Source organism: Puerhibacterium puerhi, assembly GCF_009846865.1.
In the GTDB taxonomy this organism is placed as follows: domain Bacteria; phylum Actinomycetota; class Actinomycetes; order Actinomycetales; family Cellulomonadaceae; genus Puerhibacterium; species Puerhibacterium puerhi.
On record NZ_WUWN01000021.1, the window covers coordinates 1 to 54195 of the forward strand.

The window sequence follows — 54195 nt, forward strand, 5'->3', positions numbered from 1 at the left end:
CCCCAGCGCGCCCGCAGCTGGCCGAGCGCCAGCGCCTTGTCCAGACGGCCGGCACCGAACCACACGGGTGCTTCGCGACGCCCGTCGACAACGTTCGGCACCAGCGCCACCGAGTACCCGACGACGCGGTCCCTGCCCCCCTCGGCGTAACGCGGGCGCACCAGCACGCGCGCGTCGCGTAGACCGTCCAGAAACTCCCGCTCGCTGCTCGCGTCGGCGGCCACCGCCCGCACCCGCCGCCGCAGCTCGTCGCGCATCGGGGCCGGCTGCTCGGCGCGCTCGGCGCGTGCCTGCTCCGCCGGCTTAGCGCCGGCCTGCATGCCGCGCCCCGACTCACGCGACTCGAGCACCCGGAGCCCATAGCGGTGCTCAAGCATGTTCGCCGCGGCCTGCGCGCGGGGCTGGTCGTTGTGCACGCGCGCCTTGGTGCCGTCCTCGCGCACCAGGTTCACGACGATGTGCACGTGGTCGTTCCCAGCGCTCGACACACCGTGTCGCACGGCAACCCAGCGGCAGCCCGCGGTGCCCGACTCGTCGTCTGCGGCAAAACCCATCTCGGTGACGAAGTCCGTCGCGATGGCCTGCCACTGCTCGTCGCTCAGCTCGCCCTCGTCAGCGCGCAGCGACAGCGAGCAGTGCCACACGTGCGCGTCCTTCTCACCCACCTTCACGTTCGCCTGCGCGTCCTCGCGCCACTCTCGCACCGGCACCGTGACGCGCGTGCCGAACACCTTGCGGGGCAGGTCGAGTTCGTTGGCAATGTCGAGGGCGTCGTCGACGTCCAGCTGGCGCCCGCCGGCCTGCTCGACCACCACGTCGTGTCCGGCCACGACGTGCGGGTTGGTGTGCTCGTTGTGTCGGCCCTTGCCGACCAGGTACACCATGACGCCGGCGACGCGATCGCCGCGGGTGATGTTCGGCATCACGAGCGCTCACCCAGCCCGTGCAGCGCGTGGTCCAACCTCTCTGCGACAGCACGCACCGCGTGCAGCGTCGACTCGAGGTCGGCCTGAACTTCGCCGGTGGCGTTCGTCGCCTTCGCGATCTGGTTGAGGTTGTTCGACACCGCAGCCAGCAGTCGGCGTGCGTGGAAGAACTCGGCGCGCAGCTCGGACCGGTCGGTGGCCGTCTCGCCGGTCTCCGACAGCGCCGCCTCGACCAGCAGGCGCGGCACCGTCACGTGTGCCGCCGCTGCGCGCTGCACAAGCAGCGCCTCCTCTTCCGGCGTTACGCCCACGCGGTGGAAGTGCCGCCGTCCGCCAGGGACGTTGGCACGACGACGACGCCCACGCGACCGTGCCCGCGTCGCCTCGTCGTCCACGTCCAAGTCCTTCCAGCCCAGCGCAGCGACCCCACGACAGTGGGGACCACACTCGCGAGTGTGCCATCGGTGCGCCGCAGGCTTCCACCGATCGAGCCACTTACAGCACGTAAGTGTATAGCTTGCTCCGCATGGTGCTGCTTGTGGGCGGTGTCGACGACGACGCGCGGTTCCGCGCAGCGCCCAAGAGGGCGTGCGCTTCGCACCCGCTTTGGGGCTTGCCTCATCGTCGGAGCGCTGACGTCACACCGGCCCGCTATGGTCCCCGCATGAGCGATGACTACACGGTTGACGAGTACACCCGGCAGCTGCACGAACTCATCGACGGCCGCATGGAAGCCGGCCGCACCTTGGCCGCTGCGGCGGGCAAGGTGCGCGAGGCGCGCGCAGCGCTGGAAGCAGCGGAGGGTCAGTACGCCGCGGCCTTCCAGGACGCGCTCAAGGCGGGCTGGACGAACGACGAACTGAAGCGCGTCTTCAAGACGGTGGGTGTCGAAGCCCCGACGCGCCCGCGGCGCTCATCGGGTCGCCGGCGTTCGAGCGCTTCGACCGCACCCACGCCTCAGACGGATGCGGCGACCGCCGGCGACGAGGGCTCGGCCGCCTGAACGACGTCACCGTGACGGATGCGAGAGGGGCGCCAGACCGATCGGTCTGGCGCCCCTCTCGCCCTGGCGGTCAGCGCTCGTGCGCGCCGTCAGCCTCCTGGCCGGGCCTGCGTGCCGGGCGCACGCGGTCGGGGCGCCCAGTGCGCGCCGTGCGCAGCGCGTCAACTGCAGCGATGTCGATCAACGGACCGTTCTCGACGGCGCGCGCACGGTCGACCTCGACGATGCGAGTCGCGTCGTTGCTCGGCGTCCAGAAGCGCCGGTACCGCGTCACCGCCCCGCACTCCTGCGCCAGGCGCAGCGCAGACTCCTGCGACCTAGCGCGCCCGGTTTGCGCGTCAAAGACCTCCCGCGCGTATGCGCTCGGCACCCAGCGCCCGCCCAGCCCCTCACCGGTCGCGACGGCGTTCTCATACGACTCGCGCCAGCGCTGCGCAATGCGCTGCTCGGACAGCTCGTACGGCACCTCGACGTCGATCACCTCGACGCGGTAGCCCGCAGCGGCCAGGTGCTGCCCGAGCGCCACCGCCTTGTCCGGACTCGACAGCACCGAGTCGATCACCACGTTCAGCCCCTCGGCCATCGCCTCGTGCCGCATCTGCTTAGCCAGGAACGACGACTCCTCGTGCACGAGCGACGCGAGCTCGAGCGGGTAGAACGGCTCGCCGGCCGCCTCACGCTCCGCCACCGCGGCCGGCTTCAGGAAGTCCTCGTACGATCCGTCCGCCAGCGCCTCGCGCAGCAGCTTGTGCTTGAACTCGTCAGCGTCGATGGTCACCCACGCAGACGCGTCCACTCCCAGCACGTCCCGCAGCACCGTCGACTTGCCCGCTCCCGGCGGGCCGGCCAGCACGATCGCGCGACGCTCAGCCCGCGCTGCGGGATGCTCCGCGCGCGCCTCGTCCAGCAGGCGGCGGTGCAGCGCGCGCCGCTCACGCGTCCGCCGTCGCACGTCGTGTCCGAAGAACCAGCGCGGGTTGGCCGTCGTCGCGTTCGGCCCGGCCGGGTCGAGCGGTCCACCCGGACGCGAGTACGCCCGGACCGTCTCACGATGCGCGTCGGTCGGGGTCATGGACTCCTCGGTCACGACGCGGCAGCCTGCCGGTACTCGTCGATCCGGTGCTGAATCGCGTCGTAGGTGTCCTCGTCGATCAGTCCGTCGTCGAGCGCGTCACCGACCTCGCCAACGGTGTTGGCGACCTCCTCGACCAGCCAGTCGTAGCCGTCGGTTGTAGGCGTCGGGGCGTATGGGAAGCGGCCCAGCTCATCGATCAGCCGGTCGCGGTCGATCATCCCCGCCGCGTAGCGCTCAGCGATCTCGTACGGGCTGGCGCCCGAGAACCCCTCGGGCACGTCGGGCACCTTCGCGGCCCGCTTGAGCGCGTTGTTAACCGCCGGCTGGCTAATGGCCAGCGCCTTGGCCAGCGCGGTCTGAGACATCGTGGCCGACAGCCGCCGCACCAGGCGCAGCTCGTCCAACCGATCGACCACCTGACGGTGACGCAGCCGCCGCACCTCATCCACGCTCGGGGGCTCGGCGATCGACATGTGAACCACCTCCTATAGAGGAGTTTATAGGACGTGGTCGCCATGCGCGAGGGCTCCTCGGATGGCTCCTCACGCGGTCACCTGAGTCGCCGCTACATGTCGGTAGATCGTCGCGCGGCTCACGCCAAGGGCCCGGGCCACGCTGGTGACCCTGGCGCCCGGGGCCTCGAGCAGTCGGTCGGCCGCAGCAGCCTTCTCGCCGGCCAGCGCGCGGGGGCGCCCGCCGACGCGACCGCGGTCACGCGCCGCGGCGAGCCCGGCGTGCGTTCGCTCTCTTGTCAGCGCTGCCTCGAACTCCGCGATGGCAGCGAAGATGTGGAACGTCAGCCGGCCGTTCGGTGTCGTGGTGTCGATGCCCTCGGTCAGCGAGCGGAACTCAATGCCGCGGGCGGCCAGCGACTCGATCACCGCGACGAGGTGCTTCACCGATCGGCCCAGGCGGTCCAGGCGCCAGACCACCAGCACGTCGCCGGCGCGCGCGTTGGACAACAGGTCGTCCAGCTCGGGCCGTGCCGCCCGCGTCCCCGACGCCGTTTCGGTCCAGATGCGGTCACAGCCAGCGGCCACGAGGGCGTCGCGCTGCAGCGCGGGGGACTGGTCGCGGGTCGAGACGCGCTCGTAGCCGAGGAGCATGCGACGACCGTACGGAACTCGTCGGCGCCGGGGGCCGTGACACCCGAGTTTCGGACACGGGTTTTGAACACATCGCACCCGGCGTGTCGCGCGTCCAGCTCGGCGCGTCCAGAAACGAGCGTTTCTGGACGGTATGACTAGTCCAAGGTTGAGGCTGGTTCGTCATCCGTGACAGGTGTGTCACCGGCGACGATGCTTGGGCGATGACTCGGAGGGCTCGGGCGCTCGTCGGCGTGCTGGTGGTGGGCGTCGCGTCGTTGACTGTCGCGGCGTGTGCGTCGACGCAGTCCGCTGGGTGCGCTAGCTGGGTGGACTTCAAGACGCCGGCCGATGCCGCGGCGGACGCTGACGCCGTCGTGATCGGGACGGTCGCCGGGCGGGGCGACGACGTGAGGGTCATGGGTGGTGACGCCCACACGTGGACGGTCGAGGTGGCTGACTGGGTCCGCGGCCACGGTGGCTCGCCGATCGTCGTGACCCCCATGCCAGATCACTGCGGCGAGGACCCTCCGTATCCGGGCGGCGACCCGCTCCGGCCGTTCGCCGACGACGGGACGCCGGTGATGCTCTTCCTGCGCGAGGGCGATGCCTACGACCTCGAGGAGGGCGTGTACACGACGCTCACGCCGTACCAGGGCGTGATCCCGGCGCCCGTCGACGGCCGGATCCCTGAGGAGTGGTGATGCTTCGGCCGTACGGGCCGGGTCGCGACCGAGCATGAGGCCGAGCCGATCTCGCGAATGCCCCGATCGCCCAGGCGGCGCCGCCGTCCGGAAACGGTCGGTTCCGGACGTCCGAAGCCCTGAACTGGCCGCGCTGCCGGGGCGCAACGTTCACATACGACCGTTTACGGGCACGGCTCTTGGGTTGCTTGTAGCCGACCTGAGCGCATCCGACCCTGCGGTGCACTCCACCACCCAATCGGACCGCCTTCAGGGCGGGGAAGCCCTGAAGGTGTCTTCCTGCCGCGTGCATCCGGTTCCGCGGTCTCCTCGCTGGGCCGTGGGTGAATTTTGCTCGGAACTGGGTGAGGCGCTGGGTGAGAATTCGGCGAACACCCAGGTCGCAGGCGGGGCCTCGTTCTGCACTCCCGAGGGTGCCGCCTCGTCCAGCGCGGGGCGTCTGAAACCCCTGCACCGGACTGCGCCAGGCTGTACCGGACTGCACCTGACTGCACCTGACTGCATTGCGCGTCGGATTTCCGACGCCTACGCTGTGCCTAGCCCGTTGCGCTGAGCTTCGGGAAGTGAACCCGAGACCCGTCCGGAATGGTCGTGGCGCTCGGGTTTCGCGCTTTCTACGGCCAGCCGCAGCAAGATGCGTCAGACGTCGACGACATCGTCGACCACCGGTGCGCACCGGCGCCGCCAGTCACCACCCTTGGCCCACGCCCAGGCAAATGCGTCGGGGATCGCCAGCAGCGGCTCGCTCGCCGCGGCCTCGTGCCGGTAGGCAAGGGTGTCCGCGCAACCGAGCGCCCGGGTGGTCTCGATCAGCTGCTGACGATCCCGGCGAACCAGGCTCTCGTCACGCTCGAGGTACAGGTGGGTGTGCTGCGCCTCGGCCGCATCGGCAACCAGAGCTTCGAGGCAGCGTGCGCGCCGCTCGAGTTCGGTGCGGTAGGTGGTCCCGGCGCGGTAGATCGTCACGGCAGGGGCCAGGCCGGCGAACGCCTCGAGGATCTGCTTGCGCCGGGCGTCGCTTTCCTTCTTCATGTGCAGACGCGGCTGGCGGGGCAGCACCAGCGAACGCACCGTACGACGAGCGTCGGCCAGCTGCCCAGGCAGCACGACGGCCGCGACGAGCAAGTAGTCCTTCGCCTTGCTCTCGTCGACGAACACGTGGCCGCTGCGGGCCGGCTTCGGGCGTCGTGGCACGAGGACCAGGGTAAGGACCGGTGACCACACCAACTGCACTGGACGACTGCGACAGCTGTGGATAACCCCGCGGTGCCTCGACCGTGCGCTGCCACCATGTGACCCATGGCCCGGTTCATCAAGATCGAGGACGTCGCCGAGGAGCTCGCGATCACCGAGCGGCAGGTCTACGGCCTGCTGCACTCCGGGGCGCTGCCGGCGATCCAGATCGGCGGGCGCGGGATATGGCGAATCGAACGGGACAAGCTCGAGGAGTACATCGCCGCCCAGTACGAGGCTCAGCGCCGGCGCATCGCTGAGTCCAAGGGCGGTGAGGAGCCGCCCGCGGACGCGCAGGATGGATGACGCCGCTGGGCGTCCGGCGCTGGCCTCGAAAGCCCTGCGCTGGCGCTGCCCACGCCCGCGCGGCAGGGTCTGAGCATGGCGTACCCCTCCAAGCCCTCGCTCGAGGCGCTGCGCCCGTTCAAGTACGACACCAAGACCCAGAACCAGTGGTTCCAGCGCAAGCGGCTGGACGCATTCGTCGCCGAGCAGTACACCGCCGGCCGGTCGCTGCGCGAGCTCGCGGAGCTGACCGGGCGCACGCAGACCGCGATCCGGCGCAGCCTCGACCGTACCGGCACGCCACGTCGGCCCGCCGGCGCACCGAGGCTCAGACCCGCGATCGACACCTCGCCGGCCGTTCTCGACCATCCAGGGAGGTCGTGTCGGTGACCTCGCTACCGAGCGTGCACGAACCGCTGCGCGTGCCGGAACTCGCTGCCGGTCCAGCTGGGGTCAGCAACGACCTCGGGACGATCCGTCTGTCCAGAAAGTGGTGTGGGTATGACCTGCGACACTGTCGTCCGGAAGCACGGAGAGTCCGAAACGGGCTCATGCCGATCCGGACTCTCGCGCTCACTGGCAGGTGAACCACGAGACTAACTCCGGGCGACGCCTCTCGGGAACGCCGCTCGGAGGGATCGGCCCGGCAGCTTCCCGAGGGACGACAAGGTCCAGAAGGAGGCAGGCGCATGGGGCGCACCGTCCACCGGAGTGCTGGCTCCGGGAAGTTTGTATCGAAGGCCGCGGCCGCCAGGTGGCCCGGCAAGACGACGACCGAGCGCGTGGGGTCGGGCACGTCGAACCGGCGGACTGTCTACCGGGACGCCGGTAGTGGAGAGTTCATGACCAAGCGGCGCGCCGACAGCGACCCAGGCGGGACCATCTCGCAGCGGGTGTAGGCCGAAGACCGTGGGGGCGCGGGCGCGAGTCCCGCCCCCACGGCACTGGGCCAGGTAGCGCCGCGGTGGTCGCGGTCACCGGCTAGCCGGAGCCCCTCGGCGTGATGCCGATCTGTGTGGGACCACCCGGACGAGCCGTGGCCGCGACCACCGCTCAGCTCCGCCTCCTGGTCCCTGGGTGGTCAGTGCATCCACGGATGCTCTCCACCTGGTCGTCAGGTCGACTCGGCCTGCGTGAACTGTAGCACAGTTTGCGGAGGTGGTGCGCGGGGGCCACCCTGGACACCTACCGACCGCCCCGGAGGAGTACCACGGAGCCACCGGGCAGCGCACGGTTCCTCCCGGACACACCCCTACCTACCGGCCGGGTGATAGGCTCACCCTGTCACCCGGTACTACGATATGTCTGAGGTAGATCTGTGTATACCCGTGGAGATGACGGAGCGGAACGCCCGACCGAGCGGCGAGCGAGCGCGGCCGCGCTCGAGGCTGCCGCCGTCATCAAGAACCGGGTCGGTCGGCGCACGACAGCGCCAGTCCGAGCGGTCTTCCTGGAGCAGCGCGACACGGTGGTCCGCAGCGCAAACGAGCCGGCGCCGATGGCTAAGCTTCTTCGCGGTGGCCGGGGAGGGGATGTCCGACTCAAGCTGGAGCTTTCGTTCCTATGGTTCGCGGCGGCACCGCCGCACGACCTGGCCTACCCAGCCCGCGCGTGGGCGACACTTCTTGATCTGCGCGACCCCAACATCAGCGGCACCCGCAGGATTCGGCAAGCGATCAACGCACTGGCCGAGGCCAAGCTTGTCAGCGTGACGACCCAGCCCGGTCAACCTAGCCGGATCACGTTGCTCAACGAGGGGGGCCAGGGCGAGAAGTACACGTTGCCGGGGCGCGCCTTCAACACCAGCCGCTCATTGGGGTTCGAGAACCCGCACCGTTACATCCAAATTCCCGACACGTTCTGGACCTCGGGCTGGCTGGCAGCCTTGTCTGGCGCGGGCATCGCGATGTTCCTAATTCTCCTGACCGAACTTGGCCCTCGTGATCCCGAGAAGACCGATCTGTGGTTCAGCCCTGAGCGCGCCGAGGCCCTGTATGGATTGAGCGAGGACACGCGCAGCAAGGGACTGCGCGAACTACGTGCCGCCGGCATCGCGACGGCCCGACGGCAGTCGGCGTCGCGCAACGCCTTCGACTTCCGTCGGCTGCGTAACACCTACCGGCTCGATCTGAGCCGGCTTGAAGACCCAGCCGTAGTTCCCGTCAACCCAGTTCCTGATCCGCCGACCGCACCGAGCGCCGCAGCCGTCGAGGACTTGTTCGCCGCCCATGGGTTCAAGCCCAAGAAGTTCCCTCGCTGAGACCCGCAGAGCCAGGGCAGCGGGCAGCTCGAAAAAGCCATGTCGGACATAAGGGTTATTATCGGCGGCCAGTACGCTCCGGAAGCACTAGGTCAGCAGTAGTCGCAGACACCAGTCGCAGGCAGCGTGGTGAAGCATGTCGGGCACTCAGGCCGTCGCGCAGGTTCTTTCGCCGTCTTGCGCGCCCGGCGCTCCGCCTCTGCCTTCGTTAGAGCTGGCCGTCCACCGTCGTCGGGCAGATCCTCCGCGTACTTGCGATAGCAAAGCAGCCTGTGCTCTGCGGCGTAGTGCTCGATGTCGTCGCCGGGTTCGTCGACCACTGACCTAGGTGCCTTGGCGTAGCCGGGTCCGATCGTGCCGTCCTGGTGGACGCACAGCGAGGTCAGGGGCGGCTCACCGTTCGTCTTGGCGAGGACGGCGACCTCCTCGAGCAGCTTGCCAATCCAGTTCGTGAGCAGCACGCGCGTGCGGATCCCGGATCGCTCCTGCACTTGGTCGCTCAGCTCTCGGTACGTGATCACGGCGTGGTACTTACGCGCGGTGGCGACGAGCTCCTGGTACGCCAGCGGGATCCACACCGCCATCGCCTCGGAGAACTTGACCGGTGATGCGTCAGCGACCCGGTAGGTCCCTGGTAGAGAAGAGTCGACGCTCGTCACGTCCGCGACCATATCTCGGCCATCCCCGAGCCCGGGCGCCCGTAGGACGCCGGCCGGCAGGACCGGAAGCATGTCAGCGGTCTGGCGCTGGGAATGCCGGGCCGCAGAGACGGCTGCGCGCAGGGGGCTGTGCTCGTTCTGGGCGAGGTTCAGCGGCAGGACTAGATCAGCTATGAGGGCCGATTCGATGTCCCACGGCCTCCGGTCTACGTACCAGCAGGCGCGGGCATGTTCCGCGATCCAATCCGACAGCACCGCCTCCCCCTCACCGAACGTTCGGCGCTCGGAGGCGCCGACGCGGCGCAGCTGGAGCTTGAGTTCATCCGAGAGCAGCGAGCCCAGGGTCAACCGCAGCGTCGAGCGTGAGGCGTCACCACTAAAGTGCTCGCGGATGCGCTTACGGAGATTCTCTCTGCTTGGCCGGCCGTCCCGAGACCGCGGTTTGCGCGGCGCGATTCCCACGTAGAGCAGGTGCCCCAGTTCGTTCTCGTAAACTCCTTCGGGGAGCGCCTCGAGCGGCGAAATGTCGAAATACCAGGCATAGACGCCCGGCTCGGCGGGGACGGACGACGGACTTCCGAGCGCCTCCACCTGACTCGTCGCACGATTCGGCGCGAGCAGTGCTTCCTTGGCGTGGAGGGCGCTCATGCGTCACCCCAGTCGCATGGGGCGCTGGTGCACACGTCACAGGTTGCAAGCAGCAAGACGCTCGCGTGCCTCATCGCCGGGTGTTGATCTCGAAGCTGCGCAGGTAGTCCGCGTACAAGCGAGTCGTCTTGAGCGCGGGATTCAGCTTCGCGACGATCTGCTGATACTCCGCGACCGAGTCCGTCACGATGAACGCGTGCGTTAGGTCCTCGCGCTTGGCAGCCGCTGCGACGAACGGACCCCACGCCGTGGTGTCGAACAGCACGCCGTAGACGGCTCCCGACGGGATCGCCCAGCCCTCCTCCGCCACCTTCTCGATCCGTTCACCGACCGCACCAGCGCGCAACCACAGCAACGGTGCGATCGCCCCGTACCGCCGGCCGAGCGAAACTAGCGCAGGATCTTCATACGTCAGTGTGAAGAACTCCGCGTTCTCAGCGAACCCCTCCGACATTGGGAACTCGTCGACGAAGCGGTAGTCGCCCTTGATTGGTTCGCCCGTGGTCGTCGTGCCGGTAATGGCAGCCCTGATGCGCGGCTTCGTGACGTAGTCGCAGATTCCCAGTGCCTCCCATTCCTCATCGCCGGGCTTCAGGCCGCGGGCCCGCAGCGTCGCTTGCTCGTCGGGTCCAACCTCGTTGTTCGTCACGAGGATCGCCCGACGGCGCCCGCCGTCCTGCTTGTTCAGGCGCATAACCGCGTGGGCTGTTGTTCCGGAGCCAGCGAAGAAGTCGAGCACGACGGCATCGGGCTTATTGGCGACAAAGAACCGCAGCGAGTCCTCAACCGCGTAGAGAGACTTGGGGAACGGGAAGCTTCGATCCGGCATCATCGCTCGGAGCAGGTTCGACCCGTTCCGGGACGAGTCGTGCGAGGGAATTCGCCAAGCCGTGCCCGGGATGATCGAGCGAAACTCGGTGTCCGAGATGACCGACCCGTCAACGCGGTGGCCGGTGATCTCGTAGGTCCCGTCCTCGACCTTCTTCTGCTCCCCAGCCTTCAAGTAGGAGAGGGACATGCCGCGATCTGTGAATCGTCCAAGCCGGACGTACCCCTTACTGTAGGCGGCCAGGAGGCGGTCTTGCGAAATCTGCCAGTTGCCCTCTGTACCGTCTCTCCGGATCGGCCACACCGCCACGGTCCCTGGTGGCGCGAGGATCTCTTCTCGAGGCGTGGTGAGCGGAACCGAGTCGCCGGCCCCGGCGAGGGTCGTGCCGTCCTCGCTGATGAAGATGGGATAGAACAGGTTTGGACGGTCGACCCGCCGAGCGTTGGTGCCCGTGCGGATGAGCATCGACCAGAGCATCCGCGTCGTGCGCTTGTCGTCAGGGTTGAGCCGCCACTCATCGCCGAGGGGAAGCGGAGTTACACGAGAGCCACCAAACTGGACGAAGAAGACGTACTCGTCCGTTCGCGCGAAACTGCTCGGTCGGCTAACTCCGGCCGGGTTGATCACGGCCGAAACCATCTGGATCCGAGCTGCTGGGAAGGTTTGCTCCAGCAGGAGCGCAAGTCTTGCGTACTCCTTCTCGTCGATCGTGACGATGAGAACCGAATCGGCGGGGTTCAGGAGCCTTTTGGCAAGGAGGAGACGCCGCTCGATGAACGAAAGCCACTTCGAGTGGCGGTAGGGGTCTGCGTCGTCGACGTAGTCGTTGTTGTACTTCCAGTCCCGGGCACCGGTGTTGTAGGGCGGGTCAATGTAGATGGCGTCGATCTGCCCCTCGTAGGCGAAGAGCAGCGCCTCGAGTGCGTGGTAGTTCTCGGCGTTAATGACCGTGTGAAACGGCTTGCCGCCATCGTCGCCCTCGGTACCACCACCACGCACCACAGCACCGGTCGATACCAGTCCCGGGTAGATGGGGTCGCCGAACTCGCGGGTGGCGACCAGCCGACTGACGGGTGCCTCGCGCGTTTCGCCGTTCCCGTCACGCAGTCGTGCGAGTTCGCCTTCGACGCTAGCTACGGTCCAGATCCCGGTGCCGTCCAGCTCGGTGGGGTCGTCGGAGCCTTCGGCGAGAACCTGGACCTTTTCGCCGGCGCGGATCGCGAAGCCCGGCAGCGCGACGGACTCGGGCATGTGTCGGTCGAAGACCAGGCCGAGTCGGCGGTTCTTGGTGACCTTGTCGTACTCGGCGCGAAGGGCCGCGCGAAGGTGGGGGTCCTTGATCGACTCGATCAAGTTGTCGATGTGGGCCACGTCAGTACCTCGTCCCGTGGGCGCGGAAGAGCTCGCGCGAGTCGGTGCCGTCAAACGCCGCGATCGCGTTGCGGATGCTCGCGTCCTGGTGGTTGAGCATCAAGTACTCACCGTCGACGAGCGCGATCGACTGGACGCGGTGGTAGTCCTCGGCGTGCTTAGCGGCGTACTCGGCGAGCCCCTTGAGCTTGTCGACAGCATCGGCCAGGTGCGTGCCGTGCGGGTCCACGAGGGAGGCTCGCAGCTGGCCGCCGACCTGGTGGACGAAGATGAAGTCCGGCGCCAGACCCCGGACGCCCTGCGCAGTGGTGTACGGGATTTGCAGGGAGTGCCGCCCGGTCGCCGGGTTGCGGTACCAGGCTGTGGCCCCGGCCCCGAGCTCGGTGCGCAGCACGTGCTCTTCCCATCCCTGCAGGTCCGTCCGATACAGTCCCTCGGCGTCGGAGAGGATGTGTCGCTCCCAGGCCGTTCCGGACGCGCTCTCGGTCCGGGTCGTCGGCAACGTGATCGTGGTCGGCAGCGGCCGGTCGGACTCGCGCTTGATCCGGTCAAACGACTCCTGCTCAGGAGCGGGCAAACGGGTGATTGCACCCCCGTACTCCTTGAACCACTGCTCCACCTGATAGGACGCCCGGTTCTCCAGGTCAGGCAGCAGGGTGGGGTCGCCGGCGAGGGCGATCGTGGTCAGCTGTGCCTCGCGCACCTGCTCGTCCCGCTCGGCCAGGCGCTTGACATACCAGTTGGCCAGCCCCTCGGGCAGCGCCGCCGCGGCGCGCTTCATCAGGATCTGGATGCCGCGAGCGTCCAGCACGAGGGCGGACGTCGTATCGACGGGCGTGGAGTTCGGGTTGGCGAAGCCGACGGTGCGCTCGAACAGCCGCGTGGTGCCCGCCCCGCGCACGAGGTCCTCCAGCTCACCCGACTCGGCCAGGACAGCGCGGTGCTCATCGATCACCGACAGCAGCGCGATGCGCGCCTTCACGGGGGCCTTGGCGTCGATGACCATGCCGTCGTGCTCACCGGCGAGGAGGATCGCCATCTGCATCAGCCGCGATACCGGCGAGCGGTGGATGCGGCGCGGGATCGTGTAGGAGGTCAGCGCGCCGATGACGTCGAAGACCGACGACTCGGCGGCGGTGAGATCGTGGACGGGCTCCGCAGCGGCGTCAAACAGCCCGCCTTGTGCCGCGTCGGTGGCTGCGGGCGACGTCGACAGCGCCACGGGGGCAGGGTGTGACGTCGAGGCCGGAGCGGTCCGGTCACCGGCCGGTGTGCCCTCCTCGGCCAGGCCAAACTGATCGGCGTCCTCGGCGCCCGACGCGCTCCGCGGTGACGGGACCGCGGTGACAGGTGCCGTCAGCGAGCCAAGCACGGGGTTGCGCGTGAGCTCGACGGCGTCCGTGATCACGGTGGCGCCGGCGGCGAGGGTCTCGTCGTCGCCGATCTTGAACCGCTCGGCGATCTCTTCGACCGCCGCCTTGTCGAACTTTGGCAGGATGCAGTGGACCGCGTTGAGGTCCTGGTCAGTGTCGATCCGCCGGGCCAGCGGTGTGCGGACCATGCGGCCCATGATCTGGGTGATCAGGTCCAGGTCCTTGGCGACCCGGAAGGACAGCAGCACCTCGGCTCGCGGGCAGTCCCATCCGGTGGTGATCGCCGTCTTGCACAGCACCACGCGGACCTCGGTGCGGTCCTGGATGTCCTCGGGCGGGCACCACGGGATGTGCAGGCCGCCGGCGTCGACCGCGGCGTGGTCGGCGAAGGTGTGCACGATCGCATCCGAGGAGATCTCCGGCCACTCCTCGAGCACGGTCGCGATGAGGGCGCCGAGCTCGGCCGACGTCGGCTTGTCGGCAACCTGGATGACTAGGGCGGGATGCACGTGCGGTTCGCCCGTCGCGGCGGTGTATGCGGCCCACTTCGCGTCGTAGGTTCGCACGCGCTGGACGGCGAACCGAACCAGGGCCGATTCCGCAGCGTCGACCCCCTGCGTGTGGCCCACGACGATCTGCTCCTTGAGCAGTCCGGAGGCCCGCACGTCTTCGATCCGCACGGTGTGCTGCTTGGTGGTGCGCCCCGCCTCGTTCATCGCGGCCACGAAGCGGCGGGGCGTTGCGGAGATCCCCCACACGACCGGGGCGGCGGGTCGGCCGGTGGTGCCGCCACCGATGATCTGGCTAACGATCGTCTCACGTGTGCGGCCTGCGGCTGCTGTGTTCGTCGTGCCGCGGTGTGCCTCGTCGATCACCACGACAAACCCGTGCGGGCGTTGGGTGATCGTGTTGGCGATCGTCTCCCACAGGGAGTAGGTGCGCCCGTCGACCCGGGACTTGGCCAGGTTCGCGTTCGCGGACAGCTTCTGGATGTTGAGGAAGTAGACGCGGCCGGGCTCGAAGACCTCGGCGTCAAAGTCGTTCTCGATGATGCTCAGCAGCCCCAGGTCCATGTCGGACGAGGAGTCCATCATCTTCTGCAAGGTCTGCCGGTTGAGCGACGGGTCGTCGGTGACCCACAGGAACGTCGCGCCGTCGACGCCCGGTGTCGCCTCGTCCAGGTCGAGCGACGCCTCGATCACCCCGGTCGCGATGACAGTCTTGCCGGCGCCGGTCGGCGCGGCGAGCACGACAGCGGACAGCTCGTCAGGGTCCTCGATGTGGTCGCGATTCGCGCGGATGAGGTGCCGGGAGATGGCTGCGACGGCGTCGTCCTGGTAGTCGAACAGCTGGTACTTCACGCCACTCCCTCAGGTTCTAGCTGACCGGCGAAGCCTACTGGCCCGAGGCATGGCGGTATGTCCCTGGAGCGGCGGTGCCAGCGGCCCCATCACTGCGAGTTCTTAGCAGGCTGCGCCGCTTAGACGTCGCCTGCGGCCTATGCCGCTCCGCTGACGAGGCGCAGGCTGCGGCGCTCCTCGGCCGCGGCGTAGAGCTCGAGGCGGGTTCGGGCAGTGGTCCCTCGGGCCAGCCCGGTCTCGTGGGTGCGCACGATGGTGAAGCGCCGACCGGGTCCGTCGGCCTTGCTGTGGCGCACGACGTCGTAGCGGGTCTCGCGTAGCCAGTAGTCCCCGCCGTCGGGGCCCGCCCAGGTGGCTCGCTCGACGTCGAGAGCCAGCGCGGCACCGGACCAGGGAGTGGTGCTGATGAGCGCGCTGCCGCGCTCTCGAGCGCGGGCCAGCAGCCGTCGGCGGTCGGTGTCGAGCAGGGCACAGGCCGGGCCGACGACGATGTGCTCGATGCCGTCGAGCAGCGCGGCCACGGCCGCTGGGCCGTTGGGGCCGACGTTGGGGATGTAGGCGACGCGTTCGAGGTCGACGCCGGCCTCGTGCACGGCCAGGAGCCCCAGGGTCGGCATCCCGACGAAGGCGACCCACTCCCCCGCCCGCTGCGTGGCGCCGAGGAGCTCGAGCAGCAGGCTCGTGGATCCGACGACGGTGGACGTCGTCCCCTTGGGGAACGTCCTTCCTGGTAGGAGGTCTGCCAGCGGTTGGCTGACCGGCTCGACGGGCTCGGGAAGGACCTCGGCGCGGCGGGTGACGCCGACGCGCTGCTCGGCGGCGCGCAGGGCCGCTCGAGCAGCTTCGAGCGCGTCCGCGCCGCTTCCTCCCATGGCGCCATTATCGAACGTGAGTTCGAATGACGCCGTACCCTGAGGGGGTGACGGGAGAGGGGCGCAGGGCCGATCGGGAGGCTCCGCCGGCGCGGCCACGGCCGGCGGAGGAGTTCTGGCCGGCGCCCGTCCCGCTGAACTACGCGCGTCCCGACCACGTGCCGGCGCGCCCGCAGGGCAGTGTGCCGGTCATCTGCCGGCTGGTGTGGTCCACGCACGAGGAGCTGGTGCCGGCCCGTGCGATCCGCTGGACGGTCGACCGGGTCATGGTCGCGGTCACCGCACCGGAGGCCCGCTCGCAGGATCATGAGCTGTTGGTGTGGCTGCGCCCCCAGGACGTGTACCGCACGATCCCGCCGCGCCGGCGCCCCACTCCCCCGGTCACTGTCGGCTGAGCCTCCCGGACGCCGCGGCGGCTGCGCTGTGGCGTGGTGGGTGATGGCTAGGGTAAGGACGACTGATGAGCGCTGGCAGGGGGTGGCCAACACGTGCTGGACGCCGTACTGATCACCGTAGGATGCGTCGCCGCCATCGTCGCCATCGATCGCCTAGCCCTTCGTGCCGAGGCGAAGGGGTGGATCTACTGGCGGCACACACGGCCGAAGCCCGATGGTGGCGCGGTCCTCGGTGAGCTTGTCGAGGCATTCCAGCCCAGCACGCAGCTCACGCTGCAGGAGAAGCAGCGTCTCGAAGCGGGTGCCGAGCGCGCGAACCCTGGAGACGTGTTCGACCTGAGCTCCGGCCGAGTCGTCCTCTACGTCGATGCCGATCGCCCGACGCGCTGAGCGGAGCGACCGCGGCCTCACGCGTTCCGCCGCACCGCGGGGTGCAGCGAGCCCCGTTGCTCGCAGGGCGCGAGCATGGTGGAACGTCAGCCGGGGCCCGCTCGGCGCGGATCTTCTGACCGCTGCGTGAGCGCTGCGGCGGTCAGTCGGCCCTGCCGAAGGTGCTTTCGAGTGCCTTTCGTGGGGCGCCCCAGGGGCATCTGGTCGCGCACCTAGGGTCATTTGAGGGCGCTCGGGCTCATGCTTGCCGCGCTTCTGCTGACCGGTAGGCGTCGAGGATCTCGGCCAGCACGCTAGCGGTGTCGAGGGTGTCGGTGACCCGCTGGGACAGGTGGAGACCGGCGGCCGCGGCGGCGTAGGGCTCGAGGCAGCGCACCAGCTGTGCTGCGTCGCGGACGGCTGCGAGCCGTCCTTCGAGGTGGTCGCCGTGCTGGGCAAGCGCCTGGTCGATGACGGCGTGGGTGAGCGGCTGGGGGTGTGCCAGGAGGGCGGCGAGCTCGTCGCGGTGGCCGGCCTCGAGGAGGCCGGCGGGGTCCGTGCCGGCGGGCAGGACGACGGCGCCGATGGTGCCGGCCTCGGTAGCGGTGAGCTGGTCCCACAGGCGCCGGGCGCCTGCTGCGCCGGCGGCGTCGCCGTCGAGGGTGACGATCGCGCGCTCGAGCGCGTGCGGGTCGAGGGTGCGCAGCTGCTCGAGGTGGCCGGTGGTGATCGCGGTGCCGCAGGCGGCCACGGGCACGTAGTCGGGGCCGGCCCGGCGGACGGCTTCGACGTCGAGGGCGCCTTCGACCAGCACGGGCGCGGCGCCGGCGGTGATGCGCCGGGCAGCGGCCTGGTCGAGCCCGTACAGCGCGCGATGCTTGTCGTAGACGGCCGTGGTGGTGGTGTTGAGGTACTTCGGGACACTCTCGTCGCCGTCGACGGCGGGGTTGCGGCGGGCGGTGAACCCGATGATGCGATCGGCGGTGTCGGTGATGGGCAGCACGAGCCGGTCACGGAAGGCGTCCCCGAGCGCGCCCTTGGCGGTGCGCACGGCCAGGCCGGCGGCCAGCAGCTCGTCGTCGGTGACGTGCTTGCGGTGCAGGGTGGGCACCAGGCGCGCCCAGCCGGGTGGGGCGTAGCCGGCCCGCACACCGCGCAGGCCCCGGCCGGCGAGGTACTCGGCGGTCCACTCCCCCGGCTGGCGGGCGTGCCAGCGCCAAAACTCCCACGCCGCGGTGTTGACCTCGACGATCCGCTCGGCGCTGACCTGCGCCTGCATGGCGGTCACGGTGTCTCCTCGGCATGGGCGGCCGCGGCGACGCGGGCGATCTGGTCGGGGCGGAAGCCTGACCAGTGGTCCTGGCCGGTGCCGTCCTCGACCACGACGACGGGCGCCTCGCTGTACCCGAGGTCGGTGGTGACGTACTCGTGCGCGGCCGGGTTGTCGGCCAACGCCACCTCCCGCACGGTGATGCCCTTGGTGGTGAAGGGGTCCTTGGTCATCTTGCAGCGGATGCACGCGGGTGTGCTGTAGACGGTGACGCTCAGCATTGGTCCCCTCCCCCTGCTTGTCCCCCAGGCGACATTTTTCGGGGCGTTCCTGGTGAGCGCAGCACGGGCCGCCGACAGCGCCCGGAGCGTCAACCCGTAGGGCGGCGGTGGCGAGAAGTTCGGCGCGATGCCAGGGAGCTGCGCGACCGCGTGCCGCAGTTGTCGCCTGCTGCCGGCGGCGCAGCCGCTTGCGCGCAGGGTGCGGCGGCCATGATGTGGCGTCCAGGAACGCCCCGATCGGCTCTTGGGTGGCATCGGCGGCCGCAGGCCGCTTCCGTTGGCGCGCTGGCGCGCGGTGGTGCTCATGCGGCCTCCTCGAGCAGGGCGCGCAGGCGTTGGCCGTGGGTGGCGTGCCAGGCGGGGCCCAGGTGGTCGGTCGCGGTGTCGAGGGCGAGCCGGCACAGGGCGGCGGTGGTGGCCAGGAGCTCGTGCCCGACGGTGTGGTCGAGCCAGGCGGCCACGGTGTGCAGCTCGCGCGCGGCTGCGGGGGGTGCGCTGGTGGCGACGTGGCGTAGGGCATCGGCGGCGGCGGTGCGGGGGTCGACCTGCCAGGTGTTGAACGCGGCCGCGGCGGCCTGCAGGGCCGGGGCGGTGGGTCGGGCGGCCTCGAGGGCTGCCAGGCGCAGGGCGTGGGCTGCGTACTGGCCGGCGGAGGCGGTGCGGCGGGCGGCCTTGTAGCCGGTGGGGATGCGGGTCTGGCCGGCCTCGGCGGCCGCGCGTTGGTTGGCGTGCCGGTGCCGGCGGCGGCGGCGCGGGCGCGGTGGACGACGTCGAGGATCGGGCCTGCGAGCTGCGGCGGCAGGGGCTGGGTGCGTCGGGTCATGGTCTCTCCAGGGTGTGTGGCGGCCACCGCGCCCGGGATGGGCGGGTGGCTCACCGGCGGCCGGGCCGGCCACGGCCCGGCCGCCGGGGTCAGTCCTCGTGCGGCAGTAGGACGGTCAGCACGGGGGCGGGGGTGTCGCCGGGGCCGATGTGCAGGTGGAGGGTGGTGTTGGTGGGCTGCTCGGCACCGGGCCGGTTGGGCACGCGCGCGACGGTGAAGGCGACGCGGGGGCCGGTGGCGGTGCGTGCGGCGAGCCCGGCCATCGTGAGCACGTCCCACAGCCGCCCGGTCTCGTCCTGGTGGGGGCCGTGGTCCCATGCCACTGCCTCGGCCCAGGCGGCGGCGGTGAGGGCGAGAGGGACGGTGAACCCGGCTTCGCGGGCCAGCTCGCCGGCGTCGATGAGCGCGCCGTCGGCGAGGGCCTGCGCGCGGGTGTAGCGGTGGATCACCGGGCCGAAGATCTCGGTCAGTTCGTTCACGTCTGCGTCCTTCCTGCTCAGGGGATCGGTTAGCGGTTCTGCTGGCGTCGGGCGTGGATGGTCCGAGCGCGCCGGATGCTGATGCGGCCGGCCTCGACCGCTTCGCGGATGTCGGGGTCCCAGTCCGGAGGGACCTCGGCGAAGTCGTGGGTCGGGATGGCCTCGAGGTGCCGTTGACGGGCGACGACGACGGTCACGGTCTGGCGCATGGTGGGTCCTCCTTCGCCAGGGGTGGGTGGTCGCCTTGCCCGACCGTTTTTCGCCCCCTCCTGGCGCCGGAATGACCGCCCGTATAGCGGCCGGGAGTGCAACCACCGGGACCGGGCGGAGGGCCGGGCTCGTCGGCGAGCTCAGGGAGCGCAGCGACCGCAGCCGGCGAGTTTGGACCGCAGGTCGGCGCCGTAGGCGCGGTGGTTGCGCGCCGGGTCGCGCGGGCGAGCATGGAGAGCCAGGAGGGGGACGTGCGTGCGCCGCAGGCGCTGTGGTCGCGGCCGCGCAGCGGCCGGCCGCGGGGGTGCGGGGGCGGGGCCCCTGCAGGCCGGCGCAGCCGGTCTTGGGGGTGCGGGGGTCTCCCCCGCCCGCGTTCGTCGGCCCTCGATGGGCCGACGAACGCGGCCGCCGCCGCGACGGGGGCCGGACCGCTTGGCCCGGCCCCCGCACGGTGTCGTTTCGAGGGTCACCGCTGGATGGCGCGGACCCAGCCGGGGGCGAGCCGGGCCGCGATGGCGGCGAGGACCAGTCCGGCCAGGCGGTGGTCGGGGTTGATGCTGCGCGCTCGGGTGGCAGCCTCGCGGGCGAGGCCGCTGTTGCCCTTCCACCAGGTCAGCAGCGCCCACAGCGCCCACGCGTTGGCGCTGGTCGGGGTGTGGGCGATGACGCGTCCGAGGGTGTCGATGGCGTCCTGCACGGTCTCGTCGGGGGCGACCGCGCGGGCGGGGTCGACGATGGCGGCCACGGCCTGCTCGGCGGCCTGGTCGACCTCGGGGTCGTCGTCGGCGGCGTCGATCATCCGGGCGGGCAGGTCGAACGGCAGGCCCGGGACGGTGGCCACCAGCACCGCGTCACGCACGCGCGTGTCGGTGAGCATCTGGGCCAGTTCGCCGTAGACCTCGGCGTCGTCCAGCATCCCGGCGACAGTGCCGCGCCAGGTCGCCAGGGCGAACCGGCGCGGGTTGTCGATGTTCTGGGCGGCGTGCGCGGCGGCGGCCGCTGCGGCGCGGTCACGCTCGGCGGTGGCGGCCGGGCCGGGCAGGGCCTCGGTGATGCTGGCCGGGGCCGCGCCGTGCTCCACGAGCATCTGCAGCGCGGCCGTGCTCTCGGTGATCTCGCGCCGGTCGCGGGCCGGTGCGGTCGGGTCGAGCAGGTCGCGGTAGTCGTCGGCGCCGATCTGGTAGGCGGCCGCCACGTCGAGGGCCTGGCCGTGCAGCGCGCCGGTGAGGCTGTCCAGCGCGGCCGTGGCGGTCGCCGCGTCGTCGGTGTAGACGGCCACGACGGCGCGGGTGGCCTCGGCGCGGGTGAACTCGTCGGCGATCATCGCCGCCCCGGCGTCGGTCAGGTCCAACAGGCGGGCGCTGGCGGTGACGGACAGGCCCGTGTCGCGCACGCCGATCACGACGGCCTGCTCGGCGGGCTGGTAGCCGACCATGGTGGGGATGACGCCCAGCAGGTCGGTGATGGTGCGGATGCGGTAGGACTCGCTCACGGGATGCTCCTTCGCCCAGGGGTGGGTGGTCGGTGGCCCCGACCGTTTTTCGCCCCCTCCTGGCGCTGGAATCACCGCCCGCATGAGCGGCCCGGAGTGCAAGGCCCGGGACCGGCAGGAGGAGAGATTTCTCGAGCGGGCTCAGGGAGCGCAGCGACCGCAGCTCGAGAAATCTCGGGGGAATGCCGGCGCGCAGCGCGGGCCTTGCGCGCAGGGTCGCGCGGGCGATGATGGAACGCCAGGAGGGGAAGAAAACCCTGCGCCGCAGGCGCGATCGCCGCGGCCGCGCAGCGGCCGGCCGCTCGGCCCGCAGGGCCGCCGGGGTGCGGGGCTGGCCCCGCTGCGTGGCCGCCGGCCCTCGATGGGCCGTCGGCCGCGCCCGCCGCCCGCGTGCGGGGCCGGACCGCTCGGCCCGGCCCCGCACCGCCTGCCTACCGGCTCACTGGCCCTTGGCGATCTGCTCGACCTCGGCCAGCGCGTACCCCCAGCCTTCGAGGGCGGTGAAGTAGCGGCGCGTCTCGGTGTCGGGGTTGCGCCAGGTGTGCACGTCTGTGGCGTCCTCCACGGCGGCCAGTGCCAGCACCAGCGCGATGTGCTGGGCGCGGGCCGGGGTGGCCTTGGCCAGCAGTCCGGTCACTGCGCCGCGTCCGGCGTCGGCCTTGCCGGTCAGCCACTCGGTGGCCAGCCGGTGACCGCGCTCACCGGCCTTGTTCAGCAGGTAGGTGCCTTCGGCCATGGCCTGGGCGAGGAACGTGGCGGCGTCCTTCGGCGCGGTCTTGCGCTTGGCGAACTGCGCCAGCCACTCCCGGCGCACCGTCTCGGCCGACCGCCACGCCTTGTTGTTCTCGATCACCCGGCGCCGCTCGGCCTTCTGCTCTTCGGTCTGCGGCCCGCCGCTCGTGGGGGCCTGGGCGTAGCGGTCGAGGTGCCCGTGCCCGCGCCAGTCGGTGCACACGTAGACCGTCACGACTCCGTCCCAGCGGGTGGAGACGTAGGCGGCGTGGCCGGGGCACTGCGCGTGCGCCTCGGGCGTGATGCCCTCCCCCGCCTCGGCGTCGGCGTTGCGCAACTCGTGCAGCCGCTTGGCCTTCTTGTCGTCGTACCCGATCGGCTCGATGACCGGTACGCCCGCCTGGGTCAGCGCCTCGATCGCCTCAGTGCGGGCATGGGCCTCGGTGCGCTGGTCGCGCAGCCGCTGGGCGGTGTGCGCGAACGCCTCCGGGTGCTCGACTGCGCAGGCGGTCAGCGTCTTGACCGCCTCCTTGTCGTCCTCGAACTCCGCGACCACGGCGGCCTGGTCGAGGGTCAGGTCGTACTTGGCCTGCACGGCCTCAGCGACCTGGCTCCCGGCCACGTCCAGCGCGGCGGTCACCGTGTCCTTGCTGGTGCGGGTGCGGCGGGCGATCTGCGCGGCCGACAGCCCGAAGTCGAGCGCCAGCTGCTTGATCGCCGCGGTTCGGTGGGTGTCGCGCATCGCGGCGCGGTGGTCGTTCTCGGCCCACTGCCGGATGATCCGCTCGGCCTCGTCACCGTTGGCGTCGGTGACGTAGGCGGGGATGGTCGCCAGCCCGGCCTCGACGGCGGCGAGGGTGCGCCGCTGCCCGGCCAGGACGACCAGCGTGCCGTCCTGCTGGCGCTGGACGTTGATGGGCGTCAGGACGCCCAGGTCCTTGATCGACGCGACGAAGTCCGGGTCGAGGTCGGCGTCGGTGCGGATGTTCGCTCCGATCACGAGCGCGGCCGGGTCGACGTGCTCCAGCGTCCCGTGCGTGGCGGTGGCTTCGGTGTTGGAAGTCATGGTGACTCCGATCCGCCAGGGGTGGGTGGTCGCCTTGCCGGACCGTTTTTCGCCCCCTCCTGGCGCTGGAATCACCGCCCGCATGAGCGGCCCGGAGTGCAACCGGCCGGTCGCGGGACGGCGGGGCTCGTCGGCCGAGCTCAGGGAGCGCAGCGACCGCAGGACGACGAGTTTCGTCGGGCCGGGACGCGCAGCGAGGCCGGTTGCGCGCAGGGTCGCGCGGGCGAGGATGGAACGCCAGGAGGGGAAGAAAACCCCCGCGCCGCAGGCGCGATCACCGCGGCCGCGCAGCGGCCACAGGCACGGCCCGGAGGGCCGCAGGGGCGCAGCCCCGCACCGTGTCAGCGCCCCGCCATAGCTCGACCCACGCTCAGCCCCCTGTGTGTCACAAAGGCGCCCCCGACCAACAGCCGGGGGCGCCTTTGCCGTCGCTCCACGCGACGCTCAGCCGTCGAGGTCGTCGTCGCGAAACTGGAAGTCCACGTCGGCGTCGGTAGTCACCGGCGCCCAGGGCAGCTGGTCCAGCAGCGCGTTCTCGACCGCGCTCAGCGGCTCGAGGACGCCCTGGGGCGTCGTGTCGTCGGGTTCGCTCATGGCCTGCACCTCTCTGCGATGGGTCGGCGACGTGGGGCTGGAAGTCTGTAACTCCCGAAGTTCGGAAGTTACAGACCCAGCGACTTACGCAGGTCGTCCTCGGTGACGCCGCTCAGTTCGTCGGCGCGAGAAAGCAGCAGGTCCGCGGCGACCCGGATCAGCGTGTTCTCGGTGATTCGCTCGCCCTCGCGGTTGCGCTCCTTGTTCAGTCGCCGCGCGGTCGCCGTCAGCCCCTCCCACTGGTCGGCGCGGATGCGCGTCTCCTTGCGCTCCAGCTGGAGGTACTTCGGGCCACCGGCAGGCTCGCTGCGGCGCGCCGGCTCGGCCTGCGCGCGCCGCGCCGGCCGAGTCGAAGCCTTGCGCGTCGCGGACGGCTGCGGGAGCTCGGCCGCCGGCGCCGCTTCCGGCGCGGGTACCGCGGCACGGGGCGGTTCCGGTGTCGGCGTAGGTGCAGGGGCCGGCGCCGGCTGCGCGGCGGCGTTGTCCAGCAGCGACGTCAGGCTGACCTTCGGCATGTCAGTTCACCCCCACGGGCTGGCTCTGGGCGGCCCAGACAGTGTTGAGCTCGAGCGCCACGCGGCGGTAGTCGTCGATCGCCTTGAACGTCGCGCGCGAGGTCTCGTACTGCGTGACGACCTCCCCACGCAGGGGCGCGGTCGAGTGGGCCTTGTACTTGCGCACACCGTGCTGGAAGCGCGGGAAGCCGGCGCCGTCGATGAGCTTCTGCGCTTCCAGCGTCTCGCCGGGGTTGCGCGGGTCGAGCTTGTTGAGCATGACCCGGTAGTCCACGCCGTAGGGCTGGACCAGGCTCTGGATGGTCCGGCTGAGCGGCTGGAATGCCAGCGCCTCCGGCTCGGTAGGCAGGATGACGAAGTCCGACGCCTGCACGATCGTGGCCAGAACCTCGCCGGCCTCGAGGGAGCCGGGGGTATCGACCACGACGACGTCGTACGGCAGCTCACGAAGTCGCGCGAGCTCGTTCGGGTTCGTGCTGCCCGCGAAGTCGAACGGCAGCGACTCCCCCGCGCGCTCGGCCCACCACGTCGACGAGCCCTGCGGGTCGTTGTCCACGACGAGCACACGCGACACCTCAGCCAGCACCGCAGCCAAGGACATCGCTGTTGTGGTCTTGCCCGCCCCACCCTTCTGGTTGGCCACTGCCAGGATCCGCACCGGTTGTCCTTCCGCCATACTTCCGAAGTCTGGAACTCCGGCACTACCGAAGTTCGGTACTCCCGGAGTTCCGGACTCTCTCACGTCGAGCGACGGCAGACGCATACCCTCCTCGGCGTGTCTGACTTCCGAACTCCGGAAGTTTCGGGGTCTGTCACTCCGGAAGTTCGGAAGTTACAGGCTCGCGCGTGCCGTCTGCGGAACTCGGCAACCCGCGGCACAGGCGGCAGCGCAGCGCGCTGCACCGGAGTTACAGAGTTCCAGAGTGTCCTGCGCGCGCATCCGGCCTGGCTGCCGCGCCAGCCAGGACCCGAGGCCTGCGCCGAGCGCAACGCGACGCGCCATTTCCCGACGGTGCGGAGTCGGGCACTTCCGAAGTTCGGAAGTTCGGACGTTACAGACTTCCGCGCCCGGGACCTGACGTGCACGTCGGCGTCGCGAACGGGAGCCTCCAGCTGCCTCCGGACCCGCCGGCAACAGCCGGAGTCACAGAGTTCCGGAGTTACAGACTTCCGGAGTCCGGAGTCGCGCGCGCCGAGCGGGCGACAGCGCCCCGGCCCCACGCGGGTCGGCGCGCCAGCGCAACGCAACGCGTCACCTTGAAAGTTACAGAGTCCGGTAGTTACAGACTTCGCTACTTCCGAAGTTTGGAAACTACCGATTCGCACGTGACCTGGACGGTCCGGACGGCCGCGCTGATGGGCACAGCGGGACGCCCGAACTACGGAGTTCCGGAGTGCCGGAGTTGCGCGCGTGTCGGATCTGGCGCCGGCGCCCTCATGGCCGGGCAGGTCGACGTGCACGCCAAGGTGTGACGTCCTAGAGCATCCCGACAGCCTTGGGGGCGACGGCGTGATCGAAGGGTTCGGACGCCACGCATCAGGCGGCGACATGAGGTGTGACCGCGCCTACGAGCGTCCAGCCAGCGTCGGCGGCGTCGTCGGGTGGCCACCACCACGTCTCGGCGTCGTCGAGATCGCGTGGTTCGGCGTCCGGTTCGTGGCGGGCGAGGTAGGCGCGCCAGGCGGCGCGCTGGCGGGCGTAGCGCCGCAGCTGCGCGGTCACGGCGTCGAGCGCGCCGAGTTGCTCGGCGACGCGGCTCAGCGCCTCGGGCCGGGCGACGAGGCCGTGGCTGGTGCGCTCGAGTAGGGCCCAGGCGGACAGGATGTCGACGGCTTCGTGCACGGCGCGTCGGGAGATGCCCGTTGCGGTGACCAGGGCGGTGATGCTGCGGGCGCGGCCGGTCTCGACGGCTTCAAAGACCAGGGCGGTGACGTGTCCGAGCTCGCGGAAGGCCGGGCGCAGGGCGTGGACCTTGCCGGCATCCCAGCGCAGCGTGCCGGCGGTGTCCTGCAGGTCGTGGGGGAGGGCCAAGGCGTACAGGTCGGCGTGCTCGCCGCGCCCGGCCTCGAGCCGGTCGCACCAGCCGGCCGCGGTCAGGGCGCGCAGGGCCACCGAGACGGTGGAGTGGTCCACGCCGCAGGCCACGGCCAGGGAGCGGGTGCCGACGGCGAGGTAGCGACTGCCGGTGCGGTGGGCCATCTCGCCCAGGGCCCGCAGCACGAACCGGAGGGTGTACCCGGCCCTGCCCGGCAGGCGGTGCTGTTCGTAGGTGCGGACCGCCGCGCGCCAGGTGCGGATGTAGGCGTGCTCGTCGAAGGCCGTAGAGGCGCCCCCCTGTGACTGTTGGGCGCTTGTGTTGGATCTGTGCACATGATCATTCCCGCGCTCGGTGGCGGGTTCGTTCGCGCCGCCGCTGATCAGGCGTTCGGCGGCGCGCCAGTCGCGGGCCAGGGCGCCGTGGCGCTGGTGGGGGGCGTAGCGGGCGTACAGGGCGGCCAGGCCCGGCCAGCGGCCGTCCGCCAGGCGAGCGGCGACGTCAGTCAGGCGCCAGCCGGCGCGGGCGGCGCCGGCGATGACGGCCTGGCGGGCCTCGGAGGCGGTGGCGTAGCGCGCGGTGTCGTAGACGCCCTCGCGGGCGATGCGCACCAGCCGGGCGCTCAGCTCGCCCTGGGCGAGCCGGCCGACCATGTCGGGGTCGGCCGCGGTAGGGGAGGGGGGCGGGGCCTGCGCGGCCGCGCGCCAGGCGGCGATCTCCCGGGTCAGGCGCACCCGCATGGCCTGCACGACGTCGGCGCCGTTGCGGCGGCGCAGCACGTCGTATGCGGCATTCAACGACATCGTCAGCACCTGGTGGCCGCCGCGGGCGTGGACGGACCCGGGCACGCGGATGCACCCGGTCGTCAGCGACCGGTGCGGGCCGGGGTCCAGGGTGGGGAAGTGCGTGGCCAGGGCTTCGACGAGCTCGCGGGCGGTGGTGTAGTCCAGCCGCTCGGCCAGCGGGACGTACACGTGCCGCCCGCCGCTGGGGGAGAGGTCGGTGACCACGCGGGCGCCGCACTCAACCAGCCACCGCTCGAGCCCCGCGGCGTCACGGGCCACGGCCTGCGCCCCGCCCTTGGAGGCGTCCAGGTCGAAGCACAGCGCCGCGCACGCGCCGTCATGGCCGTAGACGCGCACCGCCGCCGGCGCGCTGGGCAGCGCCGGGGTCAGCGGCCGCTCGTCACGGTCGCGGTACTCCACACCCTCGGCCCGGCGGCGTCCCAAACGCACACGGGCCACACCGGCAAGCAGCGGCGCGCACGCCGCCCACTCCGCGCGGGGGTCGCCAGCCGGACGCTCGTCCGGGTTGGACGGCGTGTCGGGCGCAGCTGATCGAGAACTGGTAGCGGTCACTTGCTACAGTGATCCTGTCGTGAAACACACCAAGGGTGTGTTGATCGGGGCCCATCACCTCCCCGCCTGCCAGCTTCGGGTGATGAGCTTCTGAACCTGGCCCGGCCCCTTCGGGGGCCGGGCCGCTTCTTTTCTGCGGTTATGCAGGGATGTCGAGAGCCTCCTGCTGGGCGCGAGTCGGAGCGGGTACGTACTCGGGGCGCCCGAAGTGCTCGGCGAACAGCGCCACGAGGAAGTCACTGCGCGTCTTGTACGGGGACGAGGCGGCAGCTTGATCGATCACGGCAGCGAGCGGAGGAGGCACAGAGGCCTCGATCCGCTCTCTCGGGCCTTTGCCCTTCGGTCCGCGCTTACCCATGGCTGCAACACAACCACGCTGGCCAGCGGCACCGGAGCTGGGGATGCGGCGTGTCGCAAATTTCTCCGGTCGAGTTTTGCGCCCGGGCGATCCACAGGGCGTCTTAGCGACCGGCGGCGTAGTCCCGCAGGGCCGAGAAGGCCTGGTCCACGGCGTGGGCGTCGGCCTGCCAGCGCACGGTGGTGCGCCGCCATCGCTCGTCGTGCGGCACGTCGCCCTGGACGAACCCGAGTTCTTCGAGCGTGACGAGGTGGCGTCGGGCTGAAGAGCGGTCGATGCCGAGCGCTTCTGCGACCTCGGTGAGGGTGAGCTGGCCGTGCCGAGAGAGGATCCGGAGTACTTCCAGGCGTGCGCGATTGCCGAGAGCGTCAATGGCGACACTCACCTCCTCGGGCATCGAGGGGGGCGTGGTCAGTCGCGGCATGGGCCAATACTGCCCGACCGCACCTCGCCCGCCGCTGGGGTGCTTAATGCCATAGTAACCTGTGCGTAGTTCTTTGACAGCAGCACAGGGAAGCGACGAGGTCGGCTCCGTGGGGGCCGGCCTCGTGTCATCCGAGGATTGCCTGCTCGAAGTGGGCGATGAGCGCGCGCAGTCGCTCGTCGTCGACGCTCCACCGCACCGTGCGGCCTCGGCGGTGCTCGGGCGGCAGGTCGCCGGTGACGATGCCTTGGGCTTCGAGCTCGTGCAGGTATTTGGCGAGGCTGCCGCTCGAGATCCCGGTCGTCTCCAGGATTGAGGCGAAGTAGTCGCCCGGGTGCGCGCGCAGGTGGCGCACGAGCAGGATCCGGTCACTGCTGCGGGCGAGTTGGCCGAGGGCGTCGACGTCGCTGTCGTCGGACGGTTTGAGGGGCACGGGGCTCCGATCTGTCGTGGCGTACTGGTCGCCGCGGCTGTCAGAGCCCCCTGGCAACAGCCGCGCCGGCTGCGAGCCAGGCTCGCTGGGTGGTCGGTCGGAGACTGCCGTAGCGCAGGATGCCGTCGACCATCGCGGGGTCGAACGGGATGGTAGCCACCTCGCGCGCCAGCTCGCGATATCCCGCCGCGACGTGTTGGACGTCGGTGGTGCTGACGGCTCTGTCGGCTTGGCTGACGATCGCCACAGCGCCCTGCGCCAGGCGGGCGGCGCGGCCGCCGCGGTCGGCCAGGGCCTCGAGCAGGAGTGCCCCTGCTTCGGCGTGGTCGTCGCGGGTGGTGGTGGCCACCACCAGCTGGTCAGTGTGGTCGATCATGCGCCGCCACATCGGGTCGGTCTCGTCGTTGCCGGAGTCGATGAAGATCAGGCGGTAGTACTTGGCGGCCACGGCGTGGATCGCGTCGACGTCCTCAGCGGTGATGCGCTGCTCGCTGGCCAGCACGTCGGGCTTGGAGCGCAGCACGTCGAACTTGTCGCGGGTTTGGTGGTGGACGTAGTGGGCCAGGTCTGCGGACTGGGCGCCGGTCGACAGCAGGCGGTCGACCTGGGGGAGCAGGTCTAGCAGGGTCGCCTCGTGGGGCCCCTGTTCGGTGCGCCATCCCAGGGTGCCGCGGGTCTGGTTGTTGTCCCAGGTCAGGACGCCGGCACCGCCGTAGCGGGCGAATACCGCGGCCAGCAGGATTGTGCTGGGTGTCTTGGACGCCCCGCCCTTGCCGTTGACGATGGCGATGGTGCGCGGGCCGGGCCAGTGCTGGGAAACGGCCTGAGCGTCGGTGCGCTGGGCGCGCTCGGCCTCGCTGGGAGCCTGACGGATGCCGACCCGGGTCAGGAAGCCGCGCCAGCCCTGGGTGGCGGGTTCCTCGATCTGCTCCTGGGTGAGGAACGACTGGCGGGCCTCGCGGCGGGTACGCAACGGCGGGCGGTCGCTGGCCGCGGCCGCCGGCTCCTCGGCCCCGCGCCGCGGCTCAGGCTCCGGCTGCGGGGGCTCGACGACCTCGGGCGCGTTCTGGATGAAGCGGTGGGTGTCCACCGGCGCAGCGGCCGGGGAGCCGTCGGCCGCGCCGGCAGGAGCGGGGACGGCCGGGGCAGGGTCGGCGAGTGGCGTGGTCAGGATCGGCTCGTGGTCGGCCGCGTCCCACGTGGTGGCCGTGTCGGGGCGGGTGTCGATGGCGGCGTGCTCGGCGACCTGCACGCGCCCGTCGGGGCTGACTTCCAGGTACTGGGTGTCGGCGCCCTGCTCGGCCTTGACAAGCACGGGGCGACCCTCGGCGGCCGCGTGGCGGTGCAGCACGGCGATCGCCCGGTCCTGCACGGTGCTCGGGGTGCCGGGCTCGAGCTCGATGGTGCGGTCCGGCAGGGCGACGGTGCCGCCGGTGCCGTCGTCTCGGACGGAAACAGTGATCACGGGTGCGTCCCTTCGGTGCGGGGCAGGGCGTACAGGTAGGTCTCGTCGACCTTCTGGGTCACGACGTAGGCGAAGTCGTCGGTGACGGCGATGGGCGGCACCGCGGTGGTGCCGCTGTCGTTGGTGGTCGTGTGGACTTCGCCGTCGGTGAGGGTGGCCGTCGCGGCGGCGCGCTCGAGCGTGCCGTAGACGGTGCGGCCGTGGACGGCGGTCGCTTCTAGTTCACCGAGGTGGGCGATCACCGGGTGCGGGCCGTAGTCGACCAGCACCGATCCCAGGACCAGGGACTGGCCGGTGGGGTCGTGCAGCGGTTGGTCGTCGTCGCGGATCGCGCCGGCCGGGATGGTGGCCTGGGCGCGGATCGCGCCTTGGCCGGTGTCGATGAGTGCCAGGACGTCGGCATGCGGGTCGGTGGTGGGCCAGGCGACGAGGAGCTGGTCGTCGGCGGCCGCCGAGAGCACGGCCGGGGCGCCGGCGGCGGCCTCGGGTTTCGGCAGTGGGTGGCGCTGCGGCTCGGCGTCGGGGGTGATGAGCCACCAGGCGTCCGCGCCGACGGCCACGACGCCGTCGGGGGCTGCCAGTACCGCCGTCGCGCCCACGGGCACGTCCCGGCGGGTCAGCCCGTCGCCGTCGAGCAGAGCGACGGTCTGGTTCTCGAGCGTGACTAGGGGCTGGCTGCCGAGGTAGGTCACCTCGGCTCGCGCCCCGATGGGCAGGGTCGTGGCCGCGACGGTCCCGCCGCCGTCCAGGTCCAGGGGCCACAGCGACAGCTCCTGGCTGCCCGCGGTGGCCACGACCGGCCGGCCGTCGACCTGGCTCAGGTGCAGCTGGTCGCGGGCCCCGGCACCACGCCAGGTGACGCGTCCGGTGTCGCCGTCGACCGTGCGCAGGTCGCGTCCGGCGGTGAGCAGGACCACCGACCCGTCCGTGCTCACGAGCGGTGTGGTGCGCGAGTCGGCGGGCAGCGACCAGGTCGCCTTCTGCGCGAAGCCGGGTGGGGCGAGGACCGGCAGGTTCGCCCCGGCGCCGGGCAGCGGGGCGGAGGCGGTGGCGGCCGTCGTGGTGGCGGGCCGGTCGCTCAGCGCCACGACGCCAGCGGCGGTCGCCGCGACGAGGCCCAGGGCGCTGGCGGCGACCACCGCGGCCAGCACGGGGCGGCGGCGCCCACCGCGCGGGGTGGCCGGCGTCGTGGGGGTGGTGTCGATCGCCTGGCCGTCGGCGGCCACGACCATCTGGAAGCGGCCCTCGGGGGAGCGGGCGCGCACGCGTACCGCGTCCAGGCGTTGGGCGCGCACCATCTCGGCTACCGCGGCTATCGCGGTGGCGGTCGGGGCCTGGCCGGGCACACCGGGCACGGGGTTGCCGTCCACCAGGATCTCGCCGGTCTCGGTGACCTCGATGTTGACCACCGGGAACAGTGGGACCTTGTCGGGGTCAAGCTGCGTCATGGGTCTGCGCTCCCCAGAACTCCCAATGCCAGGGCTCCTCCTTGCGGCCACCGCGCTGAGCCCAGTCCGGGTTGATCCATCCGAACCGGGCGGCGTTGGACTGCATCCAGCGGTGAGTGTCGGTGTCGTAGTTGTTGATCCCGCCGCTCAGGTCCAGGGCCAGGGCCCAGCCGTGGTTGGAGTAGCCCGGCGTGGCCGCCAGGTGGCCCTTGGCGTTCTTGGTGGCGACCTGCTCGGCGTAGGAGCGGTAGGAGTCGGTGATCGCGATGTTGGTCCCGAACTGGGCTCGGTAGGCGTTGTTCAGTGCGATGAGGGCGTCGGCGGCGTCGGTGCGCAGCAGCTCGCCGGGCGCCCACGGGATCGGCTTGAGCTGGGCGGCCGGGATCTGGCCGTTGGAGAACCCGCCCCACGCGGCGGGCTCACCGGCGGCGCCTCCGGTGCCGGTGCCGCCGGCGCCGGCCACGGTGCAGCTACCGGCCGGCGTGACCACGGCGGCCGGGTCGATGGTCACGCCGGTCAGTGCGCTGACGACGGCGTTGGCCGTCTCCCAGTACGGGGCGTAGTGGAAGGGATCAGCGTTGCGCTGGACCTTGTTGGCCGCGATCGTCGGCTCGAGGTCCTGCCAGCCGGCGACCTGCGCCAGGCGCTCGAAGAACTTGGTGGCGGCATAGGCGGGATCCAGGACCTGCTCGCGTGTGCCCCAGCCCAGGCACCACTGCTGCTGGAACAGCCCGAGGGAGCAGGTCGGCGACCCGTCAGGGTTCGTCACGCCGTGCACGTCGTCGCCGTGGTCGACGTTGATCAGCGACGACTCGCCCAGGGCGGTCATCACGCCGATGGCCTGTGCCTTGAGCGGCAGCCCGAGGTCCTTGGCGGTGTTGATGATGACCGCCGCGTTGGCCAGCTGTTCGTCGCGTGTGTCGGGATCGCCCGACAGACCCGGCACGTCCCCGACCTGTTCCAGCTGGCCGGCGCTCACCGCGCCTGCAGCGGCCGCGCTGCCGGAGGCGACACAGCCGCCGTCGCCGCCAAGGATGACCACGACCAGTAGCGGCACGGCCAGGATCGCCGCGATGATCCCGGTGATGACCTTACCCATCAGTACCCCTCCGGCGGCGTGATCCGCTCGACCTGCCACGGGTACTCGGCGGTCTCTCGGATCAGTTGCACCCGGTACTGGCCGATGTCGGTGCCCACCAGCACGATGGCTGACGTGCCGTCGGGGTAGGCGGACAGTCGCCCGTCGTCGACGGCGGACGCGGGGATCCAGGCCGGTTCCACCGTCTCGTACGCCTGCCTCCCGGCGGCCGTCAGGTGGGGCGCCAGTCCCGCCCACCACTGGTCGTAGGGCAGGTCGGCGACGAACGCCCGCAGCGTGGCCACAGCCTCGTCCACCGCGGCCTGCTGTCCGGCCGTGTCGTGCTCCGGCGCGGCGCTCGTCAAGGGGGTGACAACGGGCCCGGGCGCAGCACTGGTGGCAGCGCTGGCGGGGGAGGCCGACCGGTCAACGTCAGCAGAACAGCCGGTGACCAGCACACATGCCATCACGACGCCGGCGGTGGCACGCGATGCAGCCGACATGACCCCTCCCCCCGAAGAGCTCACCAAGCGTTGCTAGATCGACCCTAGCAGGATGTCACCGCCTACTGATAGCCTCTCATCAGATCCATGCTGACGGGGGGCGTGAGTGTGATCGGACGAAGGTCGAGCGCGTCGCAGGCGCCGGCGAACAACCCGTTTGTGACCGCCGAGCCGGTCGCACCGGTGACGGAGCCGACCACCACCGATGAGCTGCTAGGGCAGGCCCTGAGCCTGGAGGGACCCCGCCGACCGGAGTCGGCCCCGCCCGTGGACGTCAGCCATGACGAGCCCTGGCCCGTGGCCGAGGTGACCTCCCGCCCGTGGGTGTGCGTCATCGGTCTGCACGGCGGCGCCGGCGCCTCGACGCTCGCCCGGCTGCTCGGCGACGGCGCCCTGGACGCCGGGCGCGCGTGGCCCGTCGCCGCCGGCTGGGAGCGGCCCCTGCCATCGCTGGCAGTGGTCGCCGTCGCCCGCACCCACCATGAAGGCCTGGCCGCGGCCGAACGGTTCGCCCGGCTGTGGGCAGCCGGCACGCTGACCGGCTCGCACCTGCTGGGCCTGGTGCTGGTCGATGACGGCCCGCGACTGCTCGCCGCTCAGAAGCAGACGGCGCGCCGCCTGGCGCGGATGACTCCCCACGGCTGGCACCTGCCCTGGGTGGAGCGCTGGCGCGTCGAGCCCGCAGACCTGTCCTCCAGCCCCCTGCGCACCCGCCAGGTGGTCAAGAACCTCCGCGCACAGGCGCGGGACACCGAAGGGAACGATTCATGAAGGCTGCGGTACTGCTACACCACGCCGCTACAAGCGTGCTGCCTGACCCCACGCCCGAGGAGCCGCCGGGCTTCGACGGCATCACGACGATCCTGAACTGGCTCAGCTGGGCCGTGATCATCCTCGGCGTGGCCGGCTTCCTGGTGTCCGCCGGCTACCTCGCCTTCGCCGCCTTCACCGGCCGGGAGATCAACGGCTTCAAGGGCCTGATCATCTCGATCATCGTGGCCATCCTGGCTACCGCCGTCGGAGTGATCTTCCGCGTCTTCGTCTAGGAGCCACCCATGAGCGACGACAACAGCGCCCCCACGCAAAGCCCTATCAACGCCTGGTGGTGGGTCTCAGCCGGCTTCATCGTGCTGGTAGTCATCGCCATCGTCGTGGCGATCGCGGCACGAAGCGGCTCGGCCGACGACGACGCCGAACCGTCCGTGGCCACGACCTCCCAACCGCCGGTGAGCTCGTCCGTTGAGCCGTCGAGCTCATCGTCCGCCCGCGGCGGCGCCTGCGGCCTGCCCGCCGGGTCGCAGGACATTCCCGTGACCGGCCCCGACGCACAGTGGCAGCCCTCCGGCGGCTACTTCATGGTCCCGACCTCACCGGAGGCCGGGCCCATCGCGGGCGAGGACCCCGCCTGGCCATGCTTCGCACACTCGGCGACCGGCGCCCTCTTCGCTGCGCCCCACGCCTTCGCAGGGCTAGCGGGTCCCGAGTATGAGACCTTTGCCGCGGCGGCTGCGCTGCCGGGCCAGGCACGCGAAAGCTGGATCGCCAGCCAGGATCCGGCTGCCCACCAGGGCCAGACCGCGGGCCGCGTAGCCCAGATTGCCGGGTTCCAGTTCCAGAAGGTCGAGCCCGACGCCGTCGTGGTCGACCTGGGGTTCCGCCAGGACGAGGTCGAAGGATCCATGCGGGTGTCGCTCGTGTGGGACGACGAGACCGACAACTGGCTGATCGATCTCGCCACTTCTCGCTTCGACTGGGTTGCGTCGGACCTCAGCGCCTTCACCGCCTGGAGCGCCAGCGATGGCTGAGCAGTGCGGCCTGTTCGACGCGACCTGCCATCTGGGAAATGTGGCGGGCAGCGTTGTCGGCAACGCTGTCGAAAGCTTCGTGCGCAGCGTGGGTGACGGGACAGTCTCCGTGCTGGGCTGGTTGAACACGTTCTGGATGGGCCTGCCGTCACCCGACGTGCAGTCCACGGGCGTAACGGCGATTCGAGAGAACCTGTCGCTGTACACGGCCGTGTTCGCCATCGCAGGCTTCCTGATTGCCGCCGCCCGGGTCGGTATGACGCACAGGCTCTCGAGCGGCGCCGGCGCAGTGAAGATGCTCGTCAACCTGATGGCCGTCTCTGCAGCGGTCACGGTCGGGTTCACGGCGCTCATGCGCGCCGGGGACGCATTCGCGCCGTGGATCGTCGAGAAGGCGACCGGCTCGGCGATGGACCTTGATGGCTTCCTCACCACGGACATGCTCCTGGCCGGGGGAACCGGCCCCGGCCTGTTCCTGGGCATCTTCGCCTTCCTCGGCTCGTTGGCCAACGTCGCCTTCATGATCTTGCGCGACGCGCTGGTGCTGGTGCTGTTCGCGTTCCTGCCGACCCTGGCGGCCTCGTCCGCCTCGGAGGCGGGAGAGCAGGCCTTCAAGAAGGCGATGGCCTGGCTGCTGAGCTTTGTGCTGTTCAAGCCCGTGGCCGGGGCGATCTACGCCCTGGGAATCCTCACGTTGAGCTCGCCCGTGGAGATCGAGGGCATGGACGACGTCGCGCAGGCGATCTACCAGACGTGCGTGGCGGTGGTGATCTTGGCGGCCGCCGCTCTGGCGCTGCCGGCACTGATCAAGTTCATCGCGCCGGTCGCGTCCAACGGCACCTCAGGACTGTTCTCCGGGGGCGGCCTCGCCGGCGCCGCGGTAGCGGGCGGCGCCGCGGTGGTCGCTCTGGGTGCTACCGGCGGCGCGGCCGCACCCGCCGTGGCCGGCGGCGGCGCGGGCGCCGCGTCCGGCGTCGCCTCGACCAGTGCAGCTGCTTCAGGTGGTGGCGGGGCCTCGGCCGCCGCTGGCAGCGGCAGCACCGCCATCGGCGGTGCGGCGGGCACGGGGGGCGCGTCGAGCGGTGGGGGCGGGTCCACGCCGCCGGCGTCCGGAGGCTCCCCGTCAGGTGGCTCCCCGTCGGGGGGCTCGCCGTCGAGCGGCAGCCCCGGTTCTGGCGCTGATGGTGCGGGGCGCGGCGCTGGCGGCGCCGGTGCCGCGAGCAGCAGTGACGCTGGCAGCGGTGCGGCGAGCAGTGGTGGCGATGCCGGCACCGACGCGGGCGCCGCAGCGGTCCCGGCAGGGGCCGCAGGGGCGGCGTCGAGCGTGCCGGCGTCGAGCGGCGCGAGCACCGATGCGGGCCCCGGCTCGCGCGCAGGCGGCCGCGCTCGGGCAGTGGGAGACCTGGCCCAGGCGTCGATGACGGCCAACGGTGCGATGGATGACGTGAGCGAGGAGAAGCGATGAGTGCTGACAGCGCGAACCCGGTGGTCTACGGCAACATCACGCGCCCGAGCCGGGAGGGCCTGCTGGGCATCCCTATGGGCGTTTCCCTCGCCGGGGTGCCGGTGGTGCTGCTGCTGATCGTCATGATCGCCAAGCAGTGGTGGATCGCCGCAGCGGTAACCGTGCTGGTCGGCGCCGTGGGGATCTTCCTGCTGGTCGGATTCAACCGGCAAGGACGGAGCATCTACAGCCGCTGGCTCCTGCTGGGCGCGCACCGCGCCAAGGCCCGCCGCGGCGACACGCTGTACCTGGCCGGGCCGGCCGGGAAGGTGCCGGACGGGTCGTTCACCCTGCCGGGGCTCATGGCCCCGAGCGAGCTGAGCGAGCACCGCGACGCGTACGGCAGCCCGTTCGGCATGATTCGGCTCAAGTCGGCGAAGCACTACACGGTGGTGATCGAGGCCTTCCCCGACGGTGACGCCCTGGTCGACCAGCCGCGCATCGACTCGCAGGTGGCGCATTGGGGCGCCTGGCTGGCGCAGCTGGGCGTCGACGACGGGATCGTGGGCGCGAGCGTGACGGTAGAGACCGCCCCCGACTCCGGGGTGCGGCTGTCGCGCATGGTGCGGTCGAACATCGCCGAGACGGCGGAGCCGTTCGCCAAGGCGGTGGCCGCCGAGATCGTGGAGACCATGGCGACGGGCTCGCCGGTGATCACGACGCGAATCGCGATCACGTTCTCGGGCAAGTCGGTCGACGGCAAGGCCACCGACCGCGGGCCGGCCGCGATGGCCGAGGAGATCGGCAACCGCCTGCCCGTCCTGCTGTCGGGTCTGTGGGAGACGGGCGCGGGCACGTCGGTGCGCGCATGCACCGCCCAGGACATCGTCGACTTCACCCGCACCGCGTACGACCCGACGGTGGCCACGCGGATCGAGCAGTTGCGCGCCGAGGGTGGAACGGGCCTGACCTGGAAGGAGGCCGGCCCGGTGTTCGCCGAGGACCAGGTCGACCGGTACTTCCACGACCGCGCGGTGTCCAAGACGTGGCAGATGTGGGAGCCGCCGCGCGGGATGTTCTACTCCTCGTCGTTGCGCCGGCTGGTGGAGCCCACGCCGGGGGTGCTGCGCAAGCGCGTCACGATCCTGTACCGGCCGATCCCGGCTGGTGAGGCGACCGACGTGATCCAGCAGGAGATCAACAACGCGCAGTTCTCGGCGTCGCAGAAGCACCGGCCCACAGCCCGCCAGCAGCTGCGCAAGGCGTACGCGACGAAGGCGGCGGAGGAGGAGGCCAAGGGCGCAGGGCTGGTGCGCTTCGGGGTGCTGGTCACGGTCACCTGCGCCCGCTCCGACGAGTTCCCCCGCTTGGACAAGGTCATCCCCTCCTTGGGCAACCAGGCTCGGCTGCGCCTGCGCCCCGCGCTGGGCAACCAGGCGGTGGCCTTCCAGGCGGCTCTGCCGCTGGGCGTGGTCCTGCCCGAGCACTCGATCATCCCGACCCAGGTCAGGGAGTGGCTGTGACCCGTCGATTCCGGAAGCCTGACACGCCAGCGCACACCAGGGTGCTGCGGCTGTCGCGCCGCGAGCTGCGACAGCTCGACGCCGCGCAGCGCGGCCGCCAGCCCCGCCCGAGCGTGCTGCGCCGGTTCCTCCAGGACGCCTCGCAGGGGCGAGCGGCGGCACGGCTGCGCCCGACCCGTCGCGGCTGGGCGATCCCCGGCGCGGGGCGTGAGCCGTACATCGAGCCCGCGCCGGAGGGCCAGGGCACCACGGTCCAGGTGTGTGGCCTGTGGCCGTTCATCGCCGGGTCAGGCAACCCGGTCCGGGGTGTCCCCCTGGGACCGAACCTGCTCAACGGCTCGACCGTCTGCGCTGATCCGGTGCACTGGTTCCTCGCCGGGCTGGTGCTCAACCCGTCATGCTTCGTGCTGGGCCGGCCGGGCCTGGGCAAGTCCTCCCTCGTCCGGCGCATGGTGACCGTTCTGCAGGGCTGGGGCATCGTGCCGATGGTGCTGTCGGACACCAAGCCGGACTACGTCGACCTGATCCGCGCGTTGAACGGGCAGGTGATCACGCTCGGTCCCGGGTACGGGTCGATCAACCCGCTGGACCTCGGCCCGCTGGTGGCTCAGCTCGAGCAGATCCCGGCCGAAGATGTGCGTCGCCGTGCGTTGGAGGAGATGCGGGCACGCCGGCGGACCACGGTGCTGGGTTTGCTCGACCTGGTGCGGGGTGAGCGGCTGCGCGACTACGAGCAGTCGTTGGTCGCTGAGGCCCTGCGAGTGCTGGACGAGGAGCACCCGGGAGTCCCGGTGGTTGACGACCTGCTAGAGCTGGTCCGCTCCCGCCACGAGCGGCTGGTGCGGGTGGCGTCCAGCCGTGGCGACGTCGCCCACTACGACGAGCGGGTCCAGCACCTGCTGGACGCGCTTCTCGCGCTGGGACCCTCGGGTCCCTTCGGTGAGACGTTCTCGCGCCCTACGAGCGAGCACATCGAGCTGGGCCGCCCGATGGTCTACGACCTGCACGCGATCGACTCGGGCGACCGCCAGCTGCTGGCCGCGGTGCAGGCGGTGTGCTGGTCGCACGGCTCTGCGCTGGTGTCGGCCGACAAGCACCTGGCCGAGGCTGGGCTGCGCGCCCAGCGGCACTACTTCCTGGTCATGGACGAGCTGTGGCGCATGCTGCGCGCTAGCGGGCTGATGGTCTACTTCCTCGACGAGCTGACGCGTCTGAACCGTCAGCGCGGCATCGGTCAGGCGATGATCACGCACACGATGAACGACCTGAAGCTGGGCGACGCGCACCTGACCGAGATCGCCTGGGGCTTTGTTGAGCGCTCGGCGATGGTGTTCCTCGGCGGGCTGGCCAACGCCGAGATGGGCAACTTGCGTGAGGTGTTCGCGATGTCGAGCCGTGAGGTCGCGCAGATCGAGGACTGGTCGGTCGAGGCGCAGGTCAACCCAGACACCGGCGCCGCCGCGGCCCCTCCTGGGCGCGGGAAGTTCCTGCTCAAGACCGGCAAGAAGGCCGGTGTGCCGTTCGTGATGCGCATGGTCCCGGCCGAGCTCGACGTGAACAACACCAACCGCGCCTGGGAGGCTGCGATCGAGCGCGCCGCCCGCGCCGGCGTGCTCGACCTCGAGGACGTTGAGGACGCCGCGGACGTCGGGGCGGGGGTGGCGGTGTGATGCCGCGCGAGCGCAACCGTCGCCCCGAGCCGGCTGGCAATGACACCGGCTGGCTCGTCCTGGGCGGTGTGCTCGTGTTCGGCCTCGTGGTCGTTGCCGCGCTGTGGGCGGGTGCCCGCCTCAACCCCGCCTTCGCCCACACCACCGACCCGGTGGTCATGCTCGGCGACGTGGTGACGGGGCGGGTTCCGATGACCGGCGCGCAGGCCGCAGTCACGTTCGGCAGCATCGTTGCTGCGCTGGCCGTAGCCGGCCTGTTGGTGTTCGCCGGGCTTCGAGTGCGCGGCGCCGGCTCACGGGTCGACTACAAGGCGCGCTGGTTGGCCAGCGGCCGCGACGTCGCCGCGCTCACTGCCCCGCAGGCCGCGAAGGACGCCGCCAGGCTCGGCGCCACGGGCGCCGGCGTCGGTGTCACGCTCGGCACGCACCTTCCCTCGCGCCAGGCGCTGTACGCCTCGTGGGAGTGGGTGCAGGTGTGGCTCATGGGCCCGCGGGCGGGCAAGACCTCCTGCGTGTGCATCCCGCAGGTTCTGGAGACCACCGGTCCCGTGCTGGCGACCACGAACAAGCCGGACTTGCCCGAGGCCACGCGCGGCCCGCGCAGCGAGCTCGGCGTGACCTATCTGCATGACCCGCAGGGCATCGTCGGGGCCGAGCCGACGTTCTGGTGGGACCCGCTGAGCTTCGTCACCGACATGGAGACCGCCGAGAGGCTGGCGGACGTGTTCATCTCGTCGGCCACGTCGGCCGGGGCCAAGCAGGATGCCTACTTCGAGTCCGCCGGCAAGGAGTTGCTCTCGCGGCTCCTGCTCGCCGCGGCGTTGGACCGCCGTCCCATCACCGACGTGTTCACGTGGGCCAACGACCCGGACTCCACGCACTCCGACAACCCGGCCGCCGTGCTCAACAAGCACGGCGAGACGGCCAACGCCGTCGCGCTCGAGCGCACTCAAACGCTGACGGAGAAGCAGCGAGATGGCGTCTACGGGACCGTGCGGCCGTGGATCGGGGTGCTGGGCTCGAGCAAGATCGCCCCCTGGATCACCGACCCGACCGGGGCCCGGCCGCACTTCGACCCACACCGGTTCGTGCGCTCTAGCGACACGCTCTACCTCGTTTCCAAGGAGGGCGGCGGGTCGGCTCGCGCGATCACTGCAGCACTGACCATGGCCGTGCTGACCGCGGCCGAGCAGGCTGGTGCCGCCAGCCCGGGCGGGCGTCTGCCGGTGCCGCTGACGGTGGTGCTCGACGAGGTCGCCAACGTGTGCCGGTGGCGTGAGTTGCCGGACGTCTACTCCCACTACGGCTCGCGCGGAATCGTCGTCAGCTCGTTCTTCCAGTCCTGGGCCCAGGGGGTCGAGGCCTTCGGCGAGACCGGCATGCAGAAGCTCTGGTCGGCCGCGAACGTCCGCGTGGTGGGGTCCGGCCTGAGCGAGGACAAGTTCCTTCCGTTCGTCTCCGGCCTGATCGGGGACCACGACGTGGTCAAGCGGTCGGCCACCCAGCAGAAGGGAGGTCGTAGCGTCTCGACGTCCGTCCAGCGCCAGCGCATCTTCGAGGTCTCCGACCTGACGGCGCTGCCGCAGGGCCGCGCCTTGCTGATGGGTTCGGGCCTGCCGCCGGCGCTGCTTCGGCTGGATCACTTCAGCGCCCGGCCGTACGCCGGCAAGGTCGCCGAGAGCTCCCGCTACTACGAATCGCAGCGCGAACGGCGCGCACGATGGGAGGCAGCATGACCGCCGAGTTCGTCGACGTCGACGTTGACCTTGATGAGGTCAACGACCCGACGCCGCGCACGTACTACGCCAATGTCGCCGAGTGGGTCGAGCAGTGGCTGCTACCGCACTGGAAGCGCAACCCCAAGCAGGGCAAGTGGGACCCCCGGTGGTGGGAGTACGCCGAGGTCATCGCGCGCCTGGAGGCGCTGTGGCAGTCCTGGGAGTTCCTGCGCCACGAGGGGATGACGGGCATGACCGTCTTCTTCCGCGACTACCTCGGCCCGGAGATGCGCGAGATCACGGCCCCCGACGGGCCGTTCTGGAAGCTGAGCGACGTGCAGGAGCGCGAGCTTCCGCAGCAGTGGCCGGCCGAGGCACCGCCTGCCGGCCTGTTCCGTTCGGCCGACGACCCGGCCGAGCAGTGATCGCAGGGAGGGCACGCATGATCGAGGATGAAATCGCCCAGGAGACCGACCAGCTCGTCCGCACGGCCTTCATGGCGCTCGGGCAGCTGCGCGAGCGTTCTGCGCGGAACCAGGCCGCCCGGTCGGCGGCGCAGTTCCAGGAGGTCGCCCGCCAGGACGCTCAGGTGCGGGAGAACACCCGCCTGGTGCACGAGCGCGTGCAGCGTGACGGCTTTTGGCGCGCTGCGTCGCCGGCTGCGATCGCCGACGTCGCGCGGTACACCGCCGCGGTCGCTCGGCACGACGTGCGCGGCCGGGAGGCCGACGCGATCGTCGCGGAGCAGCTGCACAGCCGGTATGGCATCAACCTTGCGGCGATCCGCCTCGCGCACCCGGAGAGCGAGGAGGCGCGTCGCCAGGCGTTGGTCGATGCTCTCGACGATGCCATGGCCGTTCGCCGTCAGGACGCCCTCGCCCGCGAGGATCTGGCTGCCTCGGCCCAGCTCGACGAGCGGGCCGACGACAAGGAGGAGGTAGCCGACCCGTCCGCCGCCGCCGACGCCAGCGAGGCACAGGAGCTGCGGGACGACGCCCGCGAACACCACGCCGAGGCGGACCGCATCAGTGCGGACGCGTCCTCGGCGGACGCGCCGCCGCCGTACACCCGCGCCAGCGAGCATGAGCTGAAGGCGGTGCCGGACGCAGCGGCCGAGGCGCGCCGCACGTCGGCGACCAACTTCCCGAAGTCGGCCAACGCGGTCCTGCGCGACTCCCGTCGCGGCAGTGCCCCTCGAGCGCGCACGATTCTGAGACGCTCAGGCGCACGCGAGAGGAGCCCTGAACTAACGCGCTAACTGACTGAGTCCGGCGGATTGCGATGAGTCACGGCGATTGGTGCGTGCCGCAATCAGTAGCCGAGCTCTGGATCGACGATGCCCTCGAGAGGATCGCCAACGACGAAGCAGAGCGCGTTCTGGACGACTCGCTCCCGCAGAAGCGGTTCGATCATGCCGGTCGTGTCGGCGCTGTGCGGAGTGATCAAAGCGCGCGGCTGGCTCCAAAGAGGATGCCCATCAGGCAAGGGCTCCGGGTGAGTCACGTCGAGGGCCGCCCCACCGATCCGCCCATCCGCAAGGCCGTCTACTAGCGCTTTGGTGTCCACGAGAGCGCCGCGAGCGACGTTGACAAGTATCGCGTCGGGACGCATCGTGGCGATCTCACGCTGCCCAATCAGAAAGCGCGTATCTGGTGTTAGAGCTGCTGCGAGAACGACGATGTCGGCAGTACCGAGTTCATCGCGCAAGTGCTCTTGCGTAACCGTACGTGTTGCGCCGGGCAGCGGATCGGGCCGACGGCGCACGATGACGCTGTTGGCACCGAACGGCTCAAGCAGGCGGAGCAATTCGCGCGTCACTCCGCCGGCTCCGACGATCACTACGTTCTGCCCGTGCAGGGAGGTGCCCTTCTGCTCGCCCCAAGACCCGGCACGGGCGCGCTCGGGCAGATGTCGCAGCATGGCGAGGATGAGAGCGAGCGCATGCTCGGCCACAGGGCGGGAGTAGGCGCCCTTGGCCGACGTCCATATCACGTCTCTGCCGCGTAGGACCCCCGCCCGAGCGTAATCGTCCACCCCTGCGGACGGCAGTTGAACCCAGCGGGCGCCGGGAGCTTGCTCAAGGACGTCGCGAAGGCCCACCGGGTCGTGGAAGCCAAGCCAAACGATCCCGTCAGTTTCCGGGCCGAGGGGCACCAACGGAACGCCGGCGACGCGAAGAGCACGCGTCACGGCGGTGCTCATGTCTCCGGCGTGCGGCATCACGCTTATGCCGACCATGTCAATCCCTTGCGTCGTTCATAGCATTGATATATTCCAACGGAGGGCTGACGCAGGCGTCGGCGTTACTCCTCAAGGATCGACCGCGCGGTGTTAACGTCGGTTATCACCACGTTCGCCCATCCGCCGCGTAGCGCTCCCCGGATGGCTGCGGTCTTGCGTTCTCCACCGGCAACCGCGACGCGGCGAGGGATTGAGCGCAAGACGTCGGGATCGATGCCTATGACCCGCTCGTCCAGTTCCCTAGTCACCGGCTCGCCGCTCTCATTGAAGAAGCGCAGGCAGACGTCTCCTACTGCACCGGCCTGGCGGAGCGCTTCCTGGTCTGCTTCCGCGATGGAATTGCCGGACCGTCGCAGAAGTGGCGACGGCTCAAGTGCCCCTATGCCGACCAGCGCCATGCTGAGGTTGGGCCAGCGAGTACTGACCTGCGTAACGGTGGGATCTCCCATCAGGGATTCGCGTGCTTGCACGCTACCCAGGAGTCCCGGTGCTGAGAGGAAGATCGACTCAGCGCCGGTGGCCGCCGCCAGTTGCGTGAGCAGGCGAGTGGCATCCGCCTGAACGCGCGGCTCTCCGATACCGCCTACCAGTTGCACGACTTCAGTGACCACCCGGGTCGTGAACGGCCGCAGGGCGTCCACTGTTGCCAGCAGAGATGCGCTCCAGGACGATATACCGATGGACTCACCGCCGGTGAGAGTCGTTTCTAGGTATACGGCGGCCGCGGTACCGAGGGCTCGCAGTTCGTCAGTGTGGCCGCTGGAGTCGACGACGACAGCTTCGGAAAGCCCGTAAGTCGCTTCGAGTCGCTGCTCGAGCTCGGTGTAAACGCCCGGAGGTTCGCTGACCGTCGTTCGGACGATCCCAACCTCTGCCGCCTTCTTGAGCAGTCGGGACACGCGGGGCTGTGAGACGTGCAACTCGGCCGCAATCTCTGCCTGGCGCATCCCGCGTTCGTGATACATGCGAGCGATCTTGGCCATCAGCCGCGATTGCTCGTGCAACTGAGGTCGGCGGTCCGAAGGTGAGGCGGCCAAGCCGATTGCCAACGTCGGTCCTTCCGTTGCCGTATTCAGCTCCGACTGCACATGCGAGTGTACGCGGTCGTTCAGACGCCCAACAGGTCCGCGGCTGCATGGGCGATGCCCTCAGCATTGATGCCGAAGTGGTCCAGCAGCCAACTGACCGAACCCGTGGGAGCGAACTGATCCGGCACTCCAACAAAGCGCATCGGGGCAGGCACGTGCTGGGCGAGGTACTCCGCCACGGCTCCACCGAGCCCACTGGTGAGGGCCTCCTCAACCGTGACGATGCCCTTGGTCTGCGTCGCCGCGGCATGCAGCGCCTGCTCATCGAGCGGCTTGATTGTGGGCATCGACAAGACGCGCGCGCTGATCCCCCTCGCCGCGAGCAACTCGGCAGCCTCGAGAGCGCGAGAGACGACCGTACCCGTCGCCACAACGGCGATGTCCTGCCCCTCGCGCAGGGTCACAGCCTTGCCGGCAACGAACTCATAGTCATTGGGGTTCACAGCGGGCACGCCCATCCGGCTCACCCGGATGAACACTGGGCCGTCGTGCTGTGCGGCCCAGCGGATGGCCTGCGCCGTTTCCTCCGGGTCGGCGGGAACGACGATGGTCAGGCCCGGGATTGCACGGAGCCAGGCGAGGTCCTCGATGGAGTGATGTGTCGGCCCCAGTTCCCCGTAGGCCATCCCGGGGCTCTGCCCGACGAGCACCATGTGGTGGCGGGAGTAGGCGGCGTCGACCTTGATCTGCTCCATCGCCCGGGCGGTGAGGAAGCAGGATGCGGCCGAGACGAACGGCACCTTGCCGCCGTTGGCGAGCCCGGCGGCTACCCCGACCATGTCCTGCTCAGCGATGCCGACGTTGATCAGCCGATCGGGGAACTTCTCCTGGAACGGGGCAAGCTTGCTCGACCCGACGGAGTCGTTCACGACGGCGACGATTCGCTCGTCGTTCTCCGCGAGCTGGACCAGCTCAGCGACGTACGCGTCGCGGCAATCATGCAGCGTGGAGGTTGCGAGGGTAGTCATGAGTTCTCCAGCTCGGCCAGGGCCTGGTCGACCTGCCCCTCGGAGGGGACCTTGTGGTGCCAGGCGACGTTGTCGGACATGAACGAGATCGGGTGGCCCTTGTGGGTGTGGGCGATCACCGCGGTGGGCCTGCCCGACGCGGCGGGGACGGCGGCGAACGCGTCCACGAGCGCGCCGTGGTCGTGCCCGTCGACCTCGACCACCTCGAGCCCGAACGCGGCGAGCTTGTCGGCCAGCGGCTCGAGGTCGTTGGTGTCCGACACCTTCGCGCCCTGCTGCAGGCGGTTGCGGTCGACGACCACGCACAGGTGCTCGAGCCGGTGGTTGCCGGCCGTCATCAGGGCCTCCCAGTTGGAGCCTTCCTGCAGCTCCCCGTCGCCGACGACAACGAAGGTGCGGCGTCCGGACCCGTCGAGCTTGCCGGCGAACGCCGTGCCCACCGCGATCGGCAGCCCGTGCCCGAGGGGGCCGGTGCTGGCCTCGACCGCCTCGATCTTGGTGCGGGCCGGGTGGCCGTTGAGCGGGGAGAGCGGCTGCATGAACGTGCCCAGCTGCTCCGGCGGCAGGAAGCCGGCGGTCGCCAGGGTGGTGTAGAGCGCGGCGGCCGCGTGGCCCTTCGACAGGATGAACCGGTCGCGGTCGGGGTCGTCCAGCCGGTCCGGGGCGACGTTCATCGCGTGCAGGTACAGCGTCACCAGGATGTCGATGACGGAGAACTCCCCGCCGATGTGCCCCAGCCCGGCCGCGCGGACCATCTTGATGTCGCGCCGGCGCACCGCCCGGGCCGCCTCGCGCAGGTGCGCGGTGATCTCCTCCCGCGTGGCGTCCGGGGCCGTCCGGCCGAAGACGCGCAGCGCCTCGACGGGGACCGCGCCGACGTCCGGCACGAGGTCTTCCTCGACAGTCATCTCTCAACCCCTCATGCTGCTGAAGAGGGCGTCCTGCACCAGCTTCTGGGCCCTCATCGCGTCCTGGTCGGCCTGCGCGGCGCGCAGCGCCTCGATGTCGATCTCGTCCAGCGCCCGGTGGATCGCCTTGAGGAACCGGATCGACAGCCTCGCCGCCTCGACGGTGTCCTCCCGGAACGGGAACTGGTCGAGCTGCCACACGCCCTCCCAGCCGTTGACCTTCAGCGTGTAGAAGTACTCGAAGACCTCGACGGGGTGCACCGTGCCGACGACCATGTCGTCGTCCCAGCCGCGCAGGTTGTCGTTGACGTCCATCGCCCACAGCAGCCCGTGGTCGATGAGCAGCTGGGCCGACGCCGCGGGCGACTCCCCGCCGAACAGCGCGTGGCCGAAGTCGAGGAGCACCCCGACGTTGTCGACGCCCATGGCCTTGATGCCCAGGACGGTCTTGGCGGCCGAGTCCCAGAACATCTTGACCCGCGGCTCGCGCGGCTTGTACTCGATGACCATCTTCACGTCGGGGTTGGCCTGGGCCAGCTCCCGCATGCCGGAGACGGCCAGCTCCCACTGCTCCTGGTGCGACACCTGGAACGGGTAGTCCCAGCCGTCCTGGCCGGGCCAGACCTTCAGGTACTTCGCGTCCAGGGCCCGGACGACCTCGGCCGCCTCGTCCAGGAACGCCAGCAGGTCGGCGCGGACCTGCGGGTCGGGGTTCGTGAACGCACCCTTGGCGTACTTGCGCATGTAGATCTCGGGCGTCACGCCGATCGCCCGCAGGCCGTTGCGCTTGAGGGCGGCCGAGACGTCGTCGACGGTGACGCCCTCGGTGAACGGGTAGGGCACGTCCACCCACGACAGGTCACCGACCTGGCCGGCACGGTCGATCTGCTCGAGCGTGGTGACCGGCGGGGCGTACCCGTCGGTGGCGTAGCGGTCCACGTACGACGCGAAGTGCCACAGGCCGGCACCGAACTCAGGAAGCCGTGAAGGCATTTTTATTCAGCTCCGATCATCGATTCGAATCAACTGTCTCACGCCGTGCACGCTCTGTCACAGGCGGGCGCGCCCGACGGCTCGAGACCACTGCCCGCGGGCCTTTCGCCGAGCTCTGGCATCGAGCCTAGGGTTGTAGGTTGCGCTGGCGGGGCAAGGCGGAAGTCGCTTGCCTAGTGCCTCGAAGGCCAGTTCAGCTGCGCCGTACAGAGCAACGTCGGCCTGCCCAGCCACGGTCACCGGAGCGCCAAGGGCATCCGCCTGTGTCTGCATGAGCAGAGTCGATACCGTCGCGCCGCCGTCTGCGCGAAGGAAGCCCAGCTCGCCAGCCTCGTCGTTCATCGCTTCGACCACGTCGGTCACTTGCATCGCGACGGCATCGAAAGCTGCTCGCGCGACGTGCGCGGGCGTGGCGCCTGCGGTGAGCCCTGTCAGGACGCCGACAGCGCTGGGGTCCCAGAACGGCGCGCCCATACCCGCGAAAGCCGGCACGAGGCTCACGCCACCGGCATCCGGAACCGTGCTGGCCAACGCGCTGAGGGCTGCACTGTTTTGTACTCCCAAGATGCGGGCGGTCCAGTCTAGAGCCGCTCCGCTGTAACGAATGTTGCCCTCGAGTGCGTAGGTGGGATGGTCGGTGAGCCAGGCGAGGGTTGTGGCAATTCCGGAGCGATAACGCAGACGAGCGCCGCTTCCTTGCATAACGGACGATCCGGTGCCGTATGTGGCCTTGACGAGCTCGGGGGAGCCTCCTCCGTGTCCGCGCAGCGCGGCGTGGGAGTCGGCCATGACTGCCAGGATCGGAAGGCCGGAGGGCAGGCCGTCACACGCGACGACTCCCATCTGGGTACTCGAGGAGCGCACTTCGGGCAGAGCCGAGGCCGGCACTTCGAATAGGTGGAGTAGGTCGTCGTCCCAGTTCAGCTTGTCGAGGCGGAACAGCAGAGTGCGCGAGGCGTTTCCAGCCTCGATCACGTGGCTTCGGCCCCCGGTGAGCTTCCACACCAACCAGCTGTCGACCGTGCCCACGAGCGTGTTGCCAGCCGCACGCTGAAGTAGCCAGGCCATTTTGGGGGCGGAGAACATGGGATCGATCGGCAGACCAGTACGTTCGTGGACCAGCGTTGCAATGTCGTCGCTCGCCAGTTGTGCGCACTGTTCGACTGTTCGGGTGTCGTGCCAACTCAGCAGCGGCGCAATCGGCATTCCCGTCGTCGGGTCCCACGCGACCACCGACTCGCGCTGATTGCTGATCGCCAGACCGGCAACGTGCCGGGCTCCCACACGGTCGAGACACGCACGGATCACCTCTACCGACAGGTGCCAGATTTCCTCTGCGTCCTGCTCGGCCTGTCGTGGTGCCGGATGCGCGATAGCGACGGGCACGCTCGCACGTGCTACCACCGCGCCGGTCTCGTCGATGGCCAGAGCTTTGGTGTTCGTCGTCCCTTGATCTAGGGCGATGACGACGTCCATGGTCGCCCCTTTCAACCCTTGACTGCCCCGGCGAGGGCACCGGAGACGAAGTAACGCTGGAACATCAGGTAGACGATCAGGACGGGGATCGCCGACAGCAGAATGAACGCATTCAGCGGTCCGTACGAGGTGCCGTGCTGGGTGGAGAAGGACTGCACAGCGAGCGGAACGGTCCAGTTCTCCTGCGACCGCAGCAGCGTGGTGGCCATCGCGTATTCGTTCCACGTACTAACGAAGTCCAAGATGAACAACGCGGCCAGCGCTGGCTTCGCGAGCGGGAGGATCACCTGCCAGAAGATCCGGAAAGTCGATGCGCCGTCAATCCGAGCGGACTCCTCAAGCTCGTCCGGAATGGCGCGCAAAAAGCCGTACAGCACGAATATCTGGTAGGGGATACCGAAGGCAAGATAGGGCAGTATCAGCCCCATTCGGGAATCCAGCAGGTCCAGGCTTAGCATGGTGGAAAACAACGGGCCCAGTCCGATCTGAATGGGCACCATGGAGCCCACGGCAATGACTCCCAGAACGATGCGGTGGAACTTAAACCGCAGACGCGCGATCGCGAACGCCGCCGCGGCCGCGATGAACAACCCGAGCGGCACCTTGATGACGGCGATCAGCAGGGAGTTAGCGCCCGTGTTCCATAGGTCACCGGTCTCGACCGCCTCGGAGTAGTTCGCCCAGTTCCATGTCTCCGGCAGTGTCCACGCCGCGGACTGATTGATATCCGCGTTCGTCTTGGCCGAAGTCAGGAACATCAGCAAGAACGGGGCGGCCCACAGTGCGCAACTAACCACAAGAGCGATCCACAGACCGATGCCGACCCAGTCGCGCTGGCCAACAGCGGGGCCCGGCGGTGGTGTGTGGTTCTTCCTGGCGAGGTCGGCGCCGACGGGCGTTGTCAGGGCGGTGCTCACTTGTCCTCTCCCTTCATCGACCAGGCCATGTAGGGGATGACCAGGGCCAGGGACAAAATCAGCAGCACGGTCGCGACCGCCCCGCCCATGCCGAAGCTGTGGTTGGTGAACGACTGGGTGTACGACCACAGCGCGAGCACCTGAGTCGACTGCGCCGGCCCGCCGCCGGTCATGCCGACAACGAGGTCGAAGACCTTCAGCGAGTTAATGATCGTCAGGATGACGACGACTACGGTGGTGGGCCGCAAGGCAGGGAGCGTGACGTTGCGGAAGACCTGCCATGCGTTGGCGCCGTCGACCTTCGCCGCGTCGATGAGCTCGTGCGGCACGGTTTGAAGTCCGGCCAGGAACAGCACCATCGAGAAACCGACTGCCTGCCAGATGGACGCTGCGAAGACGGAGTACAGCGCGATCTCCGGGTCTCCGAGCCAGGTCCGGGTCCACGACTCCAGCCCGACCGCTTCCAACACCTGGTTGACCAGCCCAAGAGTGGGGTTGTAGATCCAACGCCACATCGCGGCAACTGTGATTGAGGCGAAGACCGAGGGGATGTAGAAGATCGAGCGCATGAGGTTGCGCCCACGCATCTTGCGGTTGAGGCCGAGCGCAAGCAGCAGCGCGAGCAGCGTCGGCACCAGCAGCGAAAGCACGACCCATATGACCGAGTTCTGCAGCGCCTTCCAGAACACCGGGTCCTCGGTGAACAGGCGCACGTAGTTGTCGAGGCCGACGAACACAGGGCTCTCGGTGCGGAACCCGGACCACTGGAAGAACGACAGCCGGACCGCGTCGATCATCGGGTACACAACAAAGTAGCCGTACAGGGCCAGCGCAGGGATCAAATAGGGCAAGGCTTGGACGAACTTGCTGGACTTGCGCTTGCGTCGCGACGGCTGGGTTTCAATTGTGATGGGACCTGCCTGGGTATCGGCTGTGGCGGTCACCGTGACTCCTCTCGACTGTCCGGGGCGGGCAACAAGTGCCCACCCCGGACAGTTGGCTCACTGGTTGGCGTCCCGGAAGGCCTGGAACTCTGCGCCTGCATCGGCGGGAGCGAGGTCACCGGTCAGCACGGAGTTTTGGACGCGCCAGTACTCGGTTGTCTCGGCGGTGGAGAAGTTCTGGTCGTTGTTCGTGTAGATGCCCTCGGCGTTCGCGAACAGCTCGTTCCACGTCGGCGCCAGGACCGAGTCGCCCGATGGCTTCACGTCCTTGTTTACCGACAGGGCCGCCCAGGCGTTGCCAGCGATCTCCTGCCCCTCGGTGGAGGTGATGAAGTCGAGGAACTTCGCCGCTTCGTCGGGCTGGTCAGACTCTGCGTTGATGTAGAAGCCCTCACCGAAGCCATAGAGCCGCTCAGTCCCGGTGGGGAAGGCGAAGATGCCGATGTCCTCCGGGCTCATGCCACCGTCGATCGCGTTCGACTCGAACCAGGTGCCCTCGATAGTCATCGCGGCTTCCCCGGTGAAAAACAGCTGAGAGGAGTCGTCGTTGCTGATGGCCATGAACCCCTCGTTGAGGTAGTTGTCTGCCCAGGTCTTCAGCTCGGTAAACGCCTCAGTCACGCAGGGCTCGGTGCCCCAGTCACCGTCGCCCGTGTTGAGCTCATCGGCCTTGTCGGCGCCGCACTTCGTCTCGATGAGGGAGTCGAGCAGGCGCATGACGTGCCAGTTCACGGTGCCGCCGAACTCCATCGGCGTGATCCCGGCGCCTTTGAGTGTCTCAGCGGTCTTCACAAGGTCGTCGTACGTGGTGGGCAGTTCAGTGATACCGGCCTGCTCGAAGAGCTTCTTGTTGTAGAAGATGGCCTGGGCTTGCTGGGTCCAGGGCACTCCGTGGTAGCCGCCGTACTGGGTGACCGACGACAGGGCGGCACTGGTGAACCTGTCGTCCCAGCCGTACTGCTCGTAGTACTCGGTCAGGTCCTTGCTCATCCCGACGTCGACCAGCTCGCCTCCGAGGCCCGCACCTTCCCAGTACCAGTAGATGTCGGGCCCGGAGTTGGTCCCCGCGACCTGACGCAGAGCGTCCTTGTGTGCGTCGATTGCGCGCGCCTCGGTCTTGATCGTGATGTCGGGGTTCTGCTCCTCGAAGGTGGATACCAGTTCGTCCCAGGCGGCCTTCTGAGTGTCTTCCTGCGTGGTCATCCAGACGGTCACCTCGCCGCCAGCCTCCCCGCCGGCGGCCTCGTTGCCGCCGCTGCACGCGGACACCAGGCCAACGCTTGCGAGCGTGGCGACCGCCACGCTCCACTTCGTCTTCTTCAGCACCGTTGCCTCCATGGTGATTCGGGGCCTTGCCCCGGCGCCCCTCGTAGGGCCGTATCCGTATCGGTGGGACTCGCCACAGTTATGGGCGAACCAAGAGCAGTTCTTAGGCGCCCCGCTGCCACTGAGCGAACTCGCGGAGTTTGAGGAAGAAGTCCTCGAACATCAGTCGCGTGTCGACCCACGTGTACACACGCATGGAGCGGCTGCCGTGCACGGCTCGGTAGGCGCCGTCTGACGTGAGCGCAGGGGTAGGCCGCAGTTCGTAAAGACTCGACGTGCCATCGGCTTCGAATAGTGACTGCAGCGCTGTGAGCAGGACGAGAGGAGAGTCGCCGAGGGCGTACGTCTCGCCGGGCCCGCGACCCTGAGCCGTTGCCCGGTCCATGACCTTGCGCACCTCGTCGTACAGGTAGGCGCCGATCAACCCCTCGCCAGCAACCCGCAGCCGCAGCTCTGCGTCAGAGACGAGGCACTGGCGATAGACGTTGCGTGGTACTTGCCATAGCGCGAGTTCCGAGTGCCCGAACACGACCTGCGCAGCGGTGACGTCGATCAGAAGGTTGTACTCAACCGGCATCCCTCCCGGCGGCGGATAGGCCAGGCCATCATGTTCGGGCCCACCAATCCACACGACCGTCACCTTGTCGGCGATGCGTGGTTCCAGCAGATACGCAGACGCCAGGTCGGTAAGGCCGCCACCAGCAACGTAGTAGAGCGGCGAATCGATGTCGTCGCGCATCGCCTCCGCGATGATCGCGCGTGCGCCCGGCGAATCCTGAGGCGTCTGCACGTCCGTCAAAGGCAGGTTGGAACCCTGCAAGATCAGGTCTTCGTCCTTCAGACCCATGCGGGCGAACACATCTTTGACCACCGCCACGGCATTGGCAGCGGTGTCTGGGCCGGGATCGAAGGGGTCACCCTCGCGCAGATGCGACCCAATGATCGCTCGGATCTCCACGGTGGTGGACAGGAGGTGATGCACGAGTTGGTACAGGTCGTCAGGATCGCCCGAAAAGTCGTTATCGATGATCACACGCGCCCGGGGTCGACCGAGATGCGCCATCGATCGCCATGGAGCCGACCCGAGCGACCAAGTGCGGTCCGGCGGTAAGTCGTAAGAGGACCCGTATTTGGGGGGCAGCGTCATCATCGACTCCTGAATATGTATTCGTCCCCGAATGAACGTGCCTTGAACCTAGGGATGGGATGCGCTTCGTGTCAAGCGACCAACCGACGTCGATACCCCAAGGCGCTAGCACGACGTAGAGAACTGAGGCTCTCCGCCGGCCGGCCGAGCAGCCTCACCAGATCTCATCTGTGAGACGGGCACTCGAAGATGCCACCTTGCACGGCGCCACTAAGGCCGAGGACACAGAGCACGGTGCTCCGCATGACGCTTGCGGAGCTCAACCGCGGTCGTAGCCCTTAGCATCCCGGCTCAAGTCGACGTTGCGTCGATACGTCGGCGTCGCGCGAAGGGCAACTGGCGTAACCCCGGCACGCTGCGCCGTCGTCATCTGCGGAACTACCTCCACAACTGCCGCCAGCGCAGCGTAGGTGCGCTGCGCCGCTTGGATGCGGGCCTGCAGCTGCTGGGCGTGCGCGACTGCACGGGCGGTGCGCTCGACCTGGCGCAGCACGCCGATCCATCCGCGCTTGGAGTCGCGCCCGGTCGCGCGCGCCACGAGCCGAGCCGCATACGCGGCCTCGAGCGCGGCCTGCTCGCGAGCACGCCGGCCAGGGTCGCGGGCGTCCCACTTCGAAGGCTGCCCCGCGCGGGCCAGCGCGTCGGAAGCCTCCGCCAGCGGCCCCGGCTGATCCTTCTCCAGCGCGATCGATGCACGGGCGAGAGCGCCGGCGGCGTCGATCGCAGCGAGCCTCTGCGCACCGTCGTCGAGGCGGCCCTGCAGTCCCGCCAAGGCGGCGCCGGCGTCCGCGGGGGGATTGGTCAGCGCGACCTTGTCGGCGGCCGCCGACGTCCTCCAGTTGCGCGTCCACACCGGCACGAGCGCGGGATCGCCCGCGCGCTCCTCGCCCCAGCGCGCCCGCAGCTGGCCGAGCGCCAGCGCCTTGTCCAGACGGCCGGCACCGAACCACACGGGTGCTTCGCGACGCCCGTCGACAACGTTCGGCACCAGCGCCACCGAGTACCCGACGACGC

The 54195-nt window shown here is 69.9% G+C and carries 55 protein-coding genes; 16 read left to right on the top strand and 39 right to left on the bottom strand.

Annotated elements, in window-relative coordinates; all coding sequences use genetic code 11:
* The coding region (locus GSF02_RS11980; RefSeq protein ID WP_235915519.1) for a relaxase/mobilization nuclease domain-containing protein at positions 1–923 on the bottom strand (923 nt) is incomplete at its 3' end.
* Positions 923–1321: a MobC family plasmid mobilization relaxosome protein gene (locus GSF02_RS11985; protein WP_159796558.1), complete on the bottom strand. Its 399-nt coding sequence runs from the start codon at positions 1319–1321 to the stop codon at positions 923–925. The genes GSF02_RS11980 and GSF02_RS11985, both read right to left, overlap by 1 nt.
* A 269-nt stretch (positions 1322–1590) precedes the next feature.
* Between GSF02_RS11985 and GSF02_RS11990 the strand changes: the two genes are divergently transcribed.
* Positions 1591–1929, top strand: coding sequence for a hypothetical protein (locus tag GSF02_RS11990; protein ID WP_159796561.1), 339 nt, complete (start codon positions 1591–1593; stop codon positions 1927–1929).
* Between the two features lie 70 nt (positions 1930–1999).
* On the opposite strand, the gene GSF02_RS18895 is transcribed toward GSF02_RS11990, so the two are convergent.
* From GSF02_RS18895 to GSF02_RS12005, 3 genes are all read right to left on the bottom strand, one after another.
* Positions 2000–3016 carry a zeta toxin family protein gene (locus tag GSF02_RS18895; RefSeq protein ID WP_235915520.1) on the bottom strand — a complete coding sequence of 339 codons (1017 nt, stop codon included), beginning with the start codon at positions 3014–3016 and terminating at the stop codon, positions 2000–2002.
* Positions 3013–3477, bottom strand: coding sequence for a hypothetical protein (locus tag GSF02_RS12000; RefSeq protein WP_159796564.1), 465 nt, complete (start codon positions 3475–3477; stop codon positions 3013–3015). Before GSF02_RS12000 ends, GSF02_RS18895 begins: the two co-directional genes overlap by 4 nt.
* 69 nt (positions 3478–3546) lie before the next feature.
* Positions 3547–4110 carry a recombinase family protein gene (locus tag GSF02_RS12005; RefSeq protein ID WP_159796567.1) on the bottom strand — a complete coding sequence of 188 codons (564 nt, stop codon included), beginning with the start codon at positions 4108–4110 and terminating at the stop codon, positions 3547–3549.
* Positions 4111–4343: 233 nt separating this feature from the next.
* Here GSF02_RS12005 and GSF02_RS12010 point away from each other — a divergent pair, with 233 nt between their 5' ends.
* A complete protein-coding gene (locus GSF02_RS12010) occupies positions 4344–4793 on the top strand; it encodes a hypothetical protein (protein WP_159796570.1) in 450 nt (149 codons plus the stop codon).
* A gap of 639 nt (positions 4794–5432) precedes the next feature.
* On the opposite strand, the gene GSF02_RS12015 is transcribed toward GSF02_RS12010, so the two are convergent.
* A complete protein-coding gene (locus tag GSF02_RS12015) occupies positions 5433–5987 on the bottom strand; it encodes a hypothetical protein (protein ID WP_159796573.1) in 555 nt (184 codons plus the stop codon).
* Between the two features lie 105 nt (positions 5988–6092).
* Between GSF02_RS12015 and GSF02_RS12020 the strand changes: the two genes are divergently transcribed.
* From GSF02_RS12020 to GSF02_RS12030, 3 genes are all read left to right on the top strand, one after another.
* On the top strand, positions 6093–6332 hold the full coding sequence (locus GSF02_RS12020) for a helix-turn-helix domain-containing protein (RefSeq protein WP_159796576.1): 240 nt from the start codon (positions 6093–6095) through the stop codon (positions 6330–6332).
* A 75-nt stretch (positions 6333–6407) separates the two neighbouring features.
* Positions 6408–6701 carry a helix-turn-helix domain-containing protein gene (locus GSF02_RS12025; RefSeq protein ID WP_159796579.1) on the top strand — a complete coding sequence of 98 codons (294 nt, stop codon included), beginning with the start codon at positions 6408–6410 and terminating at the stop codon, positions 6699–6701.
* Between the two features lie 928 nt (positions 6702–7629).
* On the top strand, positions 7630–8571 hold the full coding sequence (locus GSF02_RS12030) for a hypothetical protein (RefSeq protein ID WP_159796582.1): 942 nt from the start codon (positions 7630–7632) through the stop codon (positions 8569–8571).
* Between the two features lie 92 nt (positions 8572–8663).
* Here GSF02_RS12030 and GSF02_RS18625 read toward each other — a convergent pair whose 3' ends face one another.
* From GSF02_RS18625 to GSF02_RS12050, 4 genes are all read right to left on the bottom strand, one after another.
* A complete protein-coding gene (locus GSF02_RS18625) occupies positions 8664–9878 on the bottom strand; it encodes a GIY-YIG nuclease family protein (RefSeq protein ID WP_201308900.1) in 1215 nt (404 codons plus the stop codon).
* 70 nt (positions 9879–9948) lie between these two features.
* Entirely contained in the window at positions 9949–12078 is a 2130-nt protein-coding gene (locus GSF02_RS12040) for a site-specific DNA-methyltransferase (RefSeq protein ID WP_235915521.1), read from the bottom strand.
* Between the two features lies 1 nt (position 12079).
* Positions 12080–14812 carry a DEAD/DEAH box helicase gene (locus tag GSF02_RS12045; protein WP_159796585.1) on the bottom strand — a complete coding sequence of 911 codons (2733 nt, stop codon included), beginning with the start codon at positions 14810–14812 and terminating at the stop codon, positions 12080–12082.
* A gap of 137 nt (positions 14813–14949) precedes the next feature.
* Positions 14950–15684: a hypothetical protein gene (locus GSF02_RS12050; RefSeq protein WP_159796588.1), complete on the bottom strand. Its 735-nt coding sequence runs from the start codon at positions 15682–15684 to the stop codon at positions 14950–14952.
* A gap of 47 nt (positions 15685–15731) precedes the next feature.
* On the opposite strand from GSF02_RS12050, the gene GSF02_RS12055 reads away from it, so the two are divergent.
* Complete coding sequence (locus GSF02_RS12055; RefSeq protein WP_235915522.1) at positions 15732–16079, top strand: hypothetical protein; 348 nt, start codon at positions 15732–15734, stop codon at positions 16077–16079.
* 93 nt (positions 16080–16172) lie between these two features.
* On the top strand, positions 16173–16469 hold the full coding sequence (locus GSF02_RS12060) for a hypothetical protein (RefSeq protein ID WP_201308901.1): 297 nt from the start codon (positions 16173–16175) through the stop codon (positions 16467–16469).
* Between the two features lie 238 nt (positions 16470–16707).
* Here GSF02_RS12060 and GSF02_RS12065 read toward each other — a convergent pair whose 3' ends face one another.
* The 18 genes from GSF02_RS12065 to GSF02_RS12145 form a co-directional block, all read right to left on the bottom strand.
* Entirely contained in the window at positions 16708–17727 is a 1020-nt protein-coding gene (locus tag GSF02_RS12065) for a toprim domain-containing protein (protein WP_235915529.1), read from the bottom strand.
* A 5-nt stretch (positions 17728–17732) separates the two neighbouring features.
* Positions 17733–17999, bottom strand: coding sequence for a glutaredoxin domain-containing protein (locus tag GSF02_RS12070; protein WP_159796595.1), 267 nt, complete (start codon positions 17997–17999; stop codon positions 17733–17735).
* Positions 18000–18301: 302 nt separating this feature from the next.
* On the bottom strand, positions 18302–18460 hold the full coding sequence (locus GSF02_RS12075) for a hypothetical protein (protein ID WP_159796598.1): 159 nt from the start codon (positions 18458–18460) through the stop codon (positions 18302–18304).
* Between the two features lie 451 nt (positions 18461–18911).
* Positions 18912–19301, bottom strand: coding sequence for a DUF6573 family protein (locus GSF02_RS12080; RefSeq protein WP_235915523.1), 390 nt, complete (start codon positions 19299–19301; stop codon positions 18912–18914).
* 29 nt (positions 19302–19330) lie between these two features.
* Positions 19331–19510 carry a hypothetical protein gene (locus tag GSF02_RS18630; RefSeq protein WP_201308902.1) on the bottom strand — a complete coding sequence of 60 codons (180 nt, stop codon included), beginning with the start codon at positions 19508–19510 and terminating at the stop codon, positions 19331–19333.
* A gap of 467 nt (positions 19511–19977) precedes the next feature.
* Positions 19978–21003 (bottom strand): DUF4192 family protein, encoded by a 1026-nt coding sequence (locus tag GSF02_RS12085; RefSeq protein ID WP_159796601.1) that lies wholly within the window; start codon positions 21001–21003, stop codon positions 19978–19980.
* Between the two features lie 439 nt (positions 21004–21442).
* A complete protein-coding gene (locus GSF02_RS12090; protein ID WP_159796604.1) occupies positions 21443–22801 on the bottom strand; it encodes a ParB/RepB/Spo0J family partition protein in 1359 nt (452 codons plus the stop codon).
* 444 nt (positions 22802–23245) lie between these two features.
* Entirely contained in the window at positions 23246–23395 is a 150-nt protein-coding gene (locus GSF02_RS12095) for a hypothetical protein (protein ID WP_159796607.1), read from the bottom strand.
* Positions 23396–23463: 68 nt separating this feature from the next.
* A complete protein-coding gene (locus tag GSF02_RS18635; protein WP_201308903.1) occupies positions 23464–23910 on the bottom strand; it encodes a hypothetical protein in 447 nt (148 codons plus the stop codon).
* Between the two features lies 1 nt (position 23911).
* The gene (locus GSF02_RS12105; RefSeq protein WP_328799025.1) at positions 23912–24568 is read right to left on the bottom strand and encodes a ParA family protein; all 657 of its coding nucleotides are present in this window, start codon (positions 24566–24568) and stop codon (positions 23912–23914) included.
* A gap of 879 nt (positions 24569–25447) precedes the next feature.
* On the bottom strand, positions 25448–27175 hold the full coding sequence (locus tag GSF02_RS12110; protein ID WP_211100089.1) for a MarR family transcriptional regulator: 1728 nt from the start codon (positions 27173–27175) through the stop codon (positions 25448–25450).
* Positions 27176–27443: 268 nt separating this feature from the next.
* A complete protein-coding gene (locus GSF02_RS12115) occupies positions 27444–27587 on the bottom strand; it encodes a hypothetical protein (protein ID WP_159796616.1) in 144 nt (47 codons plus the stop codon).
* Between the two features lie 178 nt (positions 27588–27765).
* The gene (locus tag GSF02_RS12120) at positions 27766–28086 is read right to left on the bottom strand and encodes a helix-turn-helix domain-containing protein (RefSeq protein ID WP_159796619.1); all 321 of its coding nucleotides are present in this window, start codon (positions 28084–28086) and stop codon (positions 27766–27768) included.
* A gap of 127 nt (positions 28087–28213) precedes the next feature.
* Positions 28214–28519 (bottom strand): helix-turn-helix domain-containing protein, encoded by a 306-nt coding sequence (locus tag GSF02_RS12125; RefSeq protein WP_159796651.1) that lies wholly within the window; start codon positions 28517–28519, stop codon positions 28214–28216.
* A gap of 40 nt (positions 28520–28559) precedes the next feature.
* Positions 28560–29984 (bottom strand): AAA family ATPase, encoded by a 1425-nt coding sequence (locus GSF02_RS12130; RefSeq protein ID WP_159796654.1) that lies wholly within the window; start codon positions 29982–29984, stop codon positions 28560–28562.
* Positions 29981–31432, bottom strand: coding sequence for a hypothetical protein (locus tag GSF02_RS12135; protein ID WP_159796657.1), 1452 nt, complete (start codon positions 31430–31432; stop codon positions 29981–29983). The genes GSF02_RS12130 and GSF02_RS12135 overlap by 4 nt, the downstream gene beginning before the upstream one ends.
* Entirely contained in the window at positions 31419–32531 is a 1113-nt protein-coding gene (locus GSF02_RS12140; protein ID WP_159796660.1) for a M15 family metallopeptidase, read from the bottom strand. Before GSF02_RS12140 ends, GSF02_RS12135 begins: the two co-directional genes overlap by 14 nt.
* The gene (locus GSF02_RS12145; RefSeq protein ID WP_159796663.1) at positions 32531–32827 is read right to left on the bottom strand and encodes a hypothetical protein; all 297 of its coding nucleotides are present in this window, start codon (positions 32825–32827) and stop codon (positions 32531–32533) included. The genes GSF02_RS12140 and GSF02_RS12145 overlap by 1 nt, the downstream gene beginning before the upstream one ends.
* A gap of 453 nt (positions 32828–33280) precedes the next feature.
* On the opposite strand from GSF02_RS12145, the gene GSF02_RS12150 reads away from it, so the two are divergent.
* The 9 genes from GSF02_RS12150 to GSF02_RS12190 are packed head-to-tail and all read left to right on the top strand — an operon-like array spanning position 33281 to position 42431.
* Positions 33281–33784: a DUF6668 family protein gene (locus GSF02_RS12150; protein WP_159796666.1), complete on the top strand. Its 504-nt coding sequence runs from the start codon at positions 33281–33283 to the stop codon at positions 33782–33784.
* Between the two features lie 35 nt (positions 33785–33819).
* Positions 33820–34059 (top strand): hypothetical protein, encoded by a 240-nt coding sequence (locus tag GSF02_RS12155; RefSeq protein WP_235915524.1) that lies wholly within the window; start codon positions 33820–33822, stop codon positions 34057–34059.
* A 9-nt stretch (positions 34060–34068) separates the two neighbouring features.
* Positions 34069–34818 (top strand): hypothetical protein, encoded by a 750-nt coding sequence (locus GSF02_RS12160; protein ID WP_159796672.1) that lies wholly within the window; start codon positions 34069–34071, stop codon positions 34816–34818.
* Positions 34811–36283 (top strand): hypothetical protein, encoded by a 1473-nt coding sequence (locus GSF02_RS12165; RefSeq protein ID WP_159796675.1) that lies wholly within the window; start codon positions 34811–34813, stop codon positions 36281–36283. Before GSF02_RS12160 ends, GSF02_RS12165 begins: the two co-directional genes overlap by 8 nt.
* The gene (locus tag GSF02_RS12170) at positions 36280–37785 is read left to right on the top strand and encodes an SCO6880 family protein (protein ID WP_159796678.1); all 1506 of its coding nucleotides are present in this window, start codon (positions 36280–36282) and stop codon (positions 37783–37785) included. The genes GSF02_RS12165 and GSF02_RS12170 overlap by 4 nt, the downstream gene beginning before the upstream one ends.
* Positions 37782–39455: a hypothetical protein gene (locus tag GSF02_RS12175; RefSeq protein WP_201308904.1), complete on the top strand. Its 1674-nt coding sequence runs from the start codon at positions 37782–37784 to the stop codon at positions 39453–39455. Before GSF02_RS12170 ends, GSF02_RS12175 begins: the two co-directional genes overlap by 4 nt.
* Positions 39455–41191, top strand: a complete 1737-nt coding sequence (locus tag GSF02_RS12180) for a type IV secretory system conjugative DNA transfer family protein (RefSeq protein ID WP_159796729.1) — start codon at positions 39455–39457, stop codon at positions 41189–41191. Before GSF02_RS12175 ends, GSF02_RS12180 begins: the two co-directional genes overlap by 1 nt.
* On the top strand, positions 41188–41598 hold the full coding sequence (locus GSF02_RS12185; RefSeq protein ID WP_159796681.1) for a DUF4913 domain-containing protein: 411 nt from the start codon (positions 41188–41190) through the stop codon (positions 41596–41598). Before GSF02_RS12180 ends, GSF02_RS12185 begins: the two co-directional genes overlap by 4 nt.
* 17 nt (positions 41599–41615) lie before the next feature.
* The gene (locus GSF02_RS12190) at positions 41616–42431 is read left to right on the top strand and encodes a hypothetical protein (protein WP_159796684.1); all 816 of its coding nucleotides are present in this window, start codon (positions 41616–41618) and stop codon (positions 42429–42431) included.
* Positions 42432–42484: 53 nt separating this feature from the next.
* Here GSF02_RS12190 and GSF02_RS12195 read toward each other — a convergent pair whose 3' ends face one another.
* The 11 genes from GSF02_RS12195 to GSF02_RS12245 form a co-directional block, all read right to left on the bottom strand.
* Positions 42485–43375 carry a D-isomer specific 2-hydroxyacid dehydrogenase family protein gene (locus GSF02_RS12195; protein WP_201308905.1) on the bottom strand — a complete coding sequence of 297 codons (891 nt, stop codon included), beginning with the start codon at positions 43373–43375 and terminating at the stop codon, positions 42485–42487.
* Between the two features lie 101 nt (positions 43376–43476).
* A complete protein-coding gene (locus GSF02_RS12200; protein ID WP_408003894.1) occupies positions 43477–44502 on the bottom strand; it encodes a sugar-binding transcriptional regulator in 1026 nt (341 codons plus the stop codon).
* A gap of 20 nt (positions 44503–44522) precedes the next feature.
* Positions 44523–45470 carry a transketolase family protein gene (locus tag GSF02_RS12205; protein ID WP_159796693.1) on the bottom strand — a complete coding sequence of 316 codons (948 nt, stop codon included), beginning with the start codon at positions 45468–45470 and terminating at the stop codon, positions 44523–44525.
* Positions 45467–46378, bottom strand: a complete 912-nt coding sequence (locus tag GSF02_RS12210) for a transketolase (RefSeq protein ID WP_159796696.1) — start codon at positions 46376–46378, stop codon at positions 45467–45469. The genes GSF02_RS12205 and GSF02_RS12210 overlap by 4 nt, the downstream gene beginning before the upstream one ends.
* 3 nt (positions 46379–46381) lie before the next feature.
* Positions 46382–47371 (bottom strand): sugar phosphate isomerase/epimerase family protein, encoded by a 990-nt coding sequence (locus GSF02_RS12215; protein WP_159796699.1) that lies wholly within the window; start codon positions 47369–47371, stop codon positions 46382–46384.
* A gap of 57 nt (positions 47372–47428) precedes the next feature.
* Complete coding sequence (locus tag GSF02_RS12220) at positions 47429–48847, bottom strand: FGGY-family carbohydrate kinase (RefSeq protein WP_159796702.1); 1419 nt, start codon at positions 48845–48847, stop codon at positions 47429–47431.
* An 11-nt stretch (positions 48848–48858) separates the two neighbouring features.
* Positions 48859–49764, bottom strand: a complete 906-nt coding sequence (locus GSF02_RS12225; protein ID WP_235915525.1) for a carbohydrate ABC transporter permease — start codon at positions 49762–49764, stop codon at positions 48859–48861.
* Positions 49761–50708: a carbohydrate ABC transporter permease gene (locus GSF02_RS12230; RefSeq protein WP_235915526.1), complete on the bottom strand. Its 948-nt coding sequence runs from the start codon at positions 50706–50708 to the stop codon at positions 49761–49763. The genes GSF02_RS12225 and GSF02_RS12230 overlap by 4 nt, the downstream gene beginning before the upstream one ends.
* A gap of 57 nt (positions 50709–50765) precedes the next feature.
* Positions 50766–52034, bottom strand: coding sequence for an ABC transporter substrate-binding protein (locus GSF02_RS12235; protein WP_235915527.1), 1269 nt, complete (start codon positions 52032–52034; stop codon positions 50766–50768).
* A gap of 103 nt (positions 52035–52137) precedes the next feature.
* Positions 52138–53067: a nucleoside hydrolase gene (locus tag GSF02_RS12240; RefSeq protein WP_235915528.1), complete on the bottom strand. Its 930-nt coding sequence runs from the start codon at positions 53065–53067 to the stop codon at positions 52138–52140.
* 373 nt (positions 53068–53440) lie between these two features.
* On the bottom strand, positions 53441–54195 hold a 755-nt coding region (locus tag GSF02_RS12245), incomplete at its 5' end, for a hypothetical protein (protein WP_211100090.1).

What these genes read in the sequence shown, in the direction of transcription:
- GSF02_RS12090 (WP_159796604.1), bottom strand. Translation starts at nt 22,801, where the DNA reads ATGACTTCCAACACCGAAGCCACCGCCACGCACGGGACGCTGGAGCAC.
- GSF02_RS18625 (WP_201308900.1), bottom strand. Translation starts at nt 9,878, where the DNA reads ATGAGCGCCCTCCACGCCAAGGAAGCACTGCTCGCGCCGAATCGTGCG.
- GSF02_RS12025 (WP_159796579.1), top strand. Translation starts at nt 6,408, where the DNA reads ATGGCGTACCCCTCCAAGCCCTCGCTCGAGGCGCTGCGCCCGTTCAAG.
- GSF02_RS12005 (WP_159796567.1), bottom strand. Translation starts at nt 4,110, where the DNA reads ATGCTCCTCGGCTACGAGCGCGTCTCGACCCGCGACCAGTCCCCCGCG.
- GSF02_RS12070 (WP_159796595.1), bottom strand. Translation starts at nt 17,999, where the DNA reads ATGCTGAGCGTCACCGTCTACAGCACACCCGCGTGCATCCGCTGCAAG.
- GSF02_RS12120 (WP_159796619.1), bottom strand. Translation starts at nt 28,086, where the DNA reads ATGCCGCGACTGACCACGCCCCCCTCGATGCCCGAGGAGGTGAGTGTC.
- GSF02_RS12095 (WP_159796607.1), bottom strand. Translation starts at nt 23,395, where the DNA reads ATGAGCGAACCCGACGACACGACGCCCCAGGGCGTCCTCGAGCCGCTG.
- GSF02_RS12215 (WP_159796699.1), bottom strand. Translation starts at nt 47,371, where the DNA reads ATGCCTTCACGGCTTCCTGAGTTCGGTGCCGGCCTGTGGCACTTCGCG.
- GSF02_RS12190 (WP_159796684.1), top strand. Translation starts at nt 41,616, where the DNA reads ATGATCGAGGATGAAATCGCCCAGGAGACCGACCAGCTCGTCCGCACG.
- GSF02_RS12195 (WP_201308905.1), bottom strand. Translation starts at nt 43,375, where the DNA reads ATGAGCACCGCCGTGACGCGTGCTCTTCGCGTCGCCGGCGTTCCGTTG.
- GSF02_RS18635 (WP_201308903.1), bottom strand. Translation starts at nt 23,910, where the DNA reads ATGCCGAAGGTCAGCCTGACGTCGCTGCTGGACAACGCCGCCGCGCAG.
- GSF02_RS18630 (WP_201308902.1), bottom strand. Translation starts at nt 19,510, where the DNA reads ATGCGCCAGACCGTGACCGTCGTCGTCGCCCGTCAACGGCACCTCGAG.
- GSF02_RS12020 (WP_159796576.1), top strand. Translation starts at nt 6,093, where the DNA reads ATGGCCCGGTTCATCAAGATCGAGGACGTCGCCGAGGAGCTCGCGATC.
- GSF02_RS12180 (WP_159796729.1), top strand. Translation starts at nt 39,455, where the DNA reads ATGCCGCGCGAGCGCAACCGTCGCCCCGAGCCGGCTGGCAATGACACC.
- GSF02_RS12205 (WP_159796693.1), bottom strand. Translation starts at nt 45,470, where the DNA reads ATGACTACCCTCGCAACCTCCACGCTGCATGATTGCCGCGACGCGTAC.
- GSF02_RS12065 (WP_235915529.1), bottom strand. Translation starts at nt 17,727, where the DNA reads ATGCAGGCGCAGGTCAGCGCCGAGCGGATCGTCGAGGTCAACACCGCG.
- GSF02_RS12050 (WP_159796588.1), bottom strand. Translation starts at nt 15,684, where the DNA reads ATGGGAGGAAGCGGCGCGGACGCGCTCGAAGCTGCTCGAGCGGCCCTG.
- GSF02_RS12140 (WP_159796660.1), bottom strand. Translation starts at nt 32,531, where the DNA reads ATGGGTAAGGTCATCACCGGGATCATCGCGGCGATCCTGGCCGTGCCG.
- GSF02_RS12210 (WP_159796696.1), bottom strand. Translation starts at nt 46,378, where the DNA reads ATGACTGTCGAGGAAGACCTCGTGCCGGACGTCGGCGCGGTCCCCGTC.
- GSF02_RS12160 (WP_159796672.1), top strand. Translation starts at nt 34,069, where the DNA reads ATGAGCGACGACAACAGCGCCCCCACGCAAAGCCCTATCAACGCCTGG.
- GSF02_RS12170 (WP_159796678.1), top strand. Translation starts at nt 36,280, where the DNA reads ATGAGTGCTGACAGCGCGAACCCGGTGGTCTACGGCAACATCACGCGC.
- GSF02_RS12135 (WP_159796657.1), bottom strand. Translation starts at nt 31,432, where the DNA reads ATGACGCAGCTTGACCCCGACAAGGTCCCACTGTTCCCGGTGGTCAAC.
- GSF02_RS12000 (WP_159796564.1), bottom strand. Translation starts at nt 3,477, where the DNA reads ATGTCGATCGCCGAGCCCCCGAGCGTGGATGAGGTGCGGCGGCTGCGT.
- GSF02_RS12165 (WP_159796675.1), top strand. Translation starts at nt 34,811, where the DNA reads ATGGCTGAGCAGTGCGGCCTGTTCGACGCGACCTGCCATCTGGGAAAT.
- GSF02_RS12220 (WP_159796702.1), bottom strand. Translation starts at nt 48,847, where the DNA reads ATGGACGTCGTCATCGCCCTAGATCAAGGGACGACGAACACCAAAGCT.
- GSF02_RS11990 (WP_159796561.1), top strand. Translation starts at nt 1,591, where the DNA reads ATGAGCGATGACTACACGGTTGACGAGTACACCCGGCAGCTGCACGAA.
- GSF02_RS12185 (WP_159796681.1), top strand. Translation starts at nt 41,188, where the DNA reads ATGACCGCCGAGTTCGTCGACGTCGACGTTGACCTTGATGAGGTCAAC.